Origin of the sequence: Chryseobacterium tongliaonense (assembly GCF_041224435.1) — a bacterium.
GTDB lineage: Bacteria > Bacteroidota > Bacteroidia > Flavobacteriales > Weeksellaceae > Chryseobacterium > Chryseobacterium tongliaoense.
In genome coordinates, this window is the sequence record NZ_JBGFFD010000001.1 from 288356 (window position 1) to 344931 (window position 56576).

The following is a 56576-nucleotide window of genomic DNA, read 5'->3' on the forward strand; positions in this document are numbered from 1 at the left end:
AATAGCATGGTCTGCCATTTTAGTGAAAGAAATATTGGTAACCTCCTCAGAAATAGGATTAAGACTTGCTGTATTTAGAGTTTCAATTTTTCTTCTGATTTGTGTTAAATCGGCATTAAGGTTTTGAAGGATTTCTTTTGCAGAGTTTTCTGTTTTTATAATACCTAAAAGTAGATGTTCTGTATTAAGAAATTCACTTTTCAGCCTTTTAGCTTCATTTTTGCTTTGTTTGAACACTTGGCTCAAACCTTGTGAAAACTTATAATCCATAATATATCTCAATTAGAATAAAGATAGAATTATCATTTATTCATTATCTAAATTACAAATATTTTACCAAAAATCAATTAATGACTTTATGGCAGAAAAAAACTTTATTATCTTATTGAAAATGATTAAGTTTGTTTCCCTTAAATTCTTCTCATGAATCCCGAAATTGCCACCTATATAGGATATTCAGCTTCACTTTTTATTGTGTTGAGTTTCATATTGAAAGATGTAAGAAAAATCAGAATCGTTAATATGATCGGCTGTATCTGTTTTGTCATTTACGGTATCTTCAGCGGAATGCTTTGGCCGGTAATCATTCCTAACGGATTGATCTGTTTCATACAAATCTATCATTTGATGGCCGGAAAGAAAAGCTGATGAAAAAAATCCTAACCTCTGCTTTCAGCAATTTATATACGGATCAACGGATCGAAAAGGTCTGCAGGAGCCTGCATGAGAAAGGATATCAGATTGAATTGATAGGTAACGACTGGAACGGGGCAGAGCAAATGACGCGGCCTTATCCTTTTTCAAGAATTCATCTTACTTCCAAAAGTTTAAAGACGGCATATTTTGAATTTAACTGGAAATTATATCAGGAATTAAAGAAAAAAGCGGACGGAAATACCATTCTTCATGCCAATGATGTTGATGTTTTATTACCCAATTATCTTATTGCCAGAAAATTAAATATTCCCCTGGTTTTTGATAGCCATGAGATCTTTTCAGAAATGCCTGCCATTCAGGGCAAAATGTCACAAAAACTCTGGCGGTATTTGGAAAAAAATATCGTTCCGAAGATAAAATGGATGATCACCGCAAGCGGAAGCTATGCCGAATGGTTTCAAAAAAAGTATGGAGTAGAGCCTGTTGTTGTTCAGAATGCCCCGAAGAAATTGAGTGTTGCTCCGGAAATTCCGGACAATAATCCTAAGGTTATTTTGTATCAGGGTGCAATTAATCCTTTCCGGGGAATTGATAAAGCTATTCTGGCAATGCATTATCTTGACGAGGGGATTTTTAAAATTGCCGGTGACGGGCCAAAGAAAAAAGAATATGAAGATTTGGTTGTTAAAGAGAACCTTCAGCATAAAGTTCAGTTCTTAGGAAAATTAAAACCTGAAGATTTAAGAAAAATTACCGTTACCGTAGATGTAGGAATGAGTATTGAAGAAAATGGCGGAGAAAGTTATTTATATTCACTTCCCAACAAGGTTTTAGATTGTATCCAGGCCAGAGTTCCCTTAATCATGTCAGATCTTCCTGAAATGCAGAAGATTAAAAGACATTTTGACATCGGAGAGATTATTAAAGATCATCAGCCTGAAAATATAGCTGCAGCAATACAATCCGTTTTAAGTAAAGGAAGGAAAAATTATCAGGAAGAGCTTGCAAAAGCCTCAGATATTTTCTGTTGGGAAAATGAAGAAATAAAGCTTCTGGAAGTATTTCAAAAAGCGGCTCAATAAAAATATTCTTTAAAAAACAATTTTAGAATCATTACCATCAGGTTTTCAGGTGCGCCTTGTGTTAAATATCTTTTTAAAATTGGTTATCTTTGCAAAATAGAAATTGAAAAACATGACCATTAAAGAAAAACAGCAGGAAATCGTTGACGAATTTGCATTTCTTGATGACTGGGAGCAAAAATATGAGTACATCATTGATCTCGGAAAAGAGCTTAAGGGATTGGCAGAAGATCAAAAAACGGACGAGAATCTGATCAAAGGTTGTCAAAGTAAAGTATGGATTGATGCTGAGTTCAAAGATGGAAAGCTTTTTTTTGATGCAGATTCTGACGGAATTCTTCCAAAAGGAATCGTTTCTTTATTAGTCAGTATTTACAGCGGTCATTCTACACAGGAAATTTTAGATTCCGATTTCGATTTTATTTCTGAGATCGGATTACAGGAATTCCTTTCTCCGTCCAGAGCCAATGGTTTGATGGCCATGACGAAGCAGATTAAATTTTATGCCGTTGCCTACCAGCTAAAGTCGTAGTTGTGACCAGAATTTTAGCATATCGTTTTTCGGCTTTTGGTGATGTTGCCATGACAGCACCTGTTTTCCGGGAATTTTTGGAACAGAATCCAGATGTGGAAATCGTGATGGTTTCAAGGAAGAATTTTGAGGGCTTATTTGCTGATATTCCGAATGTTATCTTTAAGGGAATCAACCTTGATGAATTTAAAGGGTTTTTCGGATTAAACAGGTTGGCGAATGAACTTGGTAAAGAATTTCATCCTGATTATATTGCCAATCTGCATGATGTAATCAGAACAAAGATTCTGGATAAGATCTATATAAAAAAGGGCCTTAAGGTTTTTAAAATCAACAAAGGAAAGTACGAAAAGGAAAGACTTACCGATGTCTGGAATCTGGATAAAGTTCAGCTAAAACAAACGGTTGAGCGTTATGCGGATGTTTTCAGAGAAATGGGATTTCAGGTAAATCTGTCCCATACATTAAGACCGGCTACTTTACAGAAATCGGGGATAGGTTTTGCTCCCTTTGCTCAGCATAAAGGGAAAATGCTTCCTTTGGAGAAATCTTATGAACTGGCAAGAATCCTGGCCAGGAAACAAAAAATATATTTTTTCGGAGGCGGACAAAAAGAAACGGAGACCCTCGAAAAATGGGAAAAAGAAATTCCTAATACGGAAAGCTTATCAGGAAAATTAAATCTTAAAGAAGAGCTTCACAGAATTTCCGCACTGGAACTGATGATCTCCATGGATTCTGCAAATATGCATCTTGCAAGCCTTGTAGGAACAAGATGTGTGTCTGTTTGGGGATCTACTCATCCCTATGCAGGCTTCCTCGGGTTTGGTCAAAGTGAAAATGATGTTGTTCAGGTAAAAGATTTAAGCTGCAGACCCTGTTCGGTTTTTGGGGATAAAGAATGCTACAGGGGCGACTGGGCTTGTCTGGCAGAGCTTGATGTACAGAAAATTATAGAGAAAATCTGACTGAATGAAGCTTTCCATCTGTATCCCGGTTTATAATTTTGATGTTCGAGAATTGGTCAGTGATCTGAAAAAAGAAATTGCTGTCGGTTCCGTTGAGGCCGAAATTATTTTAATTGATGATGCTTCGGAAGACCGATTTATACAAATCAACAGGACGCTTCAGGCCGAAGTTAAAAACTTCATTTTTCTTGAAAAAAATATAGGAAGATCACAGATCCGGAATCTTTTTCTTTACTATTCGAAAGGAGATTATTTACTTTTTCTGGATTGTGACGGAAAAATAATCAGTGAGAATTTTTTAAATAATTACATTTGTTTTATAGAAAAAAATGCTGATACCAAAGTGATTTACGGGGGAAGAAATGTGTCGGAAACACTTCCGGATGAAAATCATCATTTACGGTGGAAGTTTGCTGTAGAACGGGAAAATCATCCGGTTAAATTCAGGTTGGAAAAACCTTATTTAAGCTTTCAGACCAATAATTTCGTGATAAAAAAAGAAGTATTGGAAAAGGTGCATTTTAATCCTGAATTTCAAAAATACGGATATGAGGATCTGCTTTTTGCCATGGATTTAAAATCGGAGAAAATAAGGATCGACCATATAGATAACCCCATTTTTAATAATGATCTGGAAGAAAATAAAGTTTACCTTCAAAAAGTGGAGGAGTCTGTGGAAAGTTTATCCAAAATGCTCAGAAATAAAGAACTGAATTCAAAACTATCTGAAGTTAAACTTGTGAAAGCCTATCAAATGATAGATAAACAGCCTTTAAAGCCCTTATTCAAAGTGTTTTTCGGATTGCAAAAGGAAAGGTTAAAAGAATCTCTTTTGAAAGGAAATACAAGCCTCCGTTATCTTGATTTTTATAAGCTCGGGCTTCTTCTTGAGAAAATGGAGTAGTGGGTGTTTTCCTAATTATGAGAACTATATTATTTTACATTCATCATTTTTTATTAACGCAAAGCTTTTAAAATCCGATTGCTATATTTTAAGAGAAGCAAAGAAAGCAACAAAGTTGTGATGAAGCATTCTTTTGAAATCTATTTTATTAGATTAAAAAAACTTGCTCATCTTGGATATATCCGACTCATCATTTTCTTTGCGATATAAAAAATGATCATTGAAAGAAACCGGAACAATAGTATATGGTTATCCCAATTATCTTTCAATCAACAAATGGTGTTTTTTTAATACTTCTGCTAAGCCCAGTCCGCTTTTACTGTAAATTAATTTCGTCCGTGGTATCCGGAAGCCATTATCAACCGTTCGCCATAAGATACTTTTATCAATATCATCAGGAATGGTAACGTGATCTAGATTTTCTTTCAATATTTTTAATAATGCGACAAGCTCTGTATTTTCGTATTGAGCAATGATTTCATAAGGGTTTTTATTGAAAGCCTTGAAAACAAAGAACAGGAGCCTGTTAATAAATGTTCCCTGCTTTAATTCATTAATAACGGGTTGATTAAGATAAATGGATATTTTATGCCTGGTCTGTACCTGAACATGGGAAATAAGGATATCTTCAATGGAATCGAAGGAGACTTTCTGTAAAAGAAAAAAGGTCTCGAATATCAAAAAGTTATTTTTTACGGATATAGTTGGGAAGGTCATTGTGCAATTATCTGATGAGTGAAAGTTTATTTTCTCCTTTTTTAAGATGAAATAAGGCTAATTCTGTAATGATCATTCCTTCATTATTCTCAAAAACAAAACCGCATGGCTGGTCATTTATTTTCATGCTTACAACCTGGTTTCTGTCACCATAAAAATGTAAGGAATACTCTGAAAAGTCTATTTTGTTTACATCCTGCCGGGATGAGTTCAGGATGGTTTTTCTCCTGGCTGCTTTTTCTTCTTCGCTGAGGTAAAAAACCGTGGTAATTTCTTCAAAACGCTGGTTATTTATAGAATTATACTGGTCGGTATTCCTGTTTTTAATGATCTGATGGAATGTTTCATAATACTCTTTAATTTCTTCAACCAGATTATCTTTCACAGGATTGTCTCCATTGATATAATCTGAGAAGCTGAAAGAGTTTTTCCATCCTTCGAGATAATAAGGAACTTCGGCCTCAAAAAAGTCTCCTGTTGTATACATCGGGGTATCTTTTTCTTCGAAAGAAATGTGAAAATGCTGTTTTACCGTTTGCTTTGGTATTGAAAAATCAAAAGCATCCCTTAGGGTGATTTTAAGATCAATAGAAGCATGCCTGCTGATTCTGTCTTCATGTTCGAAGCAGTTGGCTTTTATGGTAAAAAACTGTTTCCCGGAATTTAAAATATATGCATTTACAGGCCAGTCTACCGCCATTCCGCCTTCTTTATAATGATCAAAACAGGGAACATCATTGATGAATAATTCTGCCTGGCAATTTCTCACCTGCAATTCTGCAAGATAGAAAGGATTCTTATACATGATCAGTTACTTTTTTTGGTATTTTTTTAAACAGATATCTTCCCCTACAAATACTTTTTCCAATGGGAACCGGTTGCAGTCGAATTTTTTATTTACAATGGAAATATTATAAATATGGTCTTTTTCAAAAGAAGAATAAGCGAACTGGATGATTTTATCCGGAGTTTCCCATCTGTAAACGGAAGGATTATCGTACAGCTGATTGATATTTACTTTAAATGTTTTGTATTGATTATCAATATCATTAATAATTTTATCCTTAATATTTTCCTTTAGGACAAAAGAGGTAGATACACCGATGATTTCGTTGTTTTTGCTTACTTTAAAATCGTATTTATAACTGCTTATATCCGTATTTCCTAACGAAACTTTAATGTTTTCATTTTGCTTTTTACTGATGATATAATTGTAGGCGATATCTGAATCACTGTCTTTTATAGAGGTTTTATAGTACTTATTGGCACCGAATAATGTGTCTGTATTTTCGTGAAATGTGATTTTTTCTATATCAAAATTGCTGCTTCCTAAAGTTTTAGGATTTTCTTTTTCCTGCGATTTGCAGCTGTATACGGATAAAACGAAGATGATGGCAAATAAAAATTTATTTCTTCTCTTCAATGTATATTTTTCCTGAATCATATATTGGGTCTTTAGGCTCTTCGATTATTGTAAAAACTTGCTGATGGGTAGGCTTAAAATCAATTCTGCGGTTGCTGATAAGTTCGCTGATAACAATGGTCATTTTGGCGCCTTTAAAATTAACCGTTGATTTCTCATAATATTTTGACTGGTTTTTATCATAGCCCCATTCTTTTTCAAAGGTCAATGATGTGGCTACGTTTCCTTCAACTTTCCATTTTTCCACTTCAGTTGTTTCCGTAACTCCGTTTCTGGTTGTAGTAGGGATAAAAACCACTTCATTGCTTTTACATCCTGCCCGAAGGGTAACTCCGGGTTCTACCCACATTTTTTGTTTTCCTCTGTTGGCAAAACCGTCTACGCGGTTGTAAGATAAACTTAAATCTGCTTTCACAGGAAAAGAAACTTCAAATGTAATGTAAAGATCAGATTTTGATAGCCATTCTATAAACTGGATAATCCAGCTGATTACTCTTCCGATCGGGCCCAGGAATTTAATTAAAGGAACTAAATCCACAACAACAGTCAGGCCGATTAACGGATCTGCCCTTAAACCGCCTGTATATATCGGAACAATCTCATTATTGCTTGCCTTACCGAATTTCCAGCCTAATGCAAATCCTACGTTAGGCGGATCTATTGCAAAATCTACTTCAATCACACGTCTTGACTGTGCTAAACTTGGAGTACCGTCACTGTTGCCGGGGTTGAATACTTCAAAATATTGCCGGGTCATATTAAAAGCAGCTACGGCGGTGTCTACAACCTTTTTTACGCTTTCAATTCCAATTTCGTGCTCTTTTCCGTTTTCAACAGCTTTTGCCTTTAATACCCATCCTAAATTGGATGACTGTGTGGCATCAATATTCAGCTCACTTCCCAGATATCTCATATTGTAATTCTGATGGTGGGCATTCAGTCTTTCCCGGGTGTATTTTATTTTCCCGGTATATCCTCTACCTATTGTTATCAGAAATGCAACTTCCCATTCTATGTCCGGATATACTTTAATTTTAGCAATCTGGTTGGGATAACGGCAGGTGCTTATGGGAACAAAGTAATTCTGTGCCAGATCTTCGTTCAGAATAAAGTAATTAAACAGCCATAATATATTGGCAGCATTGGCTGTATAAGTACTCGTTCTGCCCTGAAGGAAGGTTTTGTTGTAGTTATACTTAGGCATGAGCAGCATTTTACTGTCGCCTTCAAATTTATAGTCTGTTCCTGCTGTCCACTGTTGTACCTGTGAAGGATTATAAGACTTATTGGTTTTAATAACGTCTGTATCTGTCCTGTTTTCGTTGGTCGGTGTGATGTCTGCGTTTTGCTGTTGCTGAGAATGAGTTTTATCAGTTTGTGTATTAAAACCGGCACTGTCTCTTTGTGCAGCAAATACTTTATTTACCTGGAAAACATTGGTTTGCACCGTATGCTTCTGGCCTTCATCTAAAAGCAATCCCTGGCAGAAAACATCTTTTGTTGTGAGCTTATCTAAAGTGATGGAGATTTTTTTTCTCTTGTCTCCGGCTGTAATTCCAAAGATCTGGCTGGTACGGTCTATCGGATTTTTGGTGTCTTCTTCATCGAAAATTACCAAAGGAGTTCTGTCGCCGTCTTCTTCATCTTTTATCGTGATTTTAGAATATCCGCAAGGGTCATATTCTCTTTTCTTATATTGTATGTCTCCAATATACTGGATCTGGTTGTTTTTTTGTGTTTCAAACTGACCCAGAAGGGAGCTCAGTGTGTCATAGGGTACCAAAAGTTCACGTGAAGAATCGTAGATCCATTTTCCGTTTTCCAGCCTTACCCAATCGGAGGTGGCCTGTTCGGAGTCATATTGTCCTGTAGCGGAAACACTTCCGTTAGGTGTTAAAACAGGGCCGGTAAAATCAATATATCCTCTCAGTCTCAGATAAAATTTTTCATCTTGCTTCTGGCTGTTATGATTTTTTTGCCATTCCGGATCAATAAGAAATCTCAATGATTTTTGGGCATTATAATGAAATGCTCCCGGGTTTGTTATTTCTACTCTTTCTTTTTTGGAAACTACTTTTCCTTTATTAACAAGCTCTACATCAAAAACAAATTTTTGCAGATTATTATGCCAATCAGGAAGCAGATGAGTATATACTTCTACATCTACTGTTTGTCCGTAGGCTGCTTTTTTATCACTGTCCTGCAACGGGATATAGCTTCCTTCTTTTGGAAACTTAAAATTACAGTACAAAACCTGTGGGCGGTCTGTTGCAACTACTCTTAAAACTTCGACACCATTTGTTTCCGGAAAAACATTGTATGGAATCAGCAAATAAATAACCCCAATATTCCCGATTCCATTTTTTACATCACTTACGTTGATCGCCCGATTATTTCCTTCAAGAATTTTGTAGTCTTTATTTTCTTCATTTGAAGTTTTAAGGGTATTAAAAAACTCACTGGGAGATAATTGCGGATATAGCTGTTTATAGGCATTCCATAGATGTTCTCTTACGAGAAACCATTTTACATCGCGAATTGTATTTTCAGGATTGCGTGTGCCCGGCCCCAAACAAGACTTATCCACATAAGCTGTAAAAGAACTTTCCGAAGGGCTCAGTTCTACAAGATAACCGGAGCCATATTGTTTAACATTTTTTTTAGGCTCTTTGATCAAAGCCTTCTTTATGCCTGCTGTACCCATATTTAATATCCGAATTTGTAAGGATCCTTACTGTTATAGTTTGACATATCAACAACGGGATTTACATGGGCCTGAAGCTCACTGTCGGCATTTTTCAGATTGCTTTGAGATGGTTCCCCGATTTGTCCGGTTTTAATAATAGAAATACAGTCTTTACCGCCAATAGGGCAGGTCGCCTTACTGTCTTCCAGTAAAATATAGCCATCCGGGGGAGAATATTTTTCTTTTTCGTAATAACCGCTCCATTCTGTAACGACTGCACTGCATGGGGTGTTATTCTTTTTTTTACAGGATCCGAAAGTGTTTTTTTCAAAAGTAGCTCCTATATCTTTATGGGTGGCTGCCAATTTTGAGCTGCCATTGAGGTCGTTGATATAATATTTCTGTTGTGTGAGTACCTTTAATTTGTCCGGAGTAGTACCAAACTGACATTGGCACAAGGCTCCCTGTACTACTTTTTCTTTTTGAGACATATTAATGTAATTTTGTGTGGTGGGTAAAATTAGTGTTTTTTATTCAAATTGATTCTCTACCAGTCGTTTTCATACTTGTTTTTATAAAATCCCCACGGGTTAGGCTCTGATACAACGAGTCCTCCTGTAATAAAAGGGCTGTTTTTATCCAGTTCCATTCCTTTATATTTTTCTGTTTCCTGCTGATATTGTGTATAATTTATTTTTTTGATAAAAACTTTATTTCCCTGCCGGTCTTTAGAATAAACTTCAAAATAAGCCCTTATGTGCATTGGAAAATGATAATACAGGTCAAGGTCAAAAATTACTTTCAAAGACATAAAACAGGATGTTCTATCCAGCCATTTTTTGGGAATAAAATAGGGATCTGCCGGTCTTTCTGAGCTTTCAAACCCGATCACAAAAGAATGATAATCGGTAGGTATTTTATTAATCGTCTGAATTCCCGAAAACCTTACCGGTGGTTGATAGGGGATTACGGGCAGGAATAATGCTGTTTCAGTTGTACGGGTTTCACCATAATCAATGAATCTCGGATGAAAAAACAGATTCCAGAACCAGTCGTTTTGTAGGCTTTTTTCAATCCCGGACTTATTTTCAAGCTTATCATCTGCCGCAAGAAAAAAATCATGCAAAGCTTCACTTTCGTATTTATCTGATATCTTTAATTTTTCTTCAGCCCAACGGGTTTTGATCTCTTCATGATTAAGAATTTCATTTGTGCTTATTCCTTTCTCATTGATATAGGTCTGAAGCGGATATATTGATTTTGATATCGAATTTGCAAGGATTTCACTGATATGATCGGGCTGATGCTGGTCATAAAAGATATTTTCCTTGTTGATTTCGAGAATACCTTTATTATATTCAAGGTTTAAATTAGTCGTTACTTCGTAATCAATCCTTTTTGAAGGAATCTGTTCTTCACCGGAAAAATATTTAACGGATATACCATATTTTCTCTGCTTCAATCCCGAAGGTTTTATCCTGAGTGTATTTAATCTCCTTAGTATTTCATTTTTTGACATGAGAATGCCCATAACAATATCATTTTAGCCTCCCGACATAGTTTAATGATCAAATTTAATGATTTGTTTATAAAAAATTAATGAAATAAAGAAAGTTTGAAAAAAATGGAAGAGATATAAAAAGAAAAATCTCCCAATTTCTTGAGAGATCTTCTGTGGGTCCTGAGGGATTCGAACCCCCGACCCTCTGGGTGTAAACCAGATGCTCTGAACCAACTGAGCTAAGAACCCGAATTTTTTTGAAAGGTTTCGTTTCCTTTTCTGTGGGTCCTGAGGGATTCGAACCCCCGACCCTCTGGGTGTAAACCAGATGCTCTGAACCAACTGAGCTAAGAACCCGAATTTTTTTGAAAGGTTTCGTTTCCTTTTCTGTGGGTCCTGAGGGATTCGAACCCCCGACCCTCTGGGTGTAAACCAGATGCTCTGAACCAACTGAGCTAAGAACCCTCTATACTTGTTTTCTCGTTTAGAGTGGTGCAAATATACGACTTATCTGTAAATTTCCAAATTTTTTTCTAAAAATTCTCCGACCACAAAATTGCTGCCACCAATAAAAATCATTTCCTCATTTGTACATTGTTGTTTTGCAGATAAATAGGCTTCCTGTACCGAATCGAAAATTTTATAAATAATTTTGGCGTTGATCAGCAAATCTTCATAGTCTTCAGGATGTCTTCCCCTGTGAATGGCCGGTTTTGCAAAATAAAATTCAGAATTTTCGGGCAACAATGCCATTACTTCATCTATTTTTTTATCATTCACGAATCCCAGGATTACGTGTTTATGACGATCAATAGCATTAAGTTGAGAGAAAACATACTCCAATCCCGCCTGATTGTGTGCCGTATCACAAATCGTCAGCGGCGTTTTTGAAAACTCAAACCAACGGCCGATAAATCCTGTATTCTGATACACATGCAATAAGCCGTTTTCCAGGTTTTTGTCAGAGATCGGAATATTTAGTTTTCTTAATTCTTCCACTAAGGCAAGAACTACTTTTATATTTTTTTGCTGGTAATTTCCTTTCAGATCAGACTGCAGAAGAGTTTCCGTTAAAGTGGCATCAATGAAACGGGTATTTTCTTTATCTGCTTTCTGTCTGATGATATTTTTCACAATGATGTTGTCATCACCTGAAATAATTGGGACATTATGTTTAATAATTCCTGCTTTTTCCCCGGCGATTTCTTCAATCGTATTTCCCAGAATATTCTGATGATCAAGCTGAACATTTGTGATTGCAGAAACCAAAGGCTTAATGATGTTTGTAGAATCTAGCCTTCCGCCCAAACCGACTTCAATAACAGCAAAATCTACTTTCTGCTGATAAAAATATTCAAACGCCATAATAGTGGTAAATTCAAAAAACGAAGGTTTGATATCCTCAGGTAAGTTTTTAAGCTTCTGGATGAAATTAAAGACAAACTCCTTATCACAGTTTTTACCGTCAACCTTTATACGTTCTGTAAAATCAATAAGATGGGGTGAATTGTATATTCCTGTTTTATAGCCCGCTTCCTGGAGAACGGAGGCCAGCATATTGCTTGTAGACCCTTTTCCGTTGGTACCTCCAATATGGATGCATTGTATCTTTTCCTGAGGGTTGTCAAAAAAAGCACAAAGTTTCATAATGTTATCTAAACCAGGTTTGTATGCCTTCTCCCCGTCAATCTGATAGTTGGGAGCCTGAACGAAAAGCCATTCAACAGCTTCCCGATATTGTTCCGTTGTCATTATGCAAAAATCTCAAAAGTTTTTTAAAAAGAAAATATTAATTTTTCAAAACTGTAACTTTTTTATCTTTAGTTCGTCTAATAGTGTAAAATCGTAATATGAAAAAAGTTCTGATTATTGTTTTGGGATTATCTTATTTGGGTATGAATGCCCAGAAAAAGTGGTCTTTGAGAGAATGTGTAGACTATGCTGTGAAGCATAATCTTCAGGTTATCCAAAATGAATATTCTAAACAAGTTCAGGATTCTAATCTTAAAATTGCAAAGAGAGGATATTTACCTTCTGTATCGGCAAGCATCGGAAACAATGTGAGTTTCGGGCAGGCTTCATTGGGAACGGGAAGTATCAGGAATGACAGATTCAGTAATAATGCCAATCTTGGAGCAGATATTTTGGTTTATAACAACGGAAGACTGGAAAAAACAGTAAGAAAATCCGAATTTGATGTTGAAGCAAGCCAATACGATATAGAAACCATAAAAAACGATATTTCTTTACAGATTGCCCAGCAATATTTAACAACATTACTGAACAGGGAAATTGTAAAAATTTCGCAAAGTGCTGTTGAGAATGCCCAGAAACAATATGACAGGGCCAAGATAACCACAGAAGTGGGAACGACAGCCCAGACGATTTTTGCAGAAGCACAGGCGGCATTGGCGAGAGAAAAGCAAAATCTTAAAACGGCTGAAATTAATACCGGCAGAAGTTTATTTGCACTGGCTCAGCTTTTACAGTTGGAAGATTATAAAGATTTTGATGTAGAAAATGTTGATATCCCTGATCAGTTGGCTCCACAGCTGAAGACAGTAGATGAGGTTCTGACGACCGCCTATGACACACAGCCACAGATTAAAGCTGCCGAAAGCAGGATTAAATCTGCCGAAGCGCAAACCGAGATCAATAGAACGGCATTCTGGCCAACGGTAACTGCCAGTGCAGGAATAGGAAGCTTCTATAATAATTTATTGAATACAGCCGATCAAAGAACCTTTTTCCAGCAGTACAAAGATAACTTCGGGCAGCAGCTCGGGCTTTCCATAAACGTTCCTATCTTTAATAAAGGAATCACAAAGCTACAGGTAGAACAATCCAAAATCAACGAAAGCATTGCTAAAAATTCTTTTGAACAGCAAAGACAGGCGGTAAGACAAAATGTACAGAAAGCGCAGTTTGATGTGGAAGCTAATTATGAAGCCTATCTTGCAGCAGTGGAAACGGAAAAAAGCACGAAACTTTCTCTGGATTTTGCAGACAAAAGCTATGCAGCGGGAAGAACAACTATTTTTGATGTAAACATTGCGAGAAATAACTATGCAAATGCTCAGGGGTCTGTAGCACAGGCAAAATATAACTATCTTTTCAGCCTTAAATTGTTGAATTTCTATGCGGGAATTCCGTTAAGTTTATAAAATGTCAATCCAGTCTCTAGAAAAATATTTACCACCCAATACGCTTCAATATTTAAAAATCTGGTTTTCAGATTACTATATCCATATAAAAATTACACGAAACCGGAATTCAAAACTGGGAGATTACAGAAAACTTCCGGATCATTCCCATGAAATAACCATTAATTCTACACTGGCTCCACAGCTCTTTTTCTTTGTGCTTACCCATGAATTGGCTCATTTAATAGCCTTTGAAAAATATGGGCGAAGAATTTCTCCACATGGCAATGAATGGAAAGATACCTTCCGGAGAATGCTCCTGGAAAGTCTTGATGTATATGAAGAGAATCTAAGGCCCATTATTGTGAAGTTTTCCAGATCTCCGAAGGCCAATTTTATGGCGAGCCCGGACCTTGTAAAATATTTTCATATTGAAAAACAGGACGATAAACTCCAATTTATTGAAGAATTGCAACCAGGAGATTACTTTATTTATCGAAATGAGAAGTATTTTCTAGAAGGTCTGATTAAAAAAAACTATCTTTGTAAGAACCTGGCTACTGGAAGGAAGTATTCTTTCAAACCGTTGGCAAGGGTCGAAAAATGTAGTTAAACATGTCAATATCAGATAAATACTGTGTTATAATGGCCGGAGGGATTGGAAGTAGATTCTGGCCGATGAGCACACAGAAATTTCCAAAACAATTTCAGGATATTTTAGGAGTTGGCCGTACAATGATTCAACAAACGTATGACCGGATCAGTAAGATCATTCCTAAAGAAAATATATTTGTCATTACCAATAAAGAATACGTAAGTCTTTCTCATCAGCAGTTACCGGAAGTTCCTGAAGATAACATTGTTGGGGAACCCCTGATGAAAAATACGGCAGCCTGTAACCTTTATATGGCTAATAAGATTGCTGAGATCAATCCCGATGCCACTATGATTGTTTTGCCGGCAGATCATCTGATACTGAAGGAAGAGGTTTTTCTTGAAAAAGTACAGCTTGCCTTTGACCTTGCTGAAAAAAACGATTATCTGGTTACCCTGGGGATTACACCTACAAGACCCGACACCGGATATGGCTATATTCAGTTTGTTGATAAAAAGAATTCGGAATATTTCAAAGTAAAAACCTTTACGGAAAAACCTATTCTTGAGATTGCCCAAAGCTTTCTGGAAAGTGGAGACTTTCTTTGGAATGCCGGGATATTTATCTGGAATGTAAAAAGCATTCATCATGCATTTGAAATGTATCTTCCGGATATGACACAGCAGTTTATGGCATGTGAATATAATTCTGAAGGAGAAAACAGCTGTATTGAGCTCATTTATCCGAAAGTACAGAAAATTTCCATTGATAACGGAATTCTTGAAAAAGCGAAGAACGTTTATGTAATTCCTTCAGATTTGGGATGGAGTGACCTCGGAACCTGGACTTCCATTTATGAGAATACGGAAAAAGATGAAAATCAGAATGCTGTAAAGCTGAAACATGTATTGACCTACAATGCTAAAGGAAATATCATCCGCCTCAGAAACAATAAGAAAGCTGTAGTTATAGATGGTCTGGAAAACTATATTGTCGTAGATACGGATAAAGCATTGCTGATTTGTCCCAGGGATAATGATCAGCTGATAAAAGATTATGTTCTCGATTTGAAAAACTTCAAAAAAGGAGATAAATTCATGTAAATATACTTTGAAGAATAAGCGATGACAAAATTCACATACAAGGTTTCGGTATTTATTTTTCTGCTTTTAGGGATTTTAACTTATTCGCAGGAGAAGAAGAAATTTTCGAATATCTCAACGGTTCTTCAGAGAATAATTCCCAATGATAACAATGATTTCTGGGTGCTGGTTTACAACACGTATGGAAAAGACCAGGAAATAAAAATATCCGGAACAAAAAAGGATTATGCACCGCAATTCTCCGGCTTTGACCTGTTTCCTGATGAAGACAGTTTCTATTACATTGTTTATTCATCCGGTGGAAAACTGAATTATGTTACAGATCTTGAAGGGCTAAAAAGATTTATCGGAAAAATAGATAATGTGGAGGAAGCGGCAATTGCAGCAATCACAGAGGGTTACATGATAGATGAGGAATTTAAAGATATTGCCGGAAACTATTATGAAGACCAATCCAATTATTATATGGATCTGGGTAAGCTGACTTCAAAAGAATGCCCGTATCAAAAAACACATTATGCCTTAACGGTAAGTAAATCTAACGGAACAATAATCAATGTAAAAGACAACGGAACTTATATTGAGCTTTACAACAAGAAATGTAAAAATAACCCGCGGCTTTTAAAAATTGAAAAAAAAGAAGAACCAAAAGATGAGCCTAAAAAACCAGCCAAATCAACCAAAAGAAAATAACTTCTACGAAACGGAAAGATTAATCATTCGTCCGATGTCATTGGATGACAGCGAGTTTATTCTTGATCTTTATAACAGACCCAAATTTATACAATTCATTGGTGATCGTCATATTAAGACGGTTTCCGATGCAGAAAACTATATTAAAAACAAATTCCTTCCGCAATTTGAAAAGCTGGGATTCGGAAACTATATGGTAATCACCAAAGACGAAAACAAGAAGATCGGCGGTGTTGGAATCTTTGATAGGGAAGGGCTGGATGTAGTAGATATAGGGTTTTCTCTTCTGGAAGAGTTTGAGGGCAAAGGATATGCTTATGAAGCGGCAATAAAGGTTAAATCTGTCGGGATGGATGAGTTTGGCCTGAAAAAACTTTCCGCAATTACCGCAAAAGACAATGTTTCTTCCCAGAAATTAATTGAAAAATTAGGATTAAAATTCAAAAATCATGTAACTCTTCCCGGAGAAGATGAAGAGCTCATGTATTATGAAACAGAATAACTGTCCCGTTTCCTGACATTGCGAACAAAGTGAAGTAATCTCCTACCCAAGTTTAAAGGCTCGTTAAAATCCCATGTCACAACATCAATAATTTCACAAAAGATACAAATCCATAAATGTATCTTTTGTGAAAATATGAGTGAGATTTGTGTTTAAATTATCCTTCTAAAATTTGTTCAGCCTAAAATTTGTTCAGCCGCAGTTTTTGAAGTCACTTTTTCAATCACTCGTGTACAAATTCCCTTTTCATCAAAAATAAAAGTAGTTCTTACGATTCCCATATACGTCTTACCAAACGTTTTTTTCTCCTGCCATACCCCGAATTTTTCAATGATATCATGGTTTTCATCAGCAATCAGATCATAAGGGAAAGCAAATTTGTTATGAAAATTTTTCTGCTTCTTTACAGTATCCCCACTGATTCCCAATAACTGGAATCCTGCTTTTTCCAGCTGAGAATAATTATCACTCAGGTTACAGGCTTCCACAGTACATGTTGGAGTATTGGCCTGTGGGTAAAAGAAAATAATTAATTTTTTTCCGATCAATTCCGATGAGTTTACCGCTTTCCCATCCTGATTTATTCCTTCAAACTTGGGTAATTTGTCTCCAACTTTCAGCATAATGTTTAATTTTGTTCAAATTTAATGGTTACATGACAAAAAAGCAAAGAGCCGAACTCGTTCAGCATGAATTAGAAAAAATATATCCCGAAGTTCCTATTCCTTTAGCACATACTGATCCGTTCACCCTGATGGTTGCCGTAGCGCTTTCTGCACAGACAACCGATAAAAAAGTGAATGAAGTTACCCCAAACCTTTTTAAAGTGGCCGGAACTCCCGAAAAAATGGCTAAGCTGGAAGTTTCTGAAATTAAAGAACTGATCAAAGAGATCGGACTTTCCAATACGAAAGCCAAAAACCTGAAAAGAATGGCAGAGCTTTTACTTGAGAGACATAACGGAATTGTTCCTCAAACCTATGAAGAACTTGAAGCTTTACCCGGAGTAGGTCATAAAACGGCTTCCGTAGTGATGAGCCAGGGCTTCGGATTTCCCGCCTTTCCGGTGGATACCCATATCCATCGCCTGATGACTCAATGGAAGCTTACATCTGGAAAAAATGTTGTAGAAACGGAAAAAGATGCAAAAACAATCTGGCCTGAAAGTGTCTGGAATAAGCTTCATCTTCAGATTATTTTTTACGGAAGAGAATATTCTCCCGCCAGAGGAAAAGGAGATAAAGACTTTATCACCAAAATGATGTTTGAAAAATAAGACTTGATTCCCCTTCTCTGAGGGGGAAGATCTTTGCAAGACAAAAGACGGGGCAGTTGAAATCTTAATATCTTTTGTCCGGACACTGGATGTATCCGGATTCTACTATTGAAAAAGATTTCTGGTAACTACAGATCTAAAAGTCTTCTGTGATAATTAATCTGTCCCAGATGATAATCCAGATGAGTGATGAGATGGATCAGGAAATAGCCGGTGGACATTTTATTTTCAAAAACAACACGCGGATATTCTTTTTCCAGGTCTTCGGAAGTCAACTGATTCAAGGTAGAATCAACCATAGTTAACGTATTGGTGATTTTCTCAATCAATTCGGTTCTGGGAACATCCTTTAATGAAAACTCCAGGTCACGCTGTCTTATGTATCCCGTATTTCCAAGTTCTGCACCGATAAAAGCATTCAGGTTACCGACTAAGTGCAGGCAGAGGTTTCCTGCAGAATTAGCAATGTTCTGATCTGTTTTCCAAATGTTTTCTTCTTTCTGGTAAGATTCGATTTCTGTTTTTAACTTATTCAGATCTCTGCTGTATAGGGATTTTAAACTTTCTGTGATCATAATTTTCAAACTTTGTAGGTTATTGAAGAAAACAGGGTGGTTAATATATTCGCTTTTCAAAACACCCCGTCAAAATTTTTGATTTTGCCACCCCTCTGAAAGAAGGGAATTCTGCGGTTAAACTATTTAGTTAACGGTTTTTATTTACTTCTGTTTCTTTGCCCAAAGCTCCATTTTTCTGTTCAGAACATCTAAAGGAAGGCATCCCTGGCTCAGTACTTCATCGTGGAAGCTTGCCAGACTGAATTTATTTCCCAGCTGCTTCTGATATTTGTCTCTCAGTTCACGGATTCTCAAAGATCCGATTTTGTAGCCCAAAGCCTGTCCCGGCATGGCCATATATCTTTCCACTTCTGCGGTAGCACCGGCTTCATCATAAGAAATATTGCTCAGGAAATATTGTATTGCTTCTTCTCTTGTCATTTTCCCGGTGTGTAATCCCGTGTCAACTACCAATCTTACGGCTCTCAGCATCTGATCGCTTAAATATCCCATTTTCTGATAAGGATCTGTGTACAATCCGAATTCCGGACCTAATGTTTCACAATAATGTGCCCAGCCTTCACCATAAGCTCCAAACCAGCCGAATCTCATAAACTTCGGTAATTTCGTATTCTCCTGTTGAAGAGAAACCTGGTAATGGTGCCCCGGAATTGCTTCATGAAGGAAAAGAGATTCCATTCCGGATGTTACATTGAATTTTGAAGGGTCAGGAAGCGGGACATAAAAAATTCCCGGTCTTTTTCCGTCAGGAGTTCCCTGGATATATTCTGCACTTGCGCTGGCTTCCCTGAATTTTTCCGTCTGTCTGATTTCAAATTTTGTTTTCGGTGTCACGCTGAACATGGTCTTCAATTTCGGAGTGATCTTGGCAAGGATTCCATTAAAGCCGGCTAATACTTCTTTTGAGGTTTTATAAGGCATTGCTTTTGGATCTGTTTTTACAAAATTGATAAACTCTTCCAATGTTCCCGTAAAGCCAACCTGCTGTTTTACCTTTTCCATTTCTGAACGGAGCATGGCAACCTGCTGAAGTCCGGTTTTATTGATCTCTTCAGGTGATTTATTGGTTGTTGTCCAGCTTTTTGCATAATATCTGTAAATCTCATTTCCGTTCGGAAGACTATTATAGCCGTCTGTTTCCCTGGCTTTAGGCAAATATTCTTTTTCTAAGAAAGCGCCCATTTTGGTATAAGCCGGAATGATTTTTTTAGTGATGGCATCTTTATAAAGGGCAGTATATTTATCCTTTTGCTCTTTTGTAAAATCTTTTGGAAAGTTTTTAACAGGACCATAAAAAATATTCTTTTCAAAATCAGCGGTAGTGATTTCTTCTGATTTCATCTGCGGAATCATTTTGATAACCAGCTTTTTCGGCAGAACAATTTTATTGTTGATTCCTTCCCTGAAGTTGTCTTCAGCTGCAGCCATCCAATCCGGGAATTTTTCCATTCTTTTCAGCCAGTCTGCATAATCTTTGTCTGTTTTAAACGGTTGGCTTCCCTGTCCGCTTCCAAACAAAGGGAAAGACAACGGAAGTCCTCCAAACTGGGTAAAAGGAATATATTCCGGATGATAGGCATAACCTTCAATCCTGTCTTTTAAAGTATAATCCAGAACATCGTAAACTACTTTATCATCATCGGATAAGCCTTTATAATCCACCTGGTCCAATTGTTTCTGAACCGAGTTGTAAAAGGCAACCTCTCCTGAAATGAAATCTTTATCAATATTGATGGGCAATTGATCATTATATCTTAGATCACCCTGGGAAGTAGCGTCCATCGGATACAATTTAAGATACTGCTCATAATAATTGGCTGCAATGGAATCTAAATTGGTAGGAGTGACTTTCGTTAAAGGGGAATCTGATTTTTTACAGGCAGCGAGACTGATCATCAGGCCCAGCCCTAAAATGCTTTTTGATAAAATGTTTTTCATTTCCGGAATCTTTATGAAAACAAAAGTAAGTAATATTGAGATAAACGGATGATGCCTGAGGTTGATTTTTAAAAAATAATTTTCAAAATATTTTTCACATTCAATCTATTTTTTATCTTTGCTGAAAACGTTTAACAATCATACTATTACAGTTCTTTTTTAAGAAATAATGAAAGGGATTTTAAAAATTTACCATCCGGACGAAACGCTAAAATACAATATTAGAAATACTTATTGTAAGGCGGTTTACAGTAACCAACAACATTTTCTTGAGGTTGAAATCATCACGGATGACGGTTTGGATCATGTAGACGATGATTCTTTACAATACAATTTTCCGCAGCTTTCGCTTGAGGTTTTCGATTTTCCTATTGAAAACAGCGAAATCGAAGGAAAAACAATTCAGATCAACGACTCAGATGATGAAACTTTCACTGAAGTGGATCTGTTTGATGATGAAGACGCTTATATCTATGACAATGAACTTCTTTTTGAAAGAAATGAAGAAGGCGAGCTTCAGGTTATCTGGAAAGGAACGATCGACGATTTCTATACCGGTTCAGATCAGCCCATTCCTTTCAGACTTAAATGCGAATTCAGCCAGGACGATATTGAGGTAGACGAAGATTAATCAGTCTTTGTTTCTGCATTCAGAATATAAATTTCTTTTCAAATTTTTTTGGAAAGGAATTTGCTATTTGTATTCAATAACAAAATTTAAGTTGTTTTTAAGCAATTTTTAAGAGAACAATTAATAATATTCCATTATTTTTGTCGTTTAAAACCATTATAAAATATTCACATTAATGCTGTTAACGGAACTTACTCAGATTTTATTTGCGCAAATTGCTGCACCTGCAGTAGCTACAGAAGATTTAGAATTTTCATTTTGGAAGATCATGTTCCACGGAGGAGCTTTCGCTAAAATAGTGATGGTGACCGTGTTACTGCTTGGTGTGTTTTCCGTATATCTGTTTTTTGAAAGGTTTTTCTTTATCAAAAGGCTTACTTCAAAGACCGACTCCAACTTCATGGATAATATCGAAGACTTTATCAAGGAAGGCAAAATAGATTCGGCGGCAGATTACTGTAAAAGACAAAACTCGCCTGAAGGAAGAATCCTGGAAAAAGGAATTTCAAGATTGGGGCGTCCCGTTTCTGATATTGTAAGCGCCATGGAATCTCAGGCTCAGGTAGAAGTTGCGAATATGGAGAAGAATCTTAACCTTCTGGCGGTAGTACCGAGTATTGCCCCGATGTTGGGACTTTTGGGTACGGTGATCGGGATGATCATTGCATTCTTTAACCTATCACATGCAACAGGCTCTTTTTCACCGAAAACATTGTCTGAAGGTATTTATACTGCTCTGGGACAAACAGCAGTCGGTTTGGCGGTAGCGATTCCGGCTAACTTTTTCTACAACATTCTTTTAACAAGGATTGATAAGTTTGTATTGAGAGCTCAGAATATGTCCGGAGAATTTTTAGATCTTATCAACAAACCTTTATAATTCTTTCTTATGAAAATTCAGAGAAGAAATAAAGCAAATCCCGAATTCAGTTTGGCAGCGATGACAGACGTTATCTTGTTGATGTTAATCTTCTTCATGATTACATCGTCTGCAGCCAATCAGAGTGCGATTGATGTAAACTTGCCAAAGGCAGAAGGTGTTGATAATAATGTTCCTAATCCTCTGTCGGTAAGTATTAAACCGGACGGGTCCTATTTTGTGGATGATAACCCGGTTGATAAAGCTCAGTTGGAACAGGCTATTGTTGATAAACTGACAAGCCAGACCAATAAATCTTTCACGATAAGAGCTGACGAAAACACAATGCATAAGTATGTGGTTTATGTAATGGAGATTGCTGAAAAACATAAATTCAATATTGCTCTTGCAACCGTTAAAGATAAATAATGCCGTAATAAGGCAAGAATTATTCAAAAAATGAAAAGTTATACCGTAAATAAAGACGAGCAAAACAGGGACAGGATAAAGAGTGGAATACTTTCTGTTCTGATCTGGTCTGCCATCTTGCTTTTTGTTTTTCTTTATAAGCTTAAACCGGAAATAGATAAAGATCCGGAAGTAGTGACCACAATGCTGGTTAATTTCGGAGACAACAGAAACGGAAAAGGGATTGAGGAACCGGCTGATCAACCGGAAAGCTTGGCTGCAGCGACGGAAGAAGTTGCTCCTGAGCCTGTTGAAACAGCAGTTCCTGAAACAAAAACCGTTATAAAACCGGATCCACAGCCTGAAACCAAGAAAGTGGAAACAAAGGATAAAGTAATTACCGGAAACAACTCAAAGATCAGTGCTCCTAAAAAAGACGATTCAAAGTCAAATAAAAAAGCAGTAACCAGTTCAACAGCTTCCAAAAATACTAAAAAAGCAGGCGCAACAACGGCCAATTCCAAAACCGGAAACGGAGATGGAAAAGGAACTGCCGCAATCGGGAATTTAATAAAAGGAAGAGGAACCAAAGCCGGAAGCCAGGGAACAGGAGAAGGAATAGGAAATGCAGGAGATCCTTTAGGCGGAGATGGAAACGGTGACAGTAAAGTAGGAATTGACAGAAAATTAATCGGATATATCCCCGGAACAATGGGAAGAGGTGGAGCACAGCCCCAACACAGCTGTACGGCAAGCGGATCAATTACAATTGCCTATACTGTGGATAAAGCGGGAAATGTGGTCTCTGCAAGAAGGACAGGAGGGATATCTGATCCCTGTGTATCTTCAACATCCGTTTCGTGGGTCAAGAAATATGTGAAAGCAGAAAAGGCCAGTACCTCCTCAACCGGAACTTATAAAATTACCTTCTAAAATATAAAAGCACTTCTTATGAAAGTGCTTTTTTTATTTCGTTGATTCTGTTGATAACCGGGAGTGCAAAAATTCCGCTGGTTTGAAGATACAGCTCATAGAACGTTTTTGCTTTGTCCAGAAAGTCTGTGCTGCCGGTTTCCTTTCCTTTGAAATAAAATAGGTTTCCAAGCATTTCATAATAATCTTTATGATCTCTTTCCTGTCTTTCGTTTACAATTTCAATAATCTCTTCCTTCGTTTTGGAAGAAATTTCTGTAAAGTCAATCTTAAAAATATCCTTCATTAAAGAATCAAAATCCAGTTCTTTCTGCATCATGCTTTCTTCGGGCTTATCCAGAATAAGTTTTTCCAATGCCTGAGTCAGCTGACGGATTAATCTTAATGTGAATTCTTTATCTGTAATCATAATGGGTTTAAAGTTTAATATCTAATGTTTTAAAATTGTGGGTAACTGAGGCTCTCGAAGTCACCATTGTATTCTGTTTAGTCGACAACTTATTAAGCAAAAAACAAATAAGCCAGAGCGATTGATGTAATAATCCCCACGAGATCGGCCAAAAGCATGGCAATTACCGTATATCTTGTATTCTTTACAGCTACTGCTCCAAAATAAACGGCAATCACGTAAAACGTCGTATCTGAGCTTCCCTGAAGAACGGCTGCCAGTTTTCCCTGGAAACTATCCGCTCCGAAAGTTGACATCGTATCTACCATCATTCCTCTTGCTCCGGAACCGGATAAAGGCTTGATCAGTGCTGTCGGAAGCCCGTCTACAAAACGGGGATCTAAGCTGGCAATATTGGCGACCCATTTCATTCCGTCAATGATAACATCAAAAACGCCGGAAGTTCTCAGTAAAGAAATGGCGATAAGCATTCCGACCAGATAAGGGATGATTTTAACGCAGGTAGTAAAGCCTTCTTTAGCTCCTTCGATAAATGCATCGAAAACATTGATCTTTTTATAAACCGCACCGATAACGATTGCTAAGAAAATAAAGAGGATTAAACCGTTACTTAAAACCTTGCTGAAAGTATCCAGTTCGTCTTTGCTTAATTGAACCAGATAAACAACCAGAAGGGCAATTATAGCTGAAACTCCACCTACATAAGCGATAACAACAGGACGGAGCAAATTGATTTTCTGATATAATGAAACAATGATCATTGCTGATAAAGTCGCTGCAAAAGTAGCGATCATACAGGGCAGGAAAATATCCGTCGGTGTTTTGGAGCCCATCGAAGCTCTGATGGCAATAATAGAAACCGGAATCAATGTCATTCCCCCGGCATGAAGACAAAGGAACATGATCTGGGAATTGCTTGCAGTATCTTTATTGGGATTCAGGCTCTGCAAACTTTCCATAGCTTTTAAACCGAATGGCGTGGCTGCATTGTCCAGCCCTAAGAGATTGGCGCTGAAATTCATCAGCATATGCCCGAAAGCCGGGTGGTTTTTAGGAATCTCAGGAAATAGTTTTGAGAAAAATGGTTGAATAAACCTGCTTAAAAGATTAATTCCACCGGCTTTTTCAGCAATGCTCATGAATCCCATGAATAACGTCATGATCCCAATCAGGCCGAGACAGATCTTTACAGCGGTTTCAGAAGTCCCGATAACGCCGTCTGCTTCCTGAACACGATACACTTTGACATCCTGTTTAAGAGAATCTGTTTTATAATGAATCCTGCTGTCGGCAAAATCAGGGTTTTTCATCAGGCTGTCTCTGACAACCGGGGATAGCGTATTCATTTTCTGGGTTGCAATCTGTACCGTATCACCGCCTTTTCCTACCACCATATCATTGAAAATGGTTTTGTAATGGCTTGATGAGACGTATTTTATACTTGCAATGGCAATGGCAACGATAATAAATGCTGACCAAATTCTGCTGAGAACCATCTGATTAAATTAAAATTTTAGAAAAGATAATAAATTAAATGTAAAACTATTTAAATTTTTATTTTTTTGAACCATTAAGATTCAATAAGTGATTAAAGACAGAGTGATATTGAAAAGATCAGAAGAATTTACCTGCACAAAACAATACTTAATGGATTGAATTATTTTTCATCAAGATAGACAAGATGTCCTTCAAAATCATCATCCAGGTTTTTCAAAACTTTCGCATCATCCATTTTTTTGATCAAAGCATCAATAAAGAACCCTTTTTCAAAAAACTGACGGTGTATTCCCGGTAAGAGCTCCATGAAGTAATCCATTCCGATTTTATTATTATGGAGATCCATTTTAGTTTCCAGCGGTTGATTAGGGAATAATTCTTCGTGCATATCCGTAATTCTTTTGCAGAAATCCAGAGCTTTTTCCGGAGAAGAAACCTTGCAGCAGTAAATCATGATGAAAGAGCACCAGAGGGCATGCCTGAAAGCGTTTCCTATACCATTATTGGAAGCTGTTTCGGGAAAACGTTTCTGAGCAATGGTAAAAGCCTGCACGGTAGCGTAAAAGCTTAATAAAGAAAAAAGAGGATGGGGAAGGACAAGCGATAAAAGACGGCAAATCTTTTTAAAGCTCATGCTTCGAATCGTATTAAAAAATATTTTAAAAGTCCTCATAAATAAAAATCTCTCCCCAATTAGAGAGAGATTGTATTGTTTTTGTTACAAACGTTAGGCATGTACAGCTAATAAATTTACTGTTTTTGCTACCGTATCTTTAATTTCAGTTCTTTTCACGATGAAATCCACAAATCCTTTTTCCTGTAGGAATTCAGAAGTCTGGAAACCTTCAGGTAAATCTCTCCCGATCGTTTCACGGATAACTCTTGGTCCTGCAAAACCGATCAATGCTCCCGGCTCAGCCATAATAATATCGGCTGTCATCGCAAAAGAAGCGGTAATCCCTCCAAAAGTAGGATCACATAAATAAGCGATATATAAAAGTCCTGCTTCTGAAAGTTGAGCTAATTTAGCCTGTACTTTAGCCAACTGCATCAAAGAATAAGTGGCTTCCTGCATTCTTGCACCTCCGGACTGACAGATGATCATATATGGAAGTTTGTGTGCGATACAGTAATCTACAGCTCTTCTGATTTTTTCACCCATCACAGATCCTAAAGATCCGCCGATGAAAGCAAAATCCATACAGGAAACTACCATTTCGGTTCCTTTTACGGTTCCTACAGCATTTCTGATGGAATCTGTAAGCTTTGTTTTTGCCTTTACTTCTTTTAAACGGTCTGCATAAGGCTTCGTATCTTTGAAGTTCAGGATGTCTATACTTTCAACATTAGCGTCTAGTTCAGTGAATTTACCTTCATCAAAAAGAATATCGAAAAATTCTGCGCTTCCTATTCTTACATGAAACCCGTCTTCAGGAGAAACGTAGTTGTTTTTCTTAAGTTCTTCATGTTCCACTACTTTTCCTGATGGAGTCTGATGCCAAAGACCTTTGGGAACATCCTTTTTTTCATCAGTGGAGGTGGTAATGTTTTTTGCTTTTCTTTTAAACCAGTCGAATGCCATTTTGTATGTATTAATGTAAAAAGTAAATTGTATTAATATAAAAAATCTTCAGTCATGAATACATTTTACATTAATACAATTTTACAGTTCTTATTTTAAAGTATTTACGTTATTTAAATCTTCAAACGCTTTTACCAATCTTGTAGAGAAAGTTTCCTCACCTTTTCTTACCCAAACTCTTGGATCATAGAATTTTTTGTTAGGTTTTTCTTCTCCTTCAGGGTTTCCGATCTGAGATCTTAAATAATCGATATTGTTAACCATATAGTCTCTTACGCCTTCCGTATAAGCAAACTGAAGGTCAGTATCAATATTCATTTTGATAACTCCGTAGTCGATGGCCTCTCTGATCTCTTCTAAAGTAGATCCCGAACCTCCGTGGAATACAAAGTTCACCGGCTTCGCAGCAGTTCCGAATTTCTCCTGAACATATTTCTGAGAATTGTCAAGGATTTTCGGAGTAAGAACTACGTTTCCTGGCTTATAAACTCCATGTACGTTACCGAAAGCAGCAGCAATGGTAAAGTTTTCAGAAATAGCTTTTAACTTTTCATAAGTATATGCTACATCTTCCGGTTGGGTATATAATTTAGAATTATCAACATCAGAGTTGTCAACGCCGTCTTCTTCTCCTCCTGTAACTCCGATTTCCACTTCTAAAGTCATCTGCATTTTAGCCATTCTTTCGAAATATTTAGCAGAAACCTCAAGATTTTCTTCTAAAGGTTCTTCAGAAAGATCAAGCATGTGAGAAGAATAAAGAGATTTACCTGTCTGCTTGTAAAATTCTTCACTTGCATCAAGCAATCCGTCGATCCAGGGCAATAATTTCTTTGCACAGTGGTCTGTATGTAAAATTACAGTAGCTCCGTAAGCTTCTGCAAGAGTGTGAATGTGTCTTGCTCCGGCAATAGACCCTAAAATAGCAGCCTTCTGACCGTCATTGCTCAATCCTTTTCCTGCATTAAAAGCAGCTCCACCGTTAGAAAACTGAATGATAACAGGAGAGTTCAGTTTTGCTGCCGTTTCCATTACTGCATTTACGTTGCTTGAACCAATTACGTTTACTGCAGGTAATGCAAATTTATTTTCTTTAGCATGCTGAAAAATATCAGTAACTAATTGACCTGTGGCAACTCCTGCCGGGAAAATTCTGCTCATGTTTTACTTTTTAATATAAATTATAGGTGTATTAAAATTCTTGTAAAGGTAAGAAATTTTGCTCAATTGCTAATTTCTTTTGTCCCGTCCCCAAAGTAGCTTCTGGCGGATGGTCTCATAAAAACTCAGGTTGTTCGGCTGAACAAGAAGGATCTGGAAACCTGCTTTTTTAACGATGATTTCTTTATCTGTTTCTATGTGTATCAATCTTGAATCTAAAGAAATGGAGTACTGAGGTACCCGGCTTTCCACTTTAAATTTTATTTCAACCCTGTCATTGACAACCAGAGGTCTTACATTCAGGTTGTGAGGGGCGATGGGAGTGATGACAAAGTTTTCGTTATTCGGAGAGATAATCGGCCCGCCACAGCTCAACGAGTAAGCGGTAGATCCGGTAGGCGTTGAAACAATCACCCCGTCTCCCCAGAAAACATTTAAAAACTCATCATTAATATAAGAGTCTACCGTAATCATAGAGGTGGTTTCCTTTCTTGAAACGGTAACATCATTTAAGGCATAAGGAAAGAAGCCTTCCAATTGTGGAGAAACCACCTGAATCACAGAGCGGCGGCTGGTTTTTACATCACCTTTTAAAATGGCATCCAGCTCTTTAAATGCTTCCTCTTTGGTAAAGCTTGCCAGAAATCCTAATCTTCCGGTATTTACCCCAACGATCGGGATTTCAAGGTCTTCAATAAACGTCAGAGAGTTGACGATGGTTCCGTCTCCTCCGAAGGTAAAAAAAAGATCCACCTCTTTATCCATCAGATCCTGCTTGGAGTTGAATGTTTCAAATATTTTTGAAAACTGAAGAGCATCGGCCATTTCATCATACAGAACAGATTTTACGCCTCTGCTTTCAAGTTCTGAAACAAATTTGCTTAAATATAAAAAAGTATCGAGATCTTTTTTCTGCGAATATATGGCTGCCTTCATCTTATATTTCAATAAATTTTTGGAAAAACCCAAACCTGTCTTTAAACAGGTCTGATTTCTCATCAGAATAGTATTTTTCAACAATTCTATAATCATAACGGTCGAAAGTAGAATCAATCGACGCCAGATTTTCATTGCTGATTTTTATGGTTACCTGAATGACGTCATCAGACATAAAGCTGATGAATCCCCCATAAAATTTCGAATTATTGCTCTCAATGATATTGGCTATTTCCGTCATTGAATATTTTCTTGCCGGAGTTTCTATCGTAAGAATAGCACCCGATTCGGAAAATAAAGGATAGCGGGATAAAACCTGAAAAACATCTTCATAGCCTATATATCCCACATATTTTTCATTTTTATTGATCACCGGAATCACATTGGCATTGAAGGTATAAAACAAACGGATGCTATCCATGATATTATGATCTTCAAGAATGGCAAAACGCTCGATCTGATGCTCAAGGTCTTTTAGGTTTCCTTCCTGTTCGTAAAGAAAGTCTTTAGCAATGGCTCCGTAAAAGTGATGGGATTTTTTAATGAAAATATGGGTATATCCAAAATCTTCTAATGTGCTTCTCGCTGATTCTATTGAGTCAGTCAGGCTAAAACATGGGAAATCCTTTGAGATATAGTCCTTGATAAACATTGTGCTAATTTATAAAAAATTAAACGAAACTTTTTCTGAAAACCGAAATTTTTTTTAGCGAAAATGAAAAAACTGATTTTAAAATTTGTTTGTGAAGAAAAAAAAAGTATCTTTGTCGCCTTTCATTTTTACTTTTTATTAGATTTATTTCAAACTGCACTGTCTTTTAGACACATGCAGTTTTTTTATTTTAGGGCTTTTGCAAACTCCCACATCACGATTCCACCACACACACTTACGTTTAAAGAATGCTTGGTTCCCAGTTGAGGAATTTCCAGGAATACATCAATGTTTTCCAGGGCCTCGTCGCTGATTCCTTCCACTTCGTTTCCCAGTATTAAAGCGTATTTTTTTGATTTGTCGATGCTGAAATCAGTAATCATCGTACTGTTGGAAGTCTGTTCAATTCCTACGATTTCAAATCCCTGACTTTTAAGATCACTAATGGTGGTGTTGATGTCTTTTTCATGAGTCCAGTCAACGCTTTCCGTAGCACCCAGTGCTGCCTTATGAATTTCACGGTGTGGCGGCTGCGGCGTAATTCCGCAAAGAATTATTTTTTCAATCAGAAAAGCATCTGCCGTCCTGAACGTTGCCCCTACATTATGCATGCTCCTGATATTATCTAAAATGATAATCAATGGAATTTTCTCAACTTTTTTGAATGTTTCTACATCAATTCTGTTAAGTTCTTCCAGTTTTAATTTGTGTACCAATGTCTTATTTTGTTGAAATTAATTTTCCGTCTCTGTAAACCTCAGTTTTTTCTACACTTCCGTCTTCACGGTAATGAATCCTGTTTCCGTTCCATTTATCATTAACGAATTCCGTTTCCCGCTGAATTTTTCCTGACGGGTAAAGTGCCTTCCATTTTCCGGTAGCAATACCGTTTTCGTAATTCCCGACTTGTTTTACTGACTTTCCGTTTTCATAAAAAAGCCTGCTTTCACCATTAAGTTTTCCCATTTTATAATTGGATATTTCAATGATGACTCCTGCCGGAGAAAAGAACGTTGCCGTGGAGCTGTTATCATACACATTTTTTTCACCGTTTCTGAAAACTTCTTTGGAAGTCAGCACCCCGTTTTTATCATAATAAGACCATTCTTTTACCTTATAGTCTTTTTTATATTCCCCTTTAGCCTGTATTTTTCCGTTTTCATAATAAAAAATGGCATCTCCGTCCAGTTTTCCTTTTTTCCAGTCAGCAACTTCTTTTACCTGGCCGTTTTCATAAAACTGCTTACAGTTTCCTTCCTGCAGACCGTCTTTAAAGCCACACGGCTTTTGTGCTATGGCTAACGACGATGCGGAAAGCAACAGCAGAAAAATGTATTTCATAGATATTTTTATTTCAAAAATAGTAAAATAGTTATATTTGGGCTAAAATATATGCTATGAAAAAATTATTCATTTTTATGACGGTCATGTCGGCTTTTGTCTTTTCAAAAGCTCAGAATACATATTATCCACAGGCTTTCTTTGATAAAAAGCTGGCCCAGCAGATGATTGGTTTCGGAAATTCCACCATTGAAGGGGTTGCATCCACAAAACAAAAAAATAACTGGGGAATTAAACCGTTGATTGGAGGAAAGCACTACGCTCCAAAAGGAACGGTAGTCATGTTGTTTCCGGTAACTCCTTATTTTGAAGAGTTTTACAACATGAGAAGGAAGTATGAAAATAAAAAAACGACGGTGTATATGTCTGAAGAAGCCTTTAAATACAGAATTGAAGCTTTAACGGATGATCACGGAAGATTTAAGTTTGAAAAATTAAAGCCCGGAAAATATTATCTTGAAACAATTGTAAACTTTACGGCAACTGCAAGTTATCAGCAACAGACCGGGCAGTCGGATGCATATAATGCTTATGGAGGTTATTTATATTCCACACCGATATACCAGACATTTTTCTACGGTTATTCAGCTGCCAACAGGGAAAGTAAGTTTGTAGAAATAAAACAGGACGGCGAATTAAAAGAAATCAATCTGTAAAAGGTTGATTTTTTATTTTTTGATTCCCATGATCTGATGAACGCTTTTTTCAATATTCTGCGCAAGAGCTTCCATGGGAATATCATTTTCATCATTATTGAAAGGATCTTCAATTTCCTCTGCAATAAGTTCCAGGCTCATCAAAACATAGTAAACGAAAACAGTTAAAGGAACCATAAAAAGCCCGATGTTGATGACATAAGCAATAGGCAAAGCGAAAACATACAGGATAATAAATTTCTTGATAAATGATGAATAGGAATAAGGAATCGGTGTGTTTTTGATTCTCTCGCATCCACCGCAGACGTCCAGAAAACCCGAAAGCTGAGTATCTAAATATAGCATTTCAACATCAGAAATTTTTCCTTCCTTTTTCAATTGGTTAAGCTTATAAGTTAAAAGAATGATAATTTCGCTTGGTCCGTGATGCTTCAAAGAGTTTTCTATTTCCGAATAATCCTCATCCAAAGCCAGCCTTGTAGACTCTTTAGAAAGATGTTTCGCCAAAAAGTGCGGGTAAAACTTTAAATACCTTGCTATCTGCTCTGCATTTTGCTGATCACCGTCAAGAATGGTATTGATTTTTATAGCAAAATTCCGGGTGTCATTGACCAGTTTTCCCCATAGCTTTCTGCCTTCCCACCATCTGTCATAAGCCGTATTCGTCCGGAAAACCAGCAATAATGAAAGCACAAAGCCTAATAAAGAATGAATCATCCCTACATTGCTTATCCCCGATTTTGTAGTAAGATGAAGATATTCTACCTCCAGATATTGAATGCCCCAGGAATATAAGCCTATAAGAATCATACTTGGGAAAAGTATTTTTAAAGTGTCGCTTTTATGCAGGCTGAAAAGGATTTTCAGGAAGTGTTTGGTATTGTAGACTCTCATAAGTTGGGTTAGTCTTACAAAGATAAAATTTTTGTTTTTATGTTACTTTCCCAAACTAAATTTTAATCGATATAATAATTGAAACGGTCTGTTTTTAAACTCTCACAGATAGAGCAATTAAAAAAAACTCAAGCATCTGTGCAGGCTTGTAGTATCTGTGGTTAATGCCGAATATCCAAAAATGGCCTCAAAATTTTTATAAAACTCAAAAAAGCACTATTTTTATTTCGCATTAAATCAAAAACAAAATGATCCTCCAAAACGTAGATGTTGTAAATGATATCAGTAAAGAAGATTTTCAGAAAAATTATTTCAGAAAAAAGAAACCGCTGCTGATCAAAAATTTCGCCAGCCGCTGGGAAGCTTTTGATCAATGGAATCTTAATTATATCCGTGAAAAAGCAGGCGAGCAGGAGGTGCCCTTATATGATAACAAACCCGCTAATGCCGCTAAAAGTTCAGATGCACCGGTAACCCATATGAAAATGAAGGATTATATTGATACCATAAAAAGCAAGCCTTCAGACCTGCGTATTTTCTTTTATATCATTACCGACCGGCTTCCGGAACTACTGAAGAACTTCACATACCCGGATCTGGGGATTAAATTTTTCAAAAGGCTGCCCACTTTATTTTTCGGGGGAAGCGAAGCGCACGTACTCATGCATTATGATGTGGATCTGGGAGATTTTCTTCATATCCATTTTGAAGGGAAAAAGAGAATATTATTGTTTGACCAGAAGCAGTCTGAATTTTTATATAAAGTTCCGTTATCCGTTCATACCATTTATGATGTAGATTATGAAAACCCGGATTATGAAAAATTTCCGGCTTTACAATATGCAAAAGGCTATGAGATTTTCATGGAGCATGGTGACGCCCTCTTCATTCCCGGAGCATTCTGGCATTTCAACCGGTATCTTGAGCCCGGATTTTCAATGTCACTTCGTGCGCTACCGAATAAACCGAATGTTTTTGCGAATATGCTGTATCATGTTTTCATTATGAGATATACAGACAAAATCCTGCGCAAAGTGTTTAAAGCAAAATGGGTGGATTATAAGCAGAAGTGGGCGTATAAAAAAAGTACACAAGCTCTGGAAAAGCATTTGAAAATAAATAATTAAAGATTTATTCGCTGATAAGGCCAAAAATTTTTGCATCAACGAATCTTCCCTTTTCAAAGAAAAAATCGCGCATCATGCCTTCTTCCTGAAACCCTGATGATAGCAGGAGCTTTTCAGAGGAGATATTAGCGGGATCAATAAAAGCTTCTATGCGGTGAAGATGCATCGTTTCAAAACCGAATGTTAAAATTGGAAGCATAGCTTCTTTCATATAAGACTGCCTCCAGAATTCAGGATGGAGCTCATATCCTAATTCAGCTTTAAAATGCTCGTGAAACCAGTTGTGATAGCCACAGGTGCCGATTACTTTCTTTTCAGATTTCAGCTCAATAGCCCATCGAAATCCTTTTTTGTTTTCAAATTGCGTATTGAAATGATTGATCAGGTTTTCAGCATCTTGTAATCGGGTAAATGTTTCAAGGTCATAATATTCCATCACTTCATCAAGTGAAAAATATTCAAACAGATCTTCAGCATCGTTTTGGGTAAGCTGGCGTAAGGAAAGTCTTTCAGTTTCTAAGACGGGGAAAAGCATGGTTCATTTTTAACTAAAATACGATAAAACTCACAAAGAGTCAATGCTTTTTTTTGAAAAGATTAATTGTGAAACAAATTCTTAACCCTGAATTTATTTTTTTAAATTTGGCGTTCATTTTTTATTATGGCAAAGACGAAGAAGGAAACTCCATTAATGACTCAATATAATACCATCAAGGCAAAATACCCTGATGCCCTTTTATTATTCAGAGTAGGAGATTTTTATGAAACTTTCGGACAGGATGCGATCAGGGCTTCCCAGGTATTGGGAATTGTTTTAACCAAAAGAGCCAATGGAGACGGTCATATAGAATTAGCCGGATTCCCGCATCATTCCGTAGATTCTTATCTCCCGAAATTGGTGAGAGCCGGACTTCGTGTAGCCATCTGTGATCAGCTGGAAGATCCTAAAATGGTAAAGGGTATTGTAAAAAGAGGGGTGACCGAATTGGTTACTCCCGGTGTTACATTCAATGATCAGGTTTTAAATTCCAAAAAAAATAACTTCCTGCTTTCCCTCCATAAGGAAAAAGAAAAATACGGAATCGCATTGGTGGATATTTCTACAGGCGAATTTTTAGTAAGTGAAGGGAATTTAGACAAGCTTTTACATATTGTCAATACCTTTGATCCGAGTGAAATTATTTATCAGAGAAGTGTTCAGATTCCTGAACAGCTTAAAAATAAAAACGCCTTCAAATTAGAAGACTGGGCCTATCAGTACAATTTTGCTTATGAAAAACTGACCAATCAGTTTAAAACCAATTCTTTAAAAGGATTCGGGATTGAAAACCATCAGTTGGCCATTACGGCTGCAGGAGCTATTTTTGCTTACCTGGTGGAAGATACCCATCACAATCTCCTTGCCCATATTACTAAGATCAAGGTGATTCCGCAGGAAGATTTCCTGATGATGGATAATTTTACATTACGAAATCTTGAAATTGTCTATCCAAGCAACCCACAGGGAAAATCTTTACTGGATATTATTGACAGAACATCCACCCCAATGGGCGGAAGACTGCTGAGACGAAGAATCATTCTGCCGTTAAAATCAGTGGATGAAATCGGAAGAAGACTGTCTTTGATTGATTTTCTGAACGAAAATGACAGCCTGAAATATGAAATTTCCCAACTTTTAAAATCCATTTCCGATCTGGATCGGTTAATGGGAAAACTGGCCGCCGAAAAAATATCACCGAAAGAACTGGGATACCTTCGTCAGAGTCTGATTAATATTTATAAAATTAAAGCTTTATTACATCCGTTTGCTGATGTTCTGGCATGGATTGAGCCGCTGTATGACCTGGAGGAGCTGATCAAATGCCTGCAAAACCATCTTAATGAAGAGCTTCCGGTAAATATTGCAAAAGGAAATGTCATTAAAGAAGGAATTTCAGAAGAGCTGGACAGGTTAAGAGGGCTTCAAAGCAAAGGTCGTGGTTTCTTAGATGAAATGTGCCAGAGAGAGATTGAAAGAACAGGAATTTCAAGCCTTAAAATTGATTTTAACAATGTATTCGGATACTTTATTGAAGTCCGGAATACCCATAAAGATAAAGTTCCGGGCGACTGGTTGAGAAAGCAGACGCTTGTAAATGCAGAACGTTATATTACCGAAGAGTTAAAAGAATATGAAAATCAGATTCTGGGAGCCGAAGAGAAAATCGGGGTTTTAGAAAGTGAACTTTACAGAAACGTATGTTCAGAAACAATGGTTTATATAGACCAGATTCAGGAAAATTCAAATATTATTGCCCAGCTGGATGTTGCGGTGGGATTGTCTGAATTAGCTGTTTCCGAAAGCTATACAAAACCTGTTTTAAACGAAAGTTTTTCTATTGATTTAAAAGAAGCAAGACACCCGATTATTGAAAATGCCCTTCCGCTGGGAGAAAAATATATTCCGAACGACATTTTCTTAGATAAAGATTCCCAACAGATTATTATGGTAACCGGACCGAACATGGCCGGTAAATCTGCCATTCTCCGTCAGACGGCTATTGTCTGTCTTCTGGCTCAGATCGGAAGTTTTGTTCCTGCAAAACATGCTGAGATCGGGATTCTGGATAAGATTTTTACAAGGGTGGGAGCTACGGATAATATTTCCGCAGGAGAATCAACATTCATGGTTGAAATGAATGAAGCCGCCAATATTCTGAATAATATTTCAGAACGAAGCCTGATCTTACTGGATGAAATCGGTCGTGGAACTTCCACCTATGACGGGGTTTCCATTGCATGGGCCATTGCAGAATATCTTCACCAGCATCAGACGCAGGCAAAGACGTTATTTGCCACCCATTATCACGAGCTGAATGAAATGACCGTGAATTTTGAAAGGGTGAAAAACTTCCACGTTTCCATTCAGGAAAATAAAGGAAATATCATTTTCCTGAGAAAGTTGATCCCGGGAGGAAGCGAACACAGCTTCGGGATTCACGTTGCAAAACTGGCCGGAATGCCGGCAAAAGTGGTCAACAGAGCCAACGAAATCCTTAAAACGCTTGAAGCAAGCCGTACACAGAGCAATTCTTCGGACAACATCAAAAGAGTTACCGATGAAAATATGCAGCTCTCTTTTTTCCAGCTGGATGATCCTGTGTTGGAAAATATCCGCGAAGAACTGACGAAAATTGATATCAATACTTTGACACCTATTGAAGCTTTAATGAAGTTGAATTCGATCAAGAAAATGATTGGAGGCTAGATTTTGAATAAAAAGTAAAAGGATCGGGTTCAGCTTTAGCTGAGCCCGATCCTTTTACTAACAGCAGTATTCATCCTGAACACCAGGAACACCACTCAATTCCTGGCCGGTATTCCTGTCAATACAGCTTATTACTCTAGGGCAAATAGGTCTGAATCCGCCACTGATTTCTTTCAGTTCTTTTTTTGTAAGCTTTCTTTTTTGAACGTTTGATTTTTTCATGATAATTTGATTTAGTTGTAAGCGAATTTACATTTTATTTCAAATGAATGTGAAAAAAACAGATTGAAATTTAAAATCCTTAACAAAGTTTAACATATTGATATTCATAGGAAAGAAAAGCATTTCTTAATTTTAGGTATGAAGAATTTAATTAATATTTTATTCCTGATAATCGGGTTTACGGCTTTCAAAGGACAGACAACAATTTCTCCGATAAAATATGAAGCGCTGGAAAAACGCATTCAGCAGGAAAATGATAAGCTTCTTGTGGTAAATTTCTGGGCAACCACCTGTGCCCCGTGTGTAAAAGAGCTTCCTCATTTTATGGAAGTGAATAATCAATATGCAGGAAATCCAAAATTTAAAATGATTCTGGTTTCACTCGACAGGATGGTTGATAAAGAAAGAGTGCTTAAATTTATCAAAAATAAAAACCTTACTGCCGAGATTATTTTATTGGATGACATTAAAAGGATGAACACCTGGATCCCAAGGTTTGAAAAAAACTGGGACGGGAATATTCCGGTAACGATCTTCTATAAAAACGGAACAAAAGTGCATTTTAATGATGGTGAAATGAGCAAAGAAGAACTGGAAAATACAATCAGTAAAAACCTGTAATAATCAAAAAATAATATGAAAAACTTTAAAATTTTAATAATAGCTTTTATCGTTGGATTGGGTGCAGTAAGCTTCACCACGGTAAATCATGATAAAGACGGACAGAAACAAAACATTTCCTCTTCCAAAGGTTATGAGGTAGGAGATGAAGCCACAGATTTTAAATTAAAGAATGTCGATGGGAAAATGGTTTCATTAAGCGATTTTAAAAGTGCTAAAGGATTTATTGTGATCTTCACCTGCAACCATTGTCCTTATGCTAAAAAATATGAAGACAGAATTATTGAGCTGGATAAAAAATATAAAGATCAGGGATATCCTGTCATTGCCATCAACCCGAATGATCCTACTGCACAGCCGGAAGACGGATACAAACAAATGATCGACAGAGCCAAACAGAAAGGTTTTACCTTTCCGTATCTGGTAGATGAGGGCCAGAAAATCTATCCTCAGTATGGAGCGACAAAAACGCCGCATGTATTTATTTTACAGAAAGAAAACGGTAAAAACATTGTGAAATATATTGGGGCTATCGATAACAATTATGAAAATCCGAACGATGTTTCAGAATATTATGCACAGGACGCCGTAAATGCATTAATAAAAGGAGAACCTGTAAAAATGACAAAAACAGTAGCCATCGGATGTACGGTCAAAGTAAAGAAATAATATCTTTGTAAATAATTAATCGGTGTTCTTTTGAATACCGATTTTTTTATCCCCAGAAGGAAAAAGATGGCTTAAATGTAAATCTGTATCTGTGGACAATCATATAAAGCTGTGCTTAGTCAAAAACATAAAACATGAAATTAAAATTTAATATCACTTACTTTTTGCTAACTGTTATCATCTTCTTTATTGAAGTCTTAATAGCGACAAAACTGAAAGACATATTCTTTGTAAGAGCTTATCTTGGCGATGTGATCGTCGTTATGCTTCTTTATACTTTCGTTAAAAGCTTTTTAATTGTTAATAATCAAAAACTTATTTTTGGCATCCTTATTTTTTCCTGCCTGATAGAATTGTGCCAGTACTTTAATGTTGCGGAAAAATTAGGCTTTCGGAAAGGAAGCCTGATGTATATTATGATTGGAAATTCTTTTTCCTGGATTGATATCCTGTGTTACGTGACAGGATGTTTACTGCTTTATCTTTGGGTGAAACTTAACGATTCAAAAAAAGAAATTACTGCAGATTAAAGATCAGAGGCTGCCGCATGATGCTTCTCACTTTTTTACCGTTTTCTTCAGCAGGAATCCATTGGGTTTTGATCATTTTCAATGCTTTCAGAAATTCATCTCTCACCATCTGATGCTGATAGGATTCTATTTTGATATCTGTCATATTTCCTTCTGTATCAATAACAAAAGTAGCAACGGCTTTTGCTTTCACAATATCAGCTTTTACCACTGGTGCTGTCCGGAAATTCGCTAAAATTTCTCTTACAAACGCCCGATGTCCACCGGGAAACTCTGCAACTTTTGAAGGAGAAGACACTACATCCGGCAACGGTTTCGAGCCCGGAACAACAGTTGAGTCCTTCTGAGCTGAAATAGTAATGGTGCAAAACAGAAACAGAATTAAGAAAAAACGTTTCTTCATTATCAGGAGTTTATCTTCCAAAACTGTCATACTTATCCTCAGCGTATTTAATAAAGCGGTTCAGTAAAGCCACATTCTCTTTTTCCATTGGGGAAAGATCCTGATCTACATTATTCGAAACCGGAATGTACCAGTCTGTTTGTTCAAAAAAGTTTCTGTAAGTCTCCTTTTTGAAAGAATAGCCGTGTCTTGCAAAAACTGAATTCTTAATGATCTCCATATCGAGTTTTCTTAAATTCTTAAGATCTTTTTCCGTAAGTTTCTGTTTCGATGCATTCAATTTGAAAATAGCTTCCGAAGCAACCCTGTTTTTGGAAGTCGTATAACTTTCTGTTTTTCCCGTTTCTTCATCCGTATATTTTTCGACAAAATCTTTAGGATTGCTCCAGTCTACCAGATCCGAATTCTGATCCAGCATGAAATTAGGGTTATAAACAAATTCCTTTTTAGATAATTTTACTGTTTTGCTGGGTGCTTTTACGGCAGATGTATTAAAAGCCGTCCATTTACCACTCAGGCTGTCATTGTTGAGCTTCACTTCAAACCTGCCGTCGGTTTTATCATTTCCGGGCTCATCCAGAACGAAAGATTTTGAACTTTCATTAAAGACACCACGGAAAGGGCGCTGGTTTCCATTCACAATGCTTTGTCCGTAAACACTGTCTTTTGTAATCCTGTTAATTTTTAAAGAAATCCTTTTCAGAACATTAGAATCATACTCAGAGCCGTCTTCATCATCTGTCATCTTTTCCATTCCTGCAAAATCTCCGGTATAAATCCCGTAATATTCTTTATAGATTTCAGGAGCCACGGTAGAATCTTTTTTTACAGTCAGGGAATCCTTGGTTGAATCTGTAATTTTTCCGTCTTTTTTACAGCTTATCAGAGAAACTGTTAATAAAGAAATAAGAGTGTAATTTAAAATTTTCATATATGTTTTTTGGTGATTAAATATTCAATTAATAAAATATTCGGAATCCATCCCAGCCATGCAATGATTTGGTAGACATCCATCGGATTGGGGTGGAATAAATATATAATAATAACCTTCCACATTCTCAGGGTTACAGCAGATAATGTTAAAGCAAAGCTGCGCCACATCCATTGCTTATGCTGTTTAAAATTTTTCTGCAGGGCAAGTTGATATGCTTTAAAAGTCGTCAACCACCACAAACAGCCTAAAATAACAAAAGAAATTTTTGAAAAGATCCCGCCATTGGCAAAAATTCCCATATAAATTCCCGATGGAGCCGAAAAGATCAGCAATAGAAAAATATAAACCTTTCCAGAGGTTCTGTGAAAATTTTTAATACCGAAATCTTTCCTTAGAATAGCCAGAAAGCCGGAAAGCAAAACAAAAATACTTGTATACACATGGGTGTAGAAGAAATAAAGATATTCCGTCCGGTGCTCTACCTCCGTTTGCTTGATCATTAAAAAGCTTACATCGGTTTTTAACGGAACATATTCTAAAGTTATCTGCAGCATCAGCCAAAAGAAATACCCAAACCCTGTAATTAAAAGGATTTTAAGGAGGGTTGAATAATTTTTTCTGACTAAGAGCATTATTTCTGCTTTTTATTAAGAAAAATAAAGTTAAAAAAACTTTGTTCTCTTTTTTCAGATATTCATAGTTTAACGCTTAAATTGTCATTCTGACGAAGGAAGAATCTAAACCAGCAAAAGGATACTTAAGTTATTTCAAATTCAGATCCTGTGCAATCAGCCATGCCTCACTCCAGCAAGCCTGGAAGTTAAAGCCACCGGTTACCGCATCAATATTCAAAACCTCTCCGGCAACATAAAAGTTAGGCAAAATTTTAGAAGACATATTTTTAAAATTGATTTCTTTTAAATCTACCCCTCCGGCGGTTACAAACTCATCTTTAAACGTCGATTTTCCATTTACCCGAAGCTTCTTTTTGCATAAGTTTTCAAGAATATTCTGCATTTCTTTTCCAGAAATATTCGCAACCTGTTTATTGAGATCAACCTTTGAAACCTCTAAGATCTTCTGCCAGAAACGATTGGTGATATCAAAGATTTTAGATTGTCCGATCGTTTTTTTCGGATTAGTCTGTTTAAAATTTTGAAAAGATTCTTCCGCATCCTGAATGGGTTTTGAAATAAAATTTACTTCAATTTCAACATTATATTTCAGCTTTGCCAGGCTTATGGCTTCCCACGCCGATATTTTCAGAACTGCAGGCCCGGAAAGGCCCCAATGCGTAATCAGCAATGGCCCGCTTTCTTCAGTCTTTAATGAAGGAATGGAAATCTCTGCATTTTCAAAACTCGTTCCTGCCAGGTCTTTCAATAATTCATCTTTGATATTAAACGTGAAAAGCGATGGAACCAGATCAACAATGGTATGTCCTAAATTTTCAATAATCTTCAGTGATTTCGGAGAACTTCCGGTTGTATAAATCACAAAATCAGCTTCAAAATCGCCTAAACTGGTTCTGACTACATATTTCTCACCTGTTTTCTCAATTTCTTTTACAGAGCATTTTGTCTTGACCTCAATATTCTTCTGCTGAATCTCGTTAAGGAATGTCTTGATAATCGTTTGAGAAGAATTGCTTTCAGGGAAGATTCTGTTATCATCCTCTATTTTCAGCGAGACTTTTCGTTGGTCAAACCAGTCCATGGTGTCTCCGGGTTGGAATTTGGTGAAAACACTTAGTAATTCTTTATTTCCACGGGGATAAAACTGCACCAGTTCTCTTGGGTCAAAACAGGCATGAGTGACATTGCAGCGCCCGCCTCCGGAGACTTTCACTTTCTGAAGCACATCCGAATTTTGCTCAAGGATGGTAATTTTATATTGAGTTTCGTCAAGGTTTGATGCACAGAAAAATCCGGCTGCACCACCCCCGATTATGATAATTTGTTTCATTTTTTAATCCTATGCTGAAGATTATTTTTCCAAAAGTACAATTTTTATAAACCATCTTATTTGAGTATTTTTGAAGAATATAATTTTATTATCCTAAAAACGATTTTTAAATGATATTCTACCATACATTCGAAGTGCGTTGGAGCGATCTTGATGCCAACAAACATTTAGCCAATTCATCCTATGTACAATACTGTGCACAGGCCAGAATGGCTTTTATGACAAAAGAAAAAATGGGGGTAACCCAGCTGAGCCGATGGGGAATCGGGCCCGTAATCCTGCATGAGCGATATTCTTTTTTCAAAGAAATTTATGCGGACCAGACAGTGATTGTAAGTGTGGAAATAGACGGATGTTCAGAAGACTCTTCTATTTACCGTTTCTTACACAAATTTTATACGCCGGATGGGGTACACTGTGCGACTTCCGAAGCAACAGGGGTTTGGATTGATATGATGCTGCGAAAAATGACAACTCCGCCTGATGATGTAGTAGAAGCGATGAATAAATACAAAACGGCAGATACGGAGGTCTTAACGAGAGAACATTTTAAGAAGTTCCCTTTCCATCCGCAAAATATTGATCCGGAAGAATTTAAATAGTTTAAAAGTTCATTATTTAGAGTGTGTCAGTCATGAATGCATTTTACATTGGACATTGTACAAAAAATAAAATTTATGTTTGAAGATAAATCACAGGAATTAACACCCATATCCAAATTAGGGGAATTTGGACTGATTAAGCATTTAACGGAGCATTTTCCCTTGTCGAATGAATCTTCGGAGCTTGGTGTGGGAGATGATGCAGCGGTGATCAACCCCGGGAATAAAAAAGTAGTTCTTACAACCGATGTTCTGGCAGAAGGAGTTCATTTTAATTTAGGATACGTTCCGTTAAAACATTTAGGCTACAAAGCAGTGGTCGTCAATCTCAGTGATATTGCAGCAATGAATGCAACTCCTACCCAGATTTTGGTTTCTCTGGCGGTTTCAAACCGTTTTCCGGTAGAGGCTCTGGAAGAACTGTATTCGGGAATTCAGGCGGCTTGTGGCCGTTATAAAGTGGATCTGATTGGCGGAGATACCACGAGTTCCAATGCAGGACTGGTGATGAGCATTACCGCGGTAGGAATTGAGGCGGAAGAAAATATCGTAAAAAGAAGCGGTGCAAAACCGAATGATCTGCTTGTCGTGAGCGGAGATCTTGGCGGAGCTTATATGGGTCTTCAGATTCTGGAAAGAGAGCATGCTGTTTTCCTTGCCGATCCGAATATGCAGCCTGAAATGGAAGGCTTCGATTATATCCTTGAAAGACAATTGAAACCTGAAGCAAGAACAGATGTTAAAGCGATCTTGGCAGAATTGGATATCAAACCGACTTCTATGATTGATATCTCTGACGGATTGGCTTCCGAAATTCTTCACCTTTCAGATCAGTCAAAAGTTGGTTTCAGATTGTATGAAGAGAAAATCCCGATGGACAGCCTTACAATTTCCACGGCGGATGAAATGAACCTGAATCCTGTAATGACCGCCTTAAGCGGTGGAGAAGATTATGAATTGTTGTTCACGATCTCGTCCGGTGATTTTGACAAAATTAAAAATCACCCTGATTTTACCATTATCGGGCATGCAGTAGACAAAGAAGACGGAAACTTTATGGTAGCAAGAGGCTCCAATCAATTGGTTTCTCTCACCGCACAGGGATGGGACGCTTTTTTAGGGAACCAGGAAGGATAAATTATACTTAATTTTCAATATTGTTAAAAACCACGGCATCTGCCGTGGTTTTAATATAATGTGGATTATAATTTGATTAGGCTTTCACAATATTAATAATCACCTCCGTCGCTTTTTCCATGCTTTCAAGGGCAACATATTCGTAAGGTCCGTGGAAATTGATCCCGCCGGCGAAAATATTCGGACATGGAAGTCCCATATAAGACAACTGGGCTCCGTCTGTTCCCCCTCTGATCGCTTTGATTTTAGGTTCAATATTCGCTTCCTGCATTGCTTTTGCCGCAAGGTCGATGATATGCATTTTACCTTCAAACTGCTGCTTCATATTACGGTATTGCTCCTTTATTTCAACTTCTGCAGTGCCTGCGCCATGCTTTTGATTGAATTCAGTCACCTTTTCTTCCATAAACTTCTTTCTGGCTTCGAATTTTTCTTCATCATGGTCACGGATGATGTATTGAAGTTTTGCCTCAGAAATATCAGCTGTAATATCCATTAAATGATAAAACCCGTCAAAGCCTTTAGTGGTAGCCGGTGTTTCGTTAGCCGGAAGCATTTGAGCAAATTCAGAAGCCAATAATGCTGCATTTACCATTTTTCCGTAAGCATAACCCGGATGCACGCTTAATCCGTGGATTTTTACTATAGCTCCGGCCGCATTGAAGTTTTCATATTCCAGTTCACCTACTTCTCCGCCATCCATGGTGTAGGCCCATTCTGCCCCGAATTTAGCAACATCAAATTTATGGGCTCCTCTTCCGATTTCTTCATCAGGAGTAAATCCTATTGCAATTCTTCCGTGTTTGATCTCAGGATGAGCAATCAGATATTCCGCAGCCGTTACAATTTCTGCACAACCCGCTTTATCATCTGCTCCCAGAAGAGTATTTCCGTCGGTAGTAATCAAAGTCTGACCGATATATTTTTTTAAACTTTCAAATTTTGAAGGCGATAATGTGAATCCTGTAGTCTGATTTAAAATTAGATCATCTCCGGCATAGTTTTCCCAAACCTGAGGCTTTACATTTTCTCCACTGAAATCCGGTGATGTATCGTAATGTGAAATAAACCCAATCGTTGGTCTTTCATCATTTTCAATATTAGAAGGAACATAGCCCATAATATAACCGTTATCATCAATCGAAACATTTTCCAAACCGATCGTTTTCAGTTCTTCAACAATATATTTAGCGATGTCCCATTGTTGAGGTGTAGATGGGGTTGCTTCGCTTTCTGCGTCACTTGTCGAATATATTTTTACATAATTAAGAAAACGGTTTAGTAGTTTTTCTTTCCATAATGGGTTGAATTCTATTGTACTCATCAGATATCATAAATTTTAACAAAGTTAATAAATTTGGTGCTCAGAATGTATTATTTGCAGTTGAATATCAGTTATTGAAATTTTAAATCACATATAAATTCTTGAAAATCAAAAATATGTTAGCTTTGTGCAGATCATATATAAACTTGTTTAGTTTTTATTATATTTGAGAAAATCAAAAGTAAAAATGTTTCTTACTGAATGTCCTAGAGATGCAATGCAAGGTTGGGGAGAATTTATCCCTACCGATAAAAAAATAGATTACATCAACTCTTTAATGGAAGTTGGGTTTGATGTATTGGATAGTCTGAGCTTTGTTTCTCCGAAAGCAATTCCTCAGATGGCTGATTCCGATGAGGTTGCTGAAAATATTGATAAATCACGCTCCAACACCAAAGTTTCTGCCATTATCGGAAATTACAGGGGTGCAGAGAAAGCCTTAAAACATCAGTCTGTTGATATTCTGGGATTTCCGTTTTCGATTTCGGAAACTTTCCAGCACAGGAATACCAACAAGAATCAGGAGGAAGCTTTTAATGAAATTATTAAAATGCTTGAGCTGGTAAAAAGTGAAAACCGTGAGCTGAACATCTATTTTTCAATGGCATTCGGAAATCCTTATGGTGAAATGTGGAAATGGGAAGATGTGGATTTCTGGGCACAAAGGTTTTCTGAAATAGGAATTAAAAACATCTTACTTTCTGATACCACGGGAGTTGCAACGCCGGAAACGATCTCTCTTTTATTTGAGAAGATCCCTTCAAAATATCCGGAAATCAATTTCGGGGGCCACTTTCATAACCGTTATGAAGATTCGTACTCAAAATTAAAAGCAGCTTATGATAAAGGCTGCCGAAGATTTGACAGTGCCATTAAAGGAATCGGAGGTTGCCCGATGGCAAAAGATGATCTTGTGGGAAATATGCCTACAGAACAGGTAATCAATTTTATGAGTGTAGAAAAGGTAGAACATAATCTAAACCTTCTTAATTTCGAAAGCTCATATAATAAAGCAAAGGATATCTTTCATTTTTAAAATGAATTAACCATAAAAAATCAATAGGAGCGGGTTTTAACCCGCTCTCCTGTATTGAAACCCTCAATGGGCTTCAGCCGAAACTTATCTTAAAATTAATTCCAAAATCAATACAATGTCTCCAATCCTGTCACCTTCCGAATTAAAAGAAAATTTCCAAAACAAAAACCTCATCCTCCTCGATGCAAGAGCAGGAAAAGATATGCGTGAGAACTATCTTCAAAGGCATATCAAAGGAGCCCGGTTTATTGATCTGGATAAAGATCTTGCCGAAATCGGTGACAATGCCGCTTTTGGAGGAAGACATCCGTTGCCGGGTGTTGAAAAATTCAGTAAAACCCTTTCAGATCTTGGAATTTCAGAAGATTCCCGCATTGTTGTGTATGATGATAAAAATGGTGCGAATGCAGCTGCAAGAGCCTGGTGGATGCTAAAGTCTTTCGGATTTAAACATGTTCAGGTTTTAGATGGTGGTATTCAGGCTGCAGAAAAAAACGGATTAGAATTTTCATCCGGCGATGAACATTTTAATAAAACCGGATTGATAAAAAGAGAGAACTGGCTTCTTCCTGTTTCAACGTTGGAAGAGGTTGAAAATGAATTGAAAAACAATTCTTCAACTGTAATTGATGTAAGAGATGCTTATCGCTATAAAGGAGAATCTGAGCCTATAGATTTGGTTGCGGGACATATTCCGGGGGCGGTCAATATTCCCTTTTCTGAAAATCTTGATGAAAACGGAAACTTCTTAAAGCCTGAAATTTTAAAAGAAAAGTATCTTGAATTATTGAAAAATAATCCTGAAAATTTAATCATTCACTGTGGTTCGGGAGTAACGGCGTGTCATACGATTCTGGCTCTGGAACATGCTGGTTTTAAGATCCCTAACCTGTATGTAGGGTCGTGGAGCGAATGGAGCAGAAGAGAAGGGAAGGAAATTGCAAAAGAAGTTTAGAAATATCTGTCTCAGATCATTAAATTAAAAAATAAAAAAGAGGTCATTCAAATGGCCTCTTTATTTATTTGCATTAAAGCATTCCCAGTTCAAACTTCGCTTCCTCACTCATCATATCCTTGTTCCAGCTTGGTTCAAAAGTAAGCTCTAAATCTACGCTATTTACATGCTCTACTTCCGCAACCTTGTCTTTAACCTCCTGTGGCAGGGTTTCAGCAACAGGGCAGTTAGGTGTAGTAAGAGTCATGATAATTTTTACATCACCGTCCTCGGAAATCTGCACATCATAAACAAGACCTAACTCATAAATATCCACCGGGATTTCAGGGTCGTAAACGGTTTTAAGCTGGTTTATGATTTCTTCTCCGATATCAGCAATTTGATCGTCTGTAAATTTCATTTTTTAATCTAGATTGATATTCCTTTTCAACAAATCTTCCTGACGCATACGCCGGAAAACATTTGCCAAAGTTAAGACATCTTTTTCACAATAGTCAACTATTCTTTGCAAGTCTTTTTCTATGTAGTAGATTGATGAAACCATTGAGCCGTCGATATCATCCTTAGGAGTGGGAATTCCGAAAACATGAGCCAGTAACTCCAATGAAATGAAGCTTTTGTAATCTCCGAATTTCCAAAGCTCCATCGTATCGATATGTGGAATTTCCCAAGGCTTTTTCCCAAACATCTGGAATGGGACTGGTGGAAACATACCGTTGATCAGAAACCGTCTTGAAATCCATGGAAAATCAAATTCTTTCCCGTTGTGGGCACAAAGAATCACATCCCGGAGTCTTGGGCTGTTGAAGATTTCCCCGAATTCCTGAAGAAGCTTTTTCTCATCATGGCCGGCGAAGCTTTTAATTTTTAAAGTTTCATTCTTTTCAAGCATTCCGATTGTGATGCAAATTATCTTACCAAATTCAGCCATAATTCCGGCCCTTTCCGGATAAAATTCTTCTGCGGAAATTTCTTCTTTTCTCTGAAATCTTGTTTTTTTATCCCAAAGTTTCTGATCGGTTTCTGATAGATCTTCCCATGATCCGGCATTCGGGACTGTTTCTATATCAAGGAATAAAATTCTCTCTAATGGAATGTTCTGTATCATATGTGTTTAATGTTTAGCCGACCTGCATGCCGTTTTTTGAAGGTAATGACGGGGTCAGAAGAGTAACGTCCTTTTTATCTTCTCCATAAACTCCCAACACCAGGCATTCACTGAAAAAATTGGCGATCTGTTTTTTAGGGAAGTTGACTACTGCAAGAACCTGTTTTCCAATCAGTTCTTCTTTTTGATAAAGTGAAGTGATTTGTGCGGAAGATTTCTTTATTCCAAGGTCTCCGAAATCAATTTCTAACTGATAGGAAGGGTTTCGGGCTTTTTCAAAATCATTTACAGAAATAATGGTTCCGCACCGCATATCTATTTTTTCAAAATCTTCCCAGGATATTTCCGGTTTTATGGTCATGATAATTCTTGAATTAATTGTTCAACTTCTGTTTTTCGCTCAGCATATTTTTGTTGCAACTCTGAGCCTTCCCCCATTCTTCTGTAGTATTCCAGTGCCTTATTTCCGAAAAACTTTTTATGGAAATCCGAAACCTCGGGAACCTGTGGGAAAACCTTGTGAAAAAGCATTTCGTAATACGCCTGAAACTCTCTTTCATTTTTATCTTCAATGATATTTCCGGGAGCTTTTTGTCTTACATGAAGCATTTCATGAGCCAGCATATTGAGAACCAGGTTCAGATCAAAATCAAATAGGTTTTTAGGGATCATTACTCTTTGAGCCTGTCCCAATGCACCTTCGGCAGTCAGAAGCATGGAGTTGGGAGAGAGTTCTTCCCTGAAGCCAAATCCTGCAAAATTACTGTGTTCCAACCCGAAAGAGGAAATTAAATATTTTGCCGCATCCAGGATCTGATCATGCTCTTTATAGGCATTCAGGTGTAAATTGACTTGTTCGAAATTCATTCAAAAATATGTTTTAACAAATGTATTAAAAATATTTTCTGAAAAATCTGATTGGCGCTATTTGAACGGTTTTAAAAAAGAAAAGAACATCCGGAATTAATTTTCTGTGCAGTTAAATTGTATCTGATTGAAATATAGTTATCTGTACATTCGTTACATTTGATTGAAATAATCATACACTTAATGATTTCTTATTGCTGTTTTTAACAATAGGAATTAGTTTTAAGGAAAACTAATTTTATGAAAACAAGAATTCTATTCTTATTTACCTGTATAGGTATTGTATTGATGAATGGGCAAATGCCGAAATGGCTGACAGGAGGTGGAGGCTATTTAGATTTTACGGGTTCTTCGCCTCAGTTTACTCCGTCATCAGTTAATTCAGGAACGGGAGCTTATGATGAGCTGGGAAATATATTATTTACGGTAATCGGAGGAAATATTAATACTTCTAATGCGGGAGCCGTTAATATATCAGAAGGAGAAACATCGGTAATCAGGGTTCCGGGAAAATGTGACCAGTGGTATGTAATAGGAGTGAAGCAGTTTATTGAATATGGCAATAATCCGAATCCGAATGTTCACAGTGACGACCGGTATCTTTATAAGCTTTATCATGCTGTAATAAAAATGGTCAACGGATCTCCCAACCTTATCGGATCTGTTGTTGATGATGGAATAATAGCTGATTTAGGATATCCGGGACCTACAAATCCTATGAACCCGGTTCAGTTGCCGGGAATTGCTGTTTCAAAACTCAATGGAAATAATGAAAGATATTTATACACCGTTGGGCTTAATTATTTAAATAACAGTTCTACGGTATCCACTATTCGAAGATTTACCATTAATGGAGTAAGCCCGACAAATAGTTTTCAGAGTTTTTCGGTCTCTAGTAATTATCTTCCTACTTATTTTGGAAGCGCTGTAAGAGAATTGGAATTATATGAATCTGCTAACGGTTTGAAAATATTGGCCTGGGGAGATTCTACTGATCCACCCAATAATATCAATTCATACAACCCGGCAAGGCTGTATACTGCTGTAATTGGATCGTCTGCACCTCTTGACTGTAGCATTACCAACTATCCTTTACCACAGGGAGGTATGGTGGGAGGATTGGAGTTTTACAATAACGGACAAAATATAGTTTTTTCAATAAGCAATTTTCAGGGTTCTCCGGGAATGGTAGATTATGGTTTGCGAACACTCGATCTCAGCAACGGAACGATAGCTCCAATTACCAATTCCTTAAGAGAAGGAATTACTGGACAGATAGATAATTATCACACGATAGAAAAAGATGTATTTGGAAATTATTTTGTAGTTAAAACCGAGTATGTTTACAGTGGTCCCAATCCAGGGATGACATTTAAAGTCATGACTATTGACCTGAATAATTTATTATTGAATACAAATACTTACGAAGGATCTTTTCTTCCTGACCAGGTAGATGATGAAAATTATTATGCAGGAATGACGACTAATCTTTCTTCTGATCTGGCTGCCTTTGACAGCAATCTGGATATAGGCATAGAGCCGAACCCTTCAGCTTCACTTGGACCTGTATATTTAAGCAATGACATCTGGAACAGAGCTACAAATGACAATGGTTTAAATATCACACCCGAAAATCCGGGATATGGAGGCCCGGGTTATAATGTAATGAGATTCAGAGTACATAATATCGGTTGTGCAGCTTCTGCACCCAGCTATGCAAAATTGTACTGGTCTATTGCCTCTACAGGACAGGCATGGCCGGAATCATGGACGAATAACGGAATCCCGATTAACGGATCAACGCAGGCTTCCGGAAACGAATTGAAAACTCCATATCTTGGGTTTAATCCATCCAATCAGTATGTACCGGGACAAGGCTTTGCAATTCCGGCTTTAGCTCCGGGAGAAGAATATATTATTGATGCTAAATGGCAACCGGTAGATCCAAATGCCTGGGGATTGAATATTTTTAATAATTACAGCCATATCTGTTTTCTGGGAAGGATTACTGATCCCAATCAGCCGATGTATAATGAAAATCCGGGACCTTATGCTCCGACGGGGCCAAACATCATAAACAACAATAATATTGTTACCAGAAATGCAACTTTAGTACAATTAAATGGTGTATTCACATTAGGTGCCGGAGGATTTTTTATAGGAAATTACTTTGACAGTGTCAGAAATTTTGATATTCGCTTTGAACGGGTATATGGTTCTGCAATTCTTTTTGAAACGGTTGGAAGAATAACCGTAAAATTGGATAACAGGATTTGGGACAGATGGAAAGCAACCGGATTGAAATCAGAAGGCATTGAAGTCTTAGATTATAATACCCATGAAATTCTTATTACAGATTCTCAGAAAGCGATACTTAAAGATGTCCGTCTAGATCCGAAAGAATATCTGCCGGTTGTCTTTAATTTCAAGCTGGAAAACACCAATGTACCTACTCTTGAAAATTATAATTTTGCGGTTTCACAATACCCGACAGATAAGCCCGATGAGCAATATGGAAGTGTATGTCATTTCCTTGTGTCTATAAACGGGGAAAACAAAGACGGGGAGATATTCTGTGATGGAGAATGCTCAGAAGAAAATAAAAAAGCTGATAATGCATCTGTATTTGACGGAAGCATCAGGTTTTCTCCTAATCCTGTATCTGATTTGGCAACGGTGGATTTTACACTGAAAGAAGATGCAAAAATTGCCGTTAAAGTTGTTGATTATTATGGAAAACAAATAAAATCAATACCGGCTGGTTCCAGATTAAAAGGAGCGAATAAAATTAAATTTTCAACATCTGACCTTATAAACGGAATCTATATACTGAACATCAATACGGGATCTGAAAGCAAATCTTTACAGTTTATAGTAAAACATTAAGTAGGATTATCGTATTAAAAAAGAAACAGGGTAAATTTATCCTGTTTTTTTATGCCTTTATTTTAAAATTTTCGTTTTTACTTCCTTATTAAATTTCCGTCCTATGGGAATCCTGTAACCTGCGATATGCAGCGTATTTCCTTCAATGGAATTGATTTTATCCAGAGAAACCGTAAAAGATTTGTGAACCCTGGAGAACAATTGTTCAGGAAGTTCTTCTGAAATAGAGGAAAGGGTTCTGTACGTAATGTATATTTTGTCCTGGGAAATTACTTTTATATATTCTTTCATGCCTTCTACAAAAAGGATTTCGTCAAAACAAAGCTTGACCATCTTTTTTTCCACCTTTATAATAATATGGCCACTCTTGGCATCTGTCACTTTTCTTTTCAGTTCGTTTTCAATCTTTGAAACAGATTTAATAAACCGGAACAAAGGAATTGGCTTTACCAGATAATCCAGTACATTTAAATCATAGCTTTCGGCAGCAAATTCCCTGTATGCGGTGGTGACAATAATCTTGGTGTTACTGCTGTTTTCATAAAGCCGGATTAATTCAAAACCGGACATCTGAGGCATATTAATATCTACAAAAAGGACATCTATGGGATTTTTCTTTAAAAATTCCAATGCCTGAACAGAGTCGAAAAAAACACCCACAACTTCATAATTCGGATAATTTTTTAAATAATTGACCAGAACATCAGTTGCCAAAGGCTCGTCATCCACAATTACACATTTAGTTTTCATAATTGACAGGGATTTTTAATTTTACAATATAATAATTCAGCTTGCTGGCCTGGGAGAGTTCAAATTCATTTTGATACAGCAGCTTTAACCGGTTGATCACATTCTCGATTCCAATTCCGCCTTTCAGGAAAGCTTCTTTTGAATTCACATAATTATTGATTACTTCAAAAACGAAATATTGATCATTTTCTGTATTGCAGTTGATCTTTATTTTGATAACTCCTTTATAACCACCGTGTTTAAAGGCGTTCTCTATAAAAGTAATGAAAATCATAGGCGGAACGATGATGTGCTCAATGTTGGAATTGATGCTCGTTATTACCTCAATATTTTTAAATCTGAGCCTTTCAATATCAATATAATTCTGGATATATTCAAGCTCACGGACTAAAGGCACGAAGTTATTGTCTTTCACATCATACAGCACAAATTTCATCAGCTTTGACAGCTTAATGATCACACTGGAAACCAGATCCGAGTTTGAAATAGATAATGAATACAAATTGTTCAGTGTATTGAAAAAGAAATGCGGCTGTATCTGGTTTTCAAAATTTTTCAGCTTTATTTTAATCTGTTCTTCCCGCAGTTTCCTGTTTCTTTCTCTTTCCCTTAACCAGTTCATGGTAAGATAAACGGAAGATGCCAACGTAAGTACATATAGTTCCCCCACACATTCGGAAATGATATGATTAATACCGAAAGGCTTATACCGAAAGTTGGCTTCCGGCCAGATGTCCTCAGATATCAGGAATAGGATTAAAAAAGTTTTAAGCACATAGATCAGCCCAAGACAAAATAGGATAATGAAAATATAGCTTTTATACCTCGATTTTAAAATAAACCGGGGGATCAAAATAAAGATATTAAAATAAATAAATGCTATGTGAAGGGCAAATTCTACAAGATTTGATTTAAAAGAATATATATAATCATCATAATAAGCTCCCCATCTCAAAAAATTGAGAAGGAAATAAGTCATCCAGAATAAAACATGATATTTTAACCGGAAATCAGACTTAAGCATCTGGCTATCTATGGCCATGTTTTCATGAGGCTTTGCATTTGAACCCGTACAGGTTGTTTTTTTGTGAAAAATTGATAGAAATTAATTGTTTTCATAGATCAAAAAGGGATAATTAAGAGTGTTAAAAATGTTGTTGGTAGATCAGATTTTGTTTTTTGTTTAAATTCTAATGCTGTTGGTTTAATATTTTTTTTTAGATGTTCATAAAGAAATACATTTAGAAAAACTTAATAAAAATTTAACATTTACATCATTTTCGGTAATTTTTATAAAAACAGGGATTATGCTTGTTTTTTAATTTAATGATAAGGGATTGCCTGCGGAACTGTTAAATTTTAAAGATTGTCTGTCAAATTTCATCAAAAATAAAAAAATAAAATAAATGCAAAACACGTAAATCTATGAAAAACCTATCTTCGATTTTAAAACTGAACAGAATCTTAATTTTAGTAATGGGTCTGTTTTTTTTATCAGGCTGTAATAGCGATTCTCTTACAGAAGCTGAAAATAGTGGTCCGGCTGCGACACCATTAAAAGCAAATACAAATTCGCGTATTGTAACCTTGCAAAAGAGCCCGATTTCTGTGATGTATGTTGAAGTTAACAACAATGACATCCGTGAAGTTGGGAAATATAAATTGTCCAACGGCCAGCAGTTATTTGATGTTGCCATTATTTTTGCCGCTAACATTAACTACAATACAACGACTCAGAAAGCCTATCTGCATTTTAATGATCAGGTAACGAATGTTCTTACAAACTCTGCAACCTATATAAAGCCATTGCAGGATAAAGGGATAAAAGTAATGTTGTCCGTATTAGGAAACCATCAGGGAGCAGGTTTTGCCAATTTCCCTTCTCAGGCTGCCGCACAGGCATTTGCACAGGAGTTGGCCAATGCCGTCAACACTTATGGCCTGGATGGAATCGATTTTGACGACGAATATGCAGAATACGGGAATAACTCTACATCACAGCCCAATGCATCTTCATTCGTTTATCTGGTTACTGCTCTCAGAGATTTATTGCCGGATAAAATAATAAGCTTTTACAATATCGGCCCTTCTGCCAGTAACTTATCTTACAATGGGGTCACGGTGGGGTCTAAAGTTGATTTTGCCTGGAATCCTTATTATAGTACTTATTCTGCACCGAATATCCCCGGATTGGTAAAAAGCCAGTTAGGAGCCGCTGCAGTGGATGTGACGGCTACAAGCTCTTCAACAGCTACCAATTTTGCGACCAAAACAAAAACAGATGGTTACGGCGTTTATCTGTGTTATAATCTGACTTCCGCCAATATTGCATCCTATATCTCCAATGCTACCAATGCCCTTTATGGCTACACTACAACTTATGATAACGGAACTACGACGCCACCTTCTACAGATATTGTGTCCGGAGCAACCTATACTCTGATTTCAGCTGTTAACAATTCGAGTGTATTGGATGTAGCATCCTCAGGAACTACGAACGGAACAAAAGTGCAATTATGGGGTTCCAATAATTCAAATGCCCAGAAATGGGTCATTACCAGCCTCAATAACGGGTATTATAAACTACAGCCTGCCAATGCTTCCACTAAGGCTTTAGATGACAGCGGCTCAGGTACAGCCGACGGAACTCAGCAGGTGATCTGGTCATATGGAGGAACTTCCAATCAGCAATGGAAAATAACATCGGTGGGAAATGGATATTTTACATTGTCCCCGGCATGTGCTCCTAATTCCTGTCTGGATGTTAATCAATCTGCAACGACCGACGGAACTAAAATCCAGATATGGACTGCCAATGGGAGTAATGCTCAGAAATGGAAATTAGTAAAATTATAGTTTCATTGTATGTTTGTCCCAAGATGATTTTAGATTATTTTATTTCTTGGGATAGTTCTTTTAAACAAATGAGAGCAGAGGAAGACTGCTCTCATTTTTATATTAAAGAAGTATATTGATTTAATTTTTTTTGTTTTATCAATCAAAAGCAACCCTAATTTTTGAGATTTCGTAAATCAAATAAATTGTTATAACTTGCATCAGTTATGATGTCGAAAAGGTGCAAATATGCTTTAAAAGCAATGGTTAGACTGGCAAGAAGCTATAATCAGGGCTTTTTGTCTACCTCTGTAATTGCACAGGACGAAAATATTCCCAAAAAATTTTTAGAACAGATTCTCCTGGAATTAAAACGGGCAAAACTTGTTAACAGCAAACAGGGGATGGCTGGCGGCTATTATTTGTTGCAATCTCCGGACAATATTTCATTGGCAGACATTTACCGCATTTTTGAAGGCCCCATTGCTTTAACCCCCTGTGTTTCCTTAAATTTCTATGAACCCTGTGACGACTGTCTGGATGAAGCGACCTGCTATCTGAGAAATGAATTAATTAATGTCAGAGAAAAAACAAGGCAAAGCATGATAGATGCCACGTTAACCTCATTTTTGAAATAGAAGATAAAATTTTTTTTACCCTAAACTCTACTAATTTGGTAGGATTAATAGAATTTTAATTTATATTTGCAGACAGTTAATTCAAACGAGTTGAAAATGAGTCTGAAAAAAGAGTTCGAAAAATTATGGAAAGAAGCTTCTGAAAGTTCTTCTGACGGGAGTTTTTTAAAAATTCTCACGGATAGATTTCCTGAGCAGGTGATCTTCTCAACCAGTTTCAGTTATGAAGATCAGGTAGTAACCCATCTGATAAAAGACCTGAATGTTGATGTATTTACATTAGACACGGGGAGGCTTTTTGAGCAAACTTATGAAACCTGGAGTGCAACAAGAGCTTTTTTCAAAAAAAAAATCAAAGCCTATTATCCCGATACGGAAGCCTTAAAAGAATTTGTTTCAGAAAACGGGCCGGATTCATTTTATCAGTCGGTAGAGCAAAGAAAAGCATGTTGTAATATCCGCA

At 36.9% G+C, this 56576-nt stretch carries 63 protein-coding genes and 3 tRNA genes (2 of these 66 running past the window's edge); 29 read left to right on the forward strand and 37 right to left on the reverse strand.

The features are described 5' to 3' along the window. On the reverse strand, positions 1-270 hold the beginning of the coding sequence (locus tag AB8P06_RS01385) for an ATP-dependent Clp protease ATP-binding subunit (protein ID WP_369836869.1). It extends 2262 nt beyond the left edge of the window; only the first 270 of its 2532 coding nucleotides appear in the window; it begins with the start codon at positions 268-270; its stop codon lies off the left edge, out of view. Between the two features lie 153 nt (positions 271-423). Between AB8P06_RS01385 and AB8P06_RS01390 the strand changes: the two genes are divergently transcribed. The 5 genes from AB8P06_RS01390 (at position 424) to AB8P06_RS01410 (ending at position 4143) form a co-directional block, all read left to right on the forward strand. Continuing rightward, entirely contained in the window at positions 424-648 is a 225-nt protein-coding gene (locus tag AB8P06_RS01390) for a uroporphyrinogen decarboxylase (RefSeq protein WP_369836872.1), read from the forward strand. Continuing rightward, on the forward strand, positions 648-1739 hold the full coding sequence (locus tag AB8P06_RS01395) for a glycosyltransferase family 4 protein (protein WP_369836875.1): 1092 nt from the start codon (positions 648-650) through the stop codon (positions 1737-1739). Before AB8P06_RS01390 ends, AB8P06_RS01395 begins: the two co-directional genes overlap by 1 nt. Positions 1740-1851: 112 nt before the next feature. Next, positions 1852-2271, forward strand: coding sequence for a SufE family protein (locus AB8P06_RS01400; RefSeq protein WP_369836878.1), 420 nt, complete (start codon positions 1852-1854; stop codon positions 2269-2271). Positions 2272-2273: 2 nt separating this feature from the next. Then, positions 2274-3239 (forward strand): glycosyltransferase family 9 protein, encoded by a 966-nt coding sequence (locus AB8P06_RS01405; RefSeq protein ID WP_369836881.1) that lies wholly within the window; start codon positions 2274-2276, stop codon positions 3237-3239. Between the two features lie 4 nt (positions 3240-3243). Then, positions 3244-4143, forward strand: a complete 900-nt coding sequence (locus AB8P06_RS01410) for a glycosyltransferase family 2 protein (protein WP_369836882.1) — start codon at positions 3244-3246, stop codon at positions 4141-4143. A 258-nt stretch (positions 4144-4401) separates the two neighbouring features. On the opposite strand, the gene AB8P06_RS01415 is transcribed toward AB8P06_RS01410, so the two are convergent. From AB8P06_RS01415 to AB8P06_RS01460, 10 genes are all read right to left on the reverse strand, one after another. Further along, on the reverse strand, positions 4402-4824 hold the full coding sequence (locus AB8P06_RS01415; RefSeq protein WP_369836884.1) for a hypothetical protein: 423 nt from the start codon (positions 4822-4824) through the stop codon (positions 4402-4404). A gap of 43 nt (positions 4825-4867) precedes the next feature. Beyond that, positions 4868-5665, reverse strand: coding sequence for a hypothetical protein (locus tag AB8P06_RS01420; protein ID WP_369836886.1), 798 nt, complete (start codon positions 5663-5665; stop codon positions 4868-4870). 6 nt (positions 5666-5671) lie between these two features. After that, positions 5672-6304, reverse strand: coding sequence for a hypothetical protein (locus tag AB8P06_RS01425; RefSeq protein WP_369836889.1), 633 nt, complete (start codon positions 6302-6304; stop codon positions 5672-5674). Then, on the reverse strand, positions 6267-8987 hold the full coding sequence (locus tag AB8P06_RS01430; protein WP_369836892.1) for a hypothetical protein: 2721 nt from the start codon (positions 8985-8987) through the stop codon (positions 6267-6269). The genes AB8P06_RS01425 and AB8P06_RS01430 overlap by 38 nt, the downstream gene beginning before the upstream one ends. A 2-nt stretch (positions 8988-8989) precedes the next feature. Next, positions 8990-9460 (reverse strand): DUF4280 domain-containing protein, encoded by a 471-nt coding sequence (locus AB8P06_RS01435; protein ID WP_369836895.1) that lies wholly within the window; start codon positions 9458-9460, stop codon positions 8990-8992. Between the two features lie 56 nt (positions 9461-9516). Further along, the gene (locus AB8P06_RS01440) at positions 9517-10500 is read right to left on the reverse strand and encodes a hypothetical protein (RefSeq protein ID WP_369836898.1); all 984 of its coding nucleotides are present in this window, start codon (positions 10498-10500) and stop codon (positions 9517-9519) included. 144 nt (positions 10501-10644) lie between these two features. Next, positions 10645-10719: transfer RNA gene (locus tag AB8P06_RS01445), tRNA-Val, on the reverse strand. A gap of 33 nt (positions 10720-10752) precedes the next feature. Next, positions 10753-10827: transfer RNA gene (locus AB8P06_RS01450), tRNA-Val, on the reverse strand. 33 nt (positions 10828-10860) lie between these two features. Then, positions 10861-10935, reverse strand: a tRNA-Val gene (locus tag AB8P06_RS01455). A gap of 42 nt (positions 10936-10977) precedes the next feature. Continuing rightward, the gene (locus AB8P06_RS01460) at positions 10978-12222 is read right to left on the reverse strand and encodes a bifunctional folylpolyglutamate synthase/dihydrofolate synthase (protein ID WP_369836901.1); all 1245 of its coding nucleotides are present in this window, start codon (positions 12220-12222) and stop codon (positions 10978-10980) included. A 98-nt stretch (positions 12223-12320) separates the two neighbouring features. Here AB8P06_RS01460 and AB8P06_RS01465 point away from each other — a divergent pair, with 98 nt between their 5' ends. Genes AB8P06_RS01465 through AB8P06_RS01485 form a run of 5 tightly spaced genes read left to right on the forward strand, consistent with a single transcriptional unit; the run spans position 12321 to position 16506 of the window. After that, positions 12321-13634, forward strand: coding sequence for a TolC family protein (locus AB8P06_RS01465; protein WP_369836904.1), 1314 nt, complete (start codon positions 12321-12323; stop codon positions 13632-13634). A gap of 1 nt (position 13635) precedes the next feature. Next, positions 13636-14226: a SprT-like domain-containing protein gene (locus AB8P06_RS01470; protein WP_369836907.1), complete on the forward strand. Its 591-nt coding sequence runs from the start codon at positions 13636-13638 to the stop codon at positions 14224-14226. A 2-nt stretch (positions 14227-14228) separates the two neighbouring features. After that, the gene (locus tag AB8P06_RS01475) at positions 14229-15311 is read left to right on the forward strand and encodes a mannose-1-phosphate guanylyltransferase (RefSeq protein ID WP_369836910.1); all 1083 of its coding nucleotides are present in this window, start codon (positions 14229-14231) and stop codon (positions 15309-15311) included. 21 nt (positions 15312-15332) lie between these two features. Continuing rightward, positions 15333-16004: a hypothetical protein gene (locus AB8P06_RS01480; protein ID WP_369836912.1), complete on the forward strand. Its 672-nt coding sequence runs from the start codon at positions 15333-15335 to the stop codon at positions 16002-16004. Next, positions 15964-16506, forward strand: a complete 543-nt coding sequence (locus tag AB8P06_RS01485) for a GNAT family N-acetyltransferase (protein WP_369836915.1) — start codon at positions 15964-15966, stop codon at positions 16504-16506. Before AB8P06_RS01480 ends, AB8P06_RS01485 begins: the two co-directional genes overlap by 41 nt. 176 nt (positions 16507-16682) lie before the next feature. Here AB8P06_RS01485 and bcp read toward each other — a convergent pair whose 3' ends face one another. Continuing rightward, complete coding sequence (gene bcp, locus AB8P06_RS01490) at positions 16683-17129, reverse strand: thioredoxin-dependent thiol peroxidase (protein ID WP_369836918.1); 447 nt, start codon at positions 17127-17129, stop codon at positions 16683-16685. A gap of 32 nt (positions 17130-17161) precedes the next feature. Here bcp and AB8P06_RS01495 point away from each other — a divergent pair, with 32 nt between their 5' ends. Beyond that, entirely contained in the window at positions 17162-17782 is a 621-nt protein-coding gene (locus AB8P06_RS01495) for an endonuclease III domain-containing protein (RefSeq protein ID WP_369836921.1), read from the forward strand. A gap of 128 nt (positions 17783-17910) precedes the next feature. Here the strand turns inward: AB8P06_RS01495 and AB8P06_RS01500 are convergent, their stop codons facing one another. Beyond that, positions 17911-18357, reverse strand: coding sequence for a DinB family protein (locus AB8P06_RS01500; RefSeq protein WP_369836923.1), 447 nt, complete (start codon positions 18355-18357; stop codon positions 17911-17913). A gap of 144 nt (positions 18358-18501) precedes the next feature. After that, positions 18502-20298: a DUF885 domain-containing protein gene (locus tag AB8P06_RS01505; RefSeq protein ID WP_369836925.1), complete on the reverse strand. Its 1797-nt coding sequence runs from the start codon at positions 20296-20298 to the stop codon at positions 18502-18504. A gap of 169 nt (positions 20299-20467) precedes the next feature. On the opposite strand from AB8P06_RS01505, the gene AB8P06_RS01510 reads away from it, so the two are divergent. The 4 genes from AB8P06_RS01510 to AB8P06_RS01525 all read left to right on the forward strand — a co-directional run bounded on the left by AB8P06_RS01510 (position 20468) and on the right by AB8P06_RS01525 (position 23129). After that, complete coding sequence (locus tag AB8P06_RS01510) at positions 20468-20929, forward strand: hypothetical protein (RefSeq protein WP_369836928.1); 462 nt, start codon at positions 20468-20470, stop codon at positions 20927-20929. A gap of 175 nt (positions 20930-21104) precedes the next feature. Then, a complete protein-coding gene (locus AB8P06_RS01515) occupies positions 21105-21809 on the forward strand; it encodes a MotA/TolQ/ExbB proton channel family protein (protein ID WP_369836931.1) in 705 nt (234 codons plus the stop codon). Positions 21810-21818: 9 nt separating this feature from the next. Beyond that, positions 21819-22217 (forward strand): ExbD/TolR family protein, encoded by a 399-nt coding sequence (locus AB8P06_RS01520; RefSeq protein ID WP_369836934.1) that lies wholly within the window; start codon positions 21819-21821, stop codon positions 22215-22217. A gap of 30 nt (positions 22218-22247) precedes the next feature. Beyond that, positions 22248-23129, forward strand: coding sequence for a ferric siderophore ABC transporter substrate-binding protein (locus tag AB8P06_RS01525; protein WP_369836936.1), 882 nt, complete (start codon positions 22248-22250; stop codon positions 23127-23129). 16 nt (positions 23130-23145) lie between these two features. On the opposite strand, the gene AB8P06_RS01530 is transcribed toward AB8P06_RS01525, so the two are convergent. From AB8P06_RS01530 to AB8P06_RS01570, 9 genes are all read right to left on the reverse strand, one after another. Further along, positions 23146-23538 (reverse strand): hypothetical protein, encoded by a 393-nt coding sequence (locus AB8P06_RS01530; protein ID WP_369836939.1) that lies wholly within the window; start codon positions 23536-23538, stop codon positions 23146-23148. A 92-nt stretch (positions 23539-23630) separates the two neighbouring features. Continuing rightward, a complete protein-coding gene (locus AB8P06_RS01535; RefSeq protein WP_369836942.1) occupies positions 23631-25034 on the reverse strand; it encodes a nucleoside recognition domain-containing protein in 1404 nt (467 codons plus the stop codon). A 161-nt stretch (positions 25035-25195) separates the two neighbouring features. Next, complete coding sequence (locus tag AB8P06_RS01540; protein WP_369836945.1) at positions 25196-25708, reverse strand: DUF6973 domain-containing protein; 513 nt, start codon at positions 25706-25708, stop codon at positions 25196-25198. Between the two features lie 54 nt (positions 25709-25762). Next, complete coding sequence (gene accD, locus AB8P06_RS01545; RefSeq protein WP_369836948.1) at positions 25763-26617, reverse strand: acetyl-CoA carboxylase, carboxyltransferase subunit beta; 855 nt, start codon at positions 26615-26617, stop codon at positions 25763-25765. 90 nt (positions 26618-26707) lie between these two features. Next, a complete protein-coding gene (gene fbaA, locus AB8P06_RS01550; RefSeq protein WP_369836950.1) occupies positions 26708-27778 on the reverse strand; it encodes a class II fructose-bisphosphate aldolase in 1071 nt (356 codons plus the stop codon). 69 nt (positions 27779-27847) lie between these two features. Beyond that, positions 27848-28714, reverse strand: a complete 867-nt coding sequence (locus AB8P06_RS01555) for an NAD kinase (protein ID WP_369836953.1) — start codon at positions 28712-28714, stop codon at positions 27848-27850. Between the two features lies 1 nt (position 28715). Next, complete coding sequence (locus AB8P06_RS01560) at positions 28716-29366, reverse strand: CBS domain-containing protein (protein ID WP_369836956.1); 651 nt, start codon at positions 29364-29366, stop codon at positions 28716-28718. A 185-nt stretch (positions 29367-29551) separates the two neighbouring features. Beyond that, the gene (locus AB8P06_RS01565) at positions 29552-30082 is read right to left on the reverse strand and encodes an RNA methyltransferase (RefSeq protein ID WP_369836959.1); all 531 of its coding nucleotides are present in this window, start codon (positions 30080-30082) and stop codon (positions 29552-29554) included. 4 nt (positions 30083-30086) lie between these two features. Continuing rightward, a complete protein-coding gene (locus AB8P06_RS01570; RefSeq protein ID WP_369836962.1) occupies positions 30087-30707 on the reverse strand; it encodes a toxin-antitoxin system YwqK family antitoxin in 621 nt (206 codons plus the stop codon). A gap of 56 nt (positions 30708-30763) precedes the next feature. Here AB8P06_RS01570 and AB8P06_RS01575 point away from each other — a divergent pair, with 56 nt between their 5' ends. Beyond that, a complete protein-coding gene (locus AB8P06_RS01575; RefSeq protein ID WP_369836965.1) occupies positions 30764-31363 on the forward strand; it encodes a hypothetical protein in 600 nt (199 codons plus the stop codon). Positions 31364-31375: 12 nt separating this feature from the next. Here the strand turns inward: AB8P06_RS01575 and AB8P06_RS01580 are convergent, their stop codons facing one another. Beyond that, positions 31376-32257, reverse strand: coding sequence for a bestrophin family protein (locus AB8P06_RS01580; protein ID WP_369836967.1), 882 nt, complete (start codon positions 32255-32257; stop codon positions 31376-31378). Between the two features lie 248 nt (positions 32258-32505). On the opposite strand from AB8P06_RS01580, the gene AB8P06_RS01585 reads away from it, so the two are divergent. Next, the gene (locus AB8P06_RS01585; protein WP_369836970.1) at positions 32506-33384 is read left to right on the forward strand and encodes a cupin-like domain-containing protein; all 879 of its coding nucleotides are present in this window, start codon (positions 32506-32508) and stop codon (positions 33382-33384) included. A gap of 4 nt (positions 33385-33388) precedes the next feature. Here the strand turns inward: AB8P06_RS01585 and AB8P06_RS01590 are convergent, their stop codons facing one another. Further along, positions 33389-33919, reverse strand: coding sequence for a GNAT family N-acetyltransferase (locus AB8P06_RS01590; RefSeq protein ID WP_369836972.1), 531 nt, complete (start codon positions 33917-33919; stop codon positions 33389-33391). Positions 33920-34045: 126 nt separating this feature from the next. On the opposite strand from AB8P06_RS01590, the gene mutS reads away from it, so the two are divergent. Beyond that, the gene (mutS, locus tag AB8P06_RS01595; protein WP_369836975.1) at positions 34046-36631 is read left to right on the forward strand and encodes a DNA mismatch repair protein MutS; all 2586 of its coding nucleotides are present in this window, start codon (positions 34046-34048) and stop codon (positions 36629-36631) included. Between the two features lie 57 nt (positions 36632-36688). Here mutS and AB8P06_RS01600 read toward each other — a convergent pair whose 3' ends face one another. Next, positions 36689-36853 carry a bacteriocin gene (locus AB8P06_RS01600; protein WP_369836977.1) on the reverse strand — a complete coding sequence of 55 codons (165 nt, stop codon included), beginning with the start codon at positions 36851-36853 and terminating at the stop codon, positions 36689-36691. 138 nt (positions 36854-36991) lie between these two features. Here AB8P06_RS01600 and AB8P06_RS01605 point away from each other — a divergent pair, with 138 nt between their 5' ends. The 3 genes from AB8P06_RS01605 (at position 36992) to AB8P06_RS01615 (ending at position 38673) form a co-directional block, all read left to right on the forward strand. After that, positions 36992-37474, forward strand: coding sequence for a thioredoxin domain-containing protein (locus AB8P06_RS01605; protein WP_369836980.1), 483 nt, complete (start codon positions 36992-36994; stop codon positions 37472-37474). Positions 37475-37489: 15 nt separating this feature from the next. Continuing rightward, positions 37490-38143, forward strand: a complete 654-nt coding sequence (locus tag AB8P06_RS01610) for a thioredoxin family protein (protein ID WP_369836983.1) — start codon at positions 37490-37492, stop codon at positions 38141-38143. 134 nt (positions 38144-38277) lie between these two features. Further along, entirely contained in the window at positions 38278-38673 is a 396-nt protein-coding gene (locus AB8P06_RS01615; RefSeq protein ID WP_369836985.1) for a ribosomal maturation YjgA family protein, read from the forward strand. Here AB8P06_RS01615 and AB8P06_RS01620 read toward each other — a convergent pair. The 4 genes from AB8P06_RS01620 to AB8P06_RS01635 form a co-directional block, all read right to left on the reverse strand. Continuing rightward, on the reverse strand, positions 38660-39076 hold the full coding sequence (locus tag AB8P06_RS01620; RefSeq protein WP_369836988.1) for an energy transducer TonB: 417 nt from the start codon (positions 39074-39076) through the stop codon (positions 38660-38662). The genes AB8P06_RS01615 and AB8P06_RS01620 overlap by 14 nt on opposite strands. A gap of 10 nt (positions 39077-39086) precedes the next feature. Then, positions 39087-40007, reverse strand: a complete 921-nt coding sequence (locus tag AB8P06_RS01625) for a YARHG domain-containing protein (protein ID WP_369836990.1) — start codon at positions 40005-40007, stop codon at positions 39087-39089. Continuing rightward, a complete protein-coding gene (locus AB8P06_RS01630) occupies positions 40004-40642 on the reverse strand; it encodes a DUF2306 domain-containing protein (protein ID WP_369836993.1) in 639 nt (212 codons plus the stop codon). The genes AB8P06_RS01625 and AB8P06_RS01630 overlap by 4 nt, the downstream gene beginning before the upstream one ends. Before the next feature lie 130 nt (positions 40643-40772). Beyond that, complete coding sequence (locus tag AB8P06_RS01635; RefSeq protein ID WP_369836996.1) at positions 40773-41975, reverse strand: BaiN/RdsA family NAD(P)/FAD-dependent oxidoreductase; 1203 nt, start codon at positions 41973-41975, stop codon at positions 40773-40775. Between the two features lie 110 nt (positions 41976-42085). Here AB8P06_RS01635 and AB8P06_RS01640 point away from each other — a divergent pair, with 110 nt between their 5' ends. Next, complete coding sequence (locus AB8P06_RS01640) at positions 42086-42577, forward strand: acyl-CoA thioesterase (RefSeq protein WP_369836998.1); 492 nt, start codon at positions 42086-42088, stop codon at positions 42575-42577. 75 nt (positions 42578-42652) lie between these two features. After that, positions 42653-43714, forward strand: coding sequence for a thiamine-phosphate kinase (thiL, locus tag AB8P06_RS01645; RefSeq protein WP_369837001.1), 1062 nt, complete (start codon positions 42653-42655; stop codon positions 43712-43714). Positions 43715-43790: 76 nt separating this feature from the next. Here thiL and pepT read toward each other — a convergent pair whose 3' ends face one another. Then, positions 43791-45038, reverse strand: coding sequence for a peptidase T (gene pepT, locus AB8P06_RS01650; RefSeq protein ID WP_369837004.1), 1248 nt, complete (start codon positions 45036-45038; stop codon positions 43791-43793). A 187-nt stretch (positions 45039-45225) separates the two neighbouring features. Here pepT and AB8P06_RS01655 point away from each other — a divergent pair, with 187 nt between their 5' ends. Beyond that, entirely contained in the window at positions 45226-46074 is an 849-nt protein-coding gene (locus AB8P06_RS01655) for a hydroxymethylglutaryl-CoA lyase (protein ID WP_369837007.1), read from the forward strand. 115 nt (positions 46075-46189) lie between these two features. Then, the gene (locus tag AB8P06_RS01660; RefSeq protein ID WP_369837010.1) at positions 46190-47029 is read left to right on the forward strand and encodes a sulfurtransferase; all 840 of its coding nucleotides are present in this window, start codon (positions 46190-46192) and stop codon (positions 47027-47029) included. Between the two features lie 73 nt (positions 47030-47102). Here AB8P06_RS01660 and AB8P06_RS01665 read toward each other — a convergent pair whose 3' ends face one another. From AB8P06_RS01665 to AB8P06_RS01680, 4 genes are read right to left on the reverse strand one after another with little or no spacing between them, the layout of a single operon-like run. Further along, positions 47103-47429, reverse strand: a complete 327-nt coding sequence (locus AB8P06_RS01665; protein WP_007844500.1) for an SUF system Fe-S cluster assembly protein — start codon at positions 47427-47429, stop codon at positions 47103-47105. Between the two features lie 3 nt (positions 47430-47432). Continuing rightward, positions 47433-48137: a 3'-5' exonuclease gene (locus AB8P06_RS01670; protein ID WP_369837015.1), complete on the reverse strand. Its 705-nt coding sequence runs from the start codon at positions 48135-48137 to the stop codon at positions 47433-47435. Positions 48138-48150: 13 nt separating this feature from the next. Beyond that, on the reverse strand, positions 48151-48498 hold the full coding sequence (locus AB8P06_RS01675) for a tRNA-binding protein (protein WP_369837017.1): 348 nt from the start codon (positions 48496-48498) through the stop codon (positions 48151-48153). Beyond that, positions 48495-49004: a hypothetical protein gene (locus AB8P06_RS01680; RefSeq protein WP_369837020.1), complete on the reverse strand. Its 510-nt coding sequence runs from the start codon at positions 49002-49004 to the stop codon at positions 48495-48497. The genes AB8P06_RS01675 and AB8P06_RS01680 overlap by 4 nt, the downstream gene beginning before the upstream one ends. Before the next feature lie 240 nt (positions 49005-49244). Here AB8P06_RS01680 and AB8P06_RS01685 point away from each other — a divergent pair, with 240 nt between their 5' ends. Beyond that, positions 49245-51890: a T9SS type A sorting domain-containing protein gene (locus AB8P06_RS01685; protein ID WP_369837023.1), complete on the forward strand. Its 2646-nt coding sequence runs from the start codon at positions 49245-49247 to the stop codon at positions 51888-51890. Positions 51891-51947: 57 nt separating this feature from the next. On the opposite strand, the gene AB8P06_RS01690 is transcribed toward AB8P06_RS01685, so the two are convergent. Together AB8P06_RS01690 and AB8P06_RS01695 are read right to left on the reverse strand one after the other, a co-directional pair. After that, positions 51948-52640 carry a LytR/AlgR family response regulator transcription factor gene (locus tag AB8P06_RS01690; RefSeq protein ID WP_369837026.1) on the reverse strand — a complete coding sequence of 231 codons (693 nt, stop codon included), beginning with the start codon at positions 52638-52640 and terminating at the stop codon, positions 51948-51950. Next, a complete protein-coding gene (locus tag AB8P06_RS01695) occupies positions 52630-53682 on the reverse strand; it encodes a sensor histidine kinase (RefSeq protein WP_369837029.1) in 1053 nt (350 codons plus the stop codon). The genes AB8P06_RS01690 and AB8P06_RS01695 overlap by 11 nt, the downstream gene beginning before the upstream one ends. A 383-nt stretch (positions 53683-54065) precedes the next feature. Between AB8P06_RS01695 and AB8P06_RS01700 the strand changes: the two genes are divergently transcribed. The 3 genes from AB8P06_RS01700 to AB8P06_RS01710 all read left to right on the forward strand — a co-directional run. Then, a complete protein-coding gene (locus AB8P06_RS01700; RefSeq protein WP_369837032.1) occupies positions 54066-55496 on the forward strand; it encodes an endo-beta-N-acetylglucosaminidase H in 1431 nt (476 codons plus the stop codon). 206 nt (positions 55497-55702) lie between these two features. Next, on the forward strand, positions 55703-56113 hold the full coding sequence (locus tag AB8P06_RS01705; protein ID WP_369837035.1) for an RrF2 family transcriptional regulator: 411 nt from the start codon (positions 55703-55705) through the stop codon (positions 56111-56113). Between the two features lie 96 nt (positions 56114-56209). Next, positions 56210-56576 carry the 5' portion of a phosphoadenylyl-sulfate reductase gene (locus AB8P06_RS01710; protein ID WP_369837038.1) on the forward strand. Its footprint extends 341 nt past the window's final position, so the window shows 367 of its 708 coding nt (coding positions 1-367); its start codon is at positions 56210-56212; its stop codon lies beyond the right edge, outside the window.

Bases quoted from the DNA above. Each gene is read 5' to 3' on its own strand.
- AB8P06_RS01390 (WP_369836872.1), top strand. From the start codon at position 424: ATGAATCCCGAAATTGCCACCTATATAGGATATTCAGCTTCACTTTTT.
- AB8P06_RS01395 (WP_369836875.1), top strand. From the start codon at position 648: ATGAAAAAAATCCTAACCTCTGCTTTCAGCAATTTATATACGGATCAA.
- AB8P06_RS01400 (WP_369836878.1), top strand. From the start codon at position 1,852: ATGACCATTAAAGAAAAACAGCAGGAAATCGTTGACGAATTTGCATTT.
- AB8P06_RS01410 (WP_369836882.1), top strand. From the start codon at position 3,244: ATGAAGCTTTCCATCTGTATCCCGGTTTATAATTTTGATGTTCGAGAA.
- AB8P06_RS01420 (WP_369836886.1), bottom strand. From the start codon at position 5,665: ATGTATAAGAATCCTTTCTATCTTGCAGAATTGCAGGTGAGAAATTGC.
- AB8P06_RS01425 (WP_369836889.1), bottom strand. From the start codon at position 6,304: ATGATTCAGGAAAAATATACATTGAAGAGAAGAAATAAATTTTTATTT.
- AB8P06_RS01430 (WP_369836892.1), bottom strand. From the start codon at position 8,987: ATGGGTACAGCAGGCATAAAGAAGGCTTTGATCAAAGAGCCTAAAAAA.
- AB8P06_RS01435 (WP_369836895.1), bottom strand. From the start codon at position 9,460: ATGTCTCAAAAAGAAAAAGTAGTACAGGGAGCCTTGTGCCAATGTCAG.
- AB8P06_RS01440 (WP_369836898.1), bottom strand. From the start codon at position 10,500: ATGGGCATTCTCATGTCAAAAAATGAAATACTAAGGAGATTAAATACA.
- AB8P06_RS01460 (WP_369836901.1), bottom strand. From the start codon at position 12,222: ATGACAACGGAACAATATCGGGAAGCTGTTGAATGGCTTTTCGTTCAG.
- AB8P06_RS01465 (WP_369836904.1), top strand. From the start codon at position 12,321: ATGAAAAAAGTTCTGATTATTGTTTTGGGATTATCTTATTTGGGTATG.
- AB8P06_RS01470 (WP_369836907.1), top strand. From the start codon at position 13,636: ATGTCAATCCAGTCTCTAGAAAAATATTTACCACCCAATACGCTTCAA.
- AB8P06_RS01475 (WP_369836910.1), top strand. From the start codon at position 14,229: ATGTCAATATCAGATAAATACTGTGTTATAATGGCCGGAGGGATTGGA.
- AB8P06_RS01480 (WP_369836912.1), top strand. From the start codon at position 15,333: ATGACAAAATTCACATACAAGGTTTCGGTATTTATTTTTCTGCTTTTA.
- AB8P06_RS01485 (WP_369836915.1), top strand. From the start codon at position 15,964: ATGAGCCTAAAAAACCAGCCAAATCAACCAAAAGAAAATAACTTCTAC.
- bcp (WP_369836918.1), bottom strand. From the start codon at position 17,129: ATGCTGAAAGTTGGAGACAAATTACCCAAGTTTGAAGGAATAAATCAG.
- AB8P06_RS01495 (WP_369836921.1), top strand. From the start codon at position 17,162: ATGACAAAAAAGCAAAGAGCCGAACTCGTTCAGCATGAATTAGAAAAA.
- AB8P06_RS01500 (WP_369836923.1), bottom strand. From the start codon at position 18,357: ATGATCACAGAAAGTTTAAAATCCCTATACAGCAGAGATCTGAATAAG.
- AB8P06_RS01505 (WP_369836925.1), bottom strand. From the start codon at position 20,298: ATGAAAAACATTTTATCAAAAAGCATTTTAGGGCTGGGCCTGATGATC.
- AB8P06_RS01510 (WP_369836928.1), top strand. From the start codon at position 20,468: ATGAAAGGGATTTTAAAAATTTACCATCCGGACGAAACGCTAAAATAC.
- AB8P06_RS01515 (WP_369836931.1), top strand. From the start codon at position 21,105: ATGCTGTTAACGGAACTTACTCAGATTTTATTTGCGCAAATTGCTGCA.
- AB8P06_RS01520 (WP_369836934.1), top strand. From the start codon at position 21,819: ATGAAAATTCAGAGAAGAAATAAAGCAAATCCCGAATTCAGTTTGGCA.
- AB8P06_RS01525 (WP_369836936.1), top strand. From the start codon at position 22,248: ATGAAAAGTTATACCGTAAATAAAGACGAGCAAAACAGGGACAGGATA.
- AB8P06_RS01530 (WP_369836939.1), bottom strand. From the start codon at position 23,538: ATGATTACAGATAAAGAATTCACATTAAGATTAATCCGTCAGCTGACT.
- AB8P06_RS01535 (WP_369836942.1), bottom strand. From the start codon at position 25,034: ATGGTTCTCAGCAGAATTTGGTCAGCATTTATTATCGTTGCCATTGCC.
- AB8P06_RS01540 (WP_369836945.1), bottom strand. From the start codon at position 25,708: ATGAGGACTTTTAAAATATTTTTTAATACGATTCGAAGCATGAGCTTT.
- accD (WP_369836948.1), bottom strand. From the start codon at position 26,617: ATGGCATTCGACTGGTTTAAAAGAAAAGCAAAAAACATTACCACCTCC.
- fbaA (WP_369836950.1), bottom strand. From the start codon at position 27,778: ATGAGCAGAATTTTCCCGGCAGGAGTTGCCACAGGTCAATTAGTTACT.
- AB8P06_RS01555 (WP_369836953.1), bottom strand. From the start codon at position 28,714: ATGAAGGCAGCCATATATTCGCAGAAAAAAGATCTCGATACTTTTTTA.
- AB8P06_RS01560 (WP_369836956.1), bottom strand. From the start codon at position 29,366: ATGTTTATCAAGGACTATATCTCAAAGGATTTCCCATGTTTTAGCCTG.
- AB8P06_RS01570 (WP_369836962.1), bottom strand. From the start codon at position 30,707: ATGAAATACATTTTTCTGCTGTTGCTTTCCGCATCGTCGTTAGCCATA.
- AB8P06_RS01575 (WP_369836965.1), top strand. From the start codon at position 30,764: ATGAAAAAATTATTCATTTTTATGACGGTCATGTCGGCTTTTGTCTTT.
- AB8P06_RS01580 (WP_369836967.1), bottom strand. From the start codon at position 32,257: ATGAGAGTCTACAATACCAAACACTTCCTGAAAATCCTTTTCAGCCTG.
- AB8P06_RS01585 (WP_369836970.1), top strand. From the start codon at position 32,506: ATGATCCTCCAAAACGTAGATGTTGTAAATGATATCAGTAAAGAAGAT.
- AB8P06_RS01590 (WP_369836972.1), bottom strand. From the start codon at position 33,919: ATGCTTTTCCCCGTCTTAGAAACTGAAAGACTTTCCTTACGCCAGCTT.
- mutS (WP_369836975.1), top strand. From the start codon at position 34,046: ATGGCAAAGACGAAGAAGGAAACTCCATTAATGACTCAATATAATACC.
- AB8P06_RS01600 (WP_369836977.1), bottom strand. From the start codon at position 36,853: ATGAAAAAATCAAACGTTCAAAAAAGAAAGCTTACAAAAAAAGAACTG.
- AB8P06_RS01605 (WP_369836980.1), top strand. From the start codon at position 36,992: ATGAAGAATTTAATTAATATTTTATTCCTGATAATCGGGTTTACGGCT.
- AB8P06_RS01610 (WP_369836983.1), top strand. From the start codon at position 37,490: ATGAAAAACTTTAAAATTTTAATAATAGCTTTTATCGTTGGATTGGGT.
- AB8P06_RS01615 (WP_369836985.1), top strand. From the start codon at position 38,278: ATGAAATTAAAATTTAATATCACTTACTTTTTGCTAACTGTTATCATC.
- AB8P06_RS01620 (WP_369836988.1), bottom strand. From the start codon at position 39,076: ATGAAGAAACGTTTTTTCTTAATTCTGTTTCTGTTTTGCACCATTACT.
- AB8P06_RS01625 (WP_369836990.1), bottom strand. From the start codon at position 40,007: ATGAAAATTTTAAATTACACTCTTATTTCTTTATTAACAGTTTCTCTG.
- AB8P06_RS01630 (WP_369836993.1), bottom strand. From the start codon at position 40,642: ATGCTCTTAGTCAGAAAAAATTATTCAACCCTCCTTAAAATCCTTTTA.
- AB8P06_RS01635 (WP_369836996.1), bottom strand. From the start codon at position 41,975: ATGAAACAAATTATCATAATCGGGGGTGGTGCAGCCGGATTTTTCTGT.
- AB8P06_RS01640 (WP_369836998.1), top strand. From the start codon at position 42,086: ATGATATTCTACCATACATTCGAAGTGCGTTGGAGCGATCTTGATGCC.
- thiL (WP_369837001.1), top strand. From the start codon at position 42,653: ATGTTTGAAGATAAATCACAGGAATTAACACCCATATCCAAATTAGGG.
- pepT (WP_369837004.1), bottom strand. From the start codon at position 45,038: ATGAGTACAATAGAATTCAACCCATTATGGAAAGAAAAACTACTAAAC.
- AB8P06_RS01655 (WP_369837007.1), top strand. From the start codon at position 45,226: ATGTTTCTTACTGAATGTCCTAGAGATGCAATGCAAGGTTGGGGAGAA.
- AB8P06_RS01660 (WP_369837010.1), top strand. From the start codon at position 46,190: ATGTCTCCAATCCTGTCACCTTCCGAATTAAAAGAAAATTTCCAAAAC.
- AB8P06_RS01665 (WP_007844500.1), bottom strand. From the start codon at position 47,429: ATGAAATTTACAGACGATCAAATTGCTGATATCGGAGAAGAAATCATA.
- AB8P06_RS01670 (WP_369837015.1), bottom strand. From the start codon at position 48,137: ATGATACAGAACATTCCATTAGAGAGAATTTTATTCCTTGATATAGAA.
- AB8P06_RS01675 (WP_369837017.1), bottom strand. From the start codon at position 48,498: ATGACCATAAAACCGGAAATATCCTGGGAAGATTTTGAAAAAATAGAT.
- AB8P06_RS01680 (WP_369837020.1), bottom strand. From the start codon at position 49,004: ATGAATTTCGAACAAGTCAATTTACACCTGAATGCCTATAAAGAGCAT.
- AB8P06_RS01685 (WP_369837023.1), top strand. From the start codon at position 49,245: ATGAAAACAAGAATTCTATTCTTATTTACCTGTATAGGTATTGTATTG.
- AB8P06_RS01690 (WP_369837026.1), bottom strand. From the start codon at position 52,640: ATGAAAACTAAATGTGTAATTGTGGATGACGAGCCTTTGGCAACTGAT.
- AB8P06_RS01695 (WP_369837029.1), bottom strand. From the start codon at position 53,682: ATGGCCATAGATAGCCAGATGCTTAAGTCTGATTTCCGGTTAAAATAT.
- AB8P06_RS01700 (WP_369837032.1), top strand. From the start codon at position 54,066: ATGAAAAACCTATCTTCGATTTTAAAACTGAACAGAATCTTAATTTTA.
- AB8P06_RS01705 (WP_369837035.1), top strand. From the start codon at position 55,703: ATGATGTCGAAAAGGTGCAAATATGCTTTAAAAGCAATGGTTAGACTG.